General features: G+C 58.7%; 44 protein-coding genes and 3 tRNA genes (2 of these 47 cut by a window edge). 38 read left to right on the forward strand and 9 right to left on the reverse strand.

Annotated features, from left to right (window positions below; all coding sequences use genetic code 11):
• From gyrA to LVE68_RS17645, 14 genes are all read left to right on the forward strand, one after another.
• Nucleotides 1-1,113: the 3' portion of a DNA gyrase subunit A gene (gene gyrA / locus LVE68_RS17580; protein WP_232941746.1), read on the forward strand. It extends 1,458 nt beyond the left edge of the window; only the last 1,113 of its 2,571 coding nucleotides appear in the window; its start codon lies beyond the left edge, outside the window; its stop codon occupies nt 1,111-1,113.
• Between the two features lie 169 nt (nt 1,114-1,282).
• The gene (gene serC, locus LVE68_RS17585; RefSeq protein WP_232941747.1) at nt 1,283-2,362 is read left to right on the forward strand and encodes a 3-phosphoserine/phosphohydroxythreonine transaminase; all 1,080 of its coding nucleotides are present in this window, start codon (nt 1,283-1,285) and stop codon (nt 2,360-2,362) included.
• 31 nt (nt 2,363-2,393) lie between these two features.
• Entirely contained in the window at nt 2,394-3,497 is a 1,104-nt protein-coding gene (pheA, locus tag LVE68_RS17590; RefSeq protein WP_232941748.1) for a prephenate dehydratase, read from the forward strand.
• Nucleotides 3,497-5,728, forward strand: a complete 2,232-nt coding sequence (locus LVE68_RS17595) for a bifunctional prephenate dehydrogenase/3-phosphoshikimate 1-carboxyvinyltransferase (RefSeq protein WP_232941749.1) — start codon at nt 3,497-3,499, stop codon at nt 5,726-5,728. The genes pheA and LVE68_RS17595 overlap by 1 nt, the downstream gene beginning before the upstream one ends.
• A gap of 81 nt (nt 5,729-5,809) precedes the next feature.
• On the forward strand, nt 5,810-6,502 hold the full coding sequence (gene cmk / locus LVE68_RS17600) for a (d)CMP kinase (RefSeq protein ID WP_232941750.1): 693 nt from the start codon (nt 5,810-5,812) through the stop codon (nt 6,500-6,502).
• Nucleotides 6,503-6,684: 182 nt separating this feature from the next.
• Entirely contained in the window at nt 6,685-8,364 is a 1,680-nt protein-coding gene (rpsA, locus tag LVE68_RS17605) for a 30S ribosomal protein S1 (RefSeq protein ID WP_232941751.1), read from the forward strand.
• Nucleotides 8,365-8,505: 141 nt separating this feature from the next.
• The gene (gene ihfB, locus LVE68_RS17610; protein ID WP_232941752.1) at nt 8,506-8,814 is read left to right on the forward strand and encodes an integration host factor subunit beta; all 309 of its coding nucleotides are present in this window, start codon (nt 8,506-8,508) and stop codon (nt 8,812-8,814) included.
• A gap of 55 nt (nt 8,815-8,869) precedes the next feature.
• Entirely contained in the window at nt 8,870-9,178 is a 309-nt protein-coding gene (locus LVE68_RS17615) for a LapA family protein (protein ID WP_232941753.1), read from the forward strand.
• 1 nt (nt 9,179) lies between these two features.
• Nucleotides 9,180-10,370 carry a lipopolysaccharide assembly protein LapB gene (lapB, locus tag LVE68_RS17620; protein WP_232941754.1) on the forward strand — a complete coding sequence of 397 codons (1,191 nt, stop codon included), beginning with the start codon at nt 9,180-9,182 and terminating at the stop codon, nt 10,368-10,370.
• A gap of 63 nt (nt 10,371-10,433) precedes the next feature.
• Nucleotides 10,434-11,138: an orotidine-5'-phosphate decarboxylase gene (pyrF, locus tag LVE68_RS17625; protein WP_232941755.1), complete on the forward strand. Its 705-nt coding sequence runs from the start codon at nt 10,434-10,436 to the stop codon at nt 11,136-11,138.
• A 123-nt stretch (nt 11,139-11,261) separates the two neighbouring features.
• Nucleotides 11,262-11,582: a ComEA family DNA-binding protein gene (locus LVE68_RS17630; protein WP_232941756.1), complete on the forward strand. Its 321-nt coding sequence runs from the start codon at nt 11,262-11,264 to the stop codon at nt 11,580-11,582.
• 95 nt (nt 11,583-11,677) lie between these two features.
• Nucleotides 11,678-12,625: an NAD-dependent epimerase/dehydratase family protein gene (locus LVE68_RS17635; RefSeq protein WP_232941757.1), complete on the forward strand. Its 948-nt coding sequence runs from the start codon at nt 11,678-11,680 to the stop codon at nt 12,623-12,625.
• A complete protein-coding gene (locus LVE68_RS17640; protein WP_232941758.1) occupies nt 12,622-13,512 on the forward strand; it encodes an MraY family glycosyltransferase in 891 nt (296 codons plus the stop codon). The genes LVE68_RS17635 and LVE68_RS17640 overlap by 4 nt, the downstream gene beginning before the upstream one ends.
• Before the next feature lie 115 nt (nt 13,513-13,627).
• On the forward strand, nt 13,628-15,577 hold the full coding sequence (locus LVE68_RS17645) for a polysaccharide biosynthesis protein (RefSeq protein WP_232941759.1): 1,950 nt from the start codon (nt 13,628-13,630) through the stop codon (nt 15,575-15,577).
• A gap of 634 nt (nt 15,578-16,211) precedes the next feature.
• On the opposite strand, the gene LVE68_RS17650 is transcribed toward LVE68_RS17645, so the two are convergent.
• Nucleotides 16,212-16,287: transfer RNA gene (locus tag LVE68_RS17650), tRNA-Asn, on the reverse strand.
• 258 nt (nt 16,288-16,545) lie between these two features.
• Here LVE68_RS17650 and uvrB point away from each other — a divergent pair.
• Nucleotides 16,546-18,552 carry an excinuclease ABC subunit UvrB gene (gene uvrB, locus LVE68_RS17655; RefSeq protein WP_232941761.1) on the forward strand — a complete coding sequence of 669 codons (2,007 nt, stop codon included), beginning with the start codon at nt 16,546-16,548 and terminating at the stop codon, nt 18,550-18,552.
• 14 nt (nt 18,553-18,566) lie between these two features.
• Here the strand turns inward: uvrB and LVE68_RS17660 are convergent, their stop codons facing one another.
• Nucleotides 18,567-19,610, reverse strand: a complete 1,044-nt coding sequence (locus tag LVE68_RS17660; RefSeq protein WP_232941763.1) for a DMT family transporter — start codon at nt 19,608-19,610, stop codon at nt 18,567-18,569.
• Nucleotides 19,611-19,842: 232 nt separating this feature from the next.
• On the opposite strand from LVE68_RS17660, the gene LVE68_RS17665 reads away from it, so the two are divergent.
• From LVE68_RS17665 to LVE68_RS17765, 21 genes are all read left to right on the forward strand, one after another.
• Nucleotides 19,843-19,919: transfer RNA gene (locus tag LVE68_RS17665), tRNA-Val, on the forward strand.
• 134 nt (nt 19,920-20,053) lie between these two features.
• Nucleotides 20,054-21,994 (forward strand): threonine--tRNA ligase, encoded by a 1,941-nt coding sequence (gene thrS, locus LVE68_RS17670; RefSeq protein ID WP_232941765.1) that lies wholly within the window; start codon nt 20,054-20,056, stop codon nt 21,992-21,994.
• A gap of 27 nt (nt 21,995-22,021) precedes the next feature.
• The gene (gene infC, locus LVE68_RS17675; RefSeq protein ID WP_233006741.1) at nt 22,022-22,561 is read left to right on the forward strand and encodes a translation initiation factor IF-3; all 540 of its coding nucleotides are present in this window, start codon (nt 22,022-22,024) and stop codon (nt 22,559-22,561) included.
• Nucleotides 22,562-22,699: 138 nt separating this feature from the next.
• Complete coding sequence (gene rpmI / locus LVE68_RS17680) at nt 22,700-22,894, forward strand: 50S ribosomal protein L35 (RefSeq protein WP_091508623.1); 195 nt, start codon at nt 22,700-22,702, stop codon at nt 22,892-22,894.
• A gap of 36 nt (nt 22,895-22,930) precedes the next feature.
• On the forward strand, nt 22,931-23,290 hold the full coding sequence (rplT, locus tag LVE68_RS17685) for a 50S ribosomal protein L20 (RefSeq protein WP_073271297.1): 360 nt from the start codon (nt 22,931-22,933) through the stop codon (nt 23,288-23,290).
• 247 nt (nt 23,291-23,537) lie between these two features.
• A complete protein-coding gene (pheS, locus tag LVE68_RS17690) occupies nt 23,538-24,551 on the forward strand; it encodes a phenylalanine--tRNA ligase subunit alpha (protein WP_232941767.1) in 1,014 nt (337 codons plus the stop codon).
• 110 nt (nt 24,552-24,661) lie between these two features.
• Nucleotides 24,662-27,037: a phenylalanine--tRNA ligase subunit beta gene (gene pheT, locus LVE68_RS17695; RefSeq protein ID WP_232941769.1), complete on the forward strand. Its 2,376-nt coding sequence runs from the start codon at nt 24,662-24,664 to the stop codon at nt 27,035-27,037.
• A gap of 151 nt (nt 27,038-27,188) precedes the next feature.
• Nucleotides 27,189-27,497 carry an integration host factor subunit alpha gene (gene ihfA, locus LVE68_RS17700; protein WP_232941771.1) on the forward strand — a complete coding sequence of 103 codons (309 nt, stop codon included), beginning with the start codon at nt 27,189-27,191 and terminating at the stop codon, nt 27,495-27,497.
• Nucleotides 27,475-27,831, forward strand: a complete 357-nt coding sequence (locus LVE68_RS17705; RefSeq protein WP_232941773.1) for a MerR family transcriptional regulator — start codon at nt 27,475-27,477, stop codon at nt 27,829-27,831. The genes ihfA and LVE68_RS17705 overlap by 23 nt, the downstream gene beginning before the upstream one ends.
• 150 nt (nt 27,832-27,981) lie before the next feature.
• Nucleotides 27,982-28,058: transfer RNA gene (locus LVE68_RS17710), tRNA-Pro, on the forward strand.
• A gap of 323 nt (nt 28,059-28,381) precedes the next feature.
• A complete protein-coding gene (locus tag LVE68_RS17715; RefSeq protein ID WP_232941775.1) occupies nt 28,382-29,869 on the forward strand; it encodes a sigma-54 interaction domain-containing protein in 1,488 nt (495 codons plus the stop codon).
• A 49-nt stretch (nt 29,870-29,918) separates the two neighbouring features.
• On the forward strand, nt 29,919-33,323 hold the full coding sequence (locus LVE68_RS17720) for a DEAD/DEAH box helicase family protein (protein ID WP_232941777.1): 3,405 nt from the start codon (nt 29,919-29,921) through the stop codon (nt 33,321-33,323).
• A gap of 54 nt (nt 33,324-33,377) precedes the next feature.
• The gene (locus LVE68_RS17725) at nt 33,378-34,952 is read left to right on the forward strand and encodes a type I restriction-modification system subunit M (RefSeq protein WP_232941779.1); all 1,575 of its coding nucleotides are present in this window, start codon (nt 33,378-33,380) and stop codon (nt 34,950-34,952) included.
• Between the two features lie 11 nt (nt 34,953-34,963).
• Complete coding sequence (locus tag LVE68_RS17730; RefSeq protein ID WP_232941781.1) at nt 34,964-36,085, forward strand: restriction endonuclease subunit S; 1,122 nt, start codon at nt 34,964-34,966, stop codon at nt 36,083-36,085.
• Nucleotides 36,086-36,088: 3 nt separating this feature from the next.
• On the forward strand, nt 36,089-37,564 hold the full coding sequence (locus LVE68_RS17735; RefSeq protein ID WP_232941783.1) for a hypothetical protein: 1,476 nt from the start codon (nt 36,089-36,091) through the stop codon (nt 37,562-37,564).
• Nucleotides 37,565-37,582: 18 nt separating this feature from the next.
• Complete coding sequence (locus LVE68_RS17740) at nt 37,583-39,343, forward strand: hypothetical protein (protein ID WP_232941785.1); 1,761 nt, start codon at nt 37,583-37,585, stop codon at nt 39,341-39,343.
• A gap of 9 nt (nt 39,344-39,352) precedes the next feature.
• Entirely contained in the window at nt 39,353-41,149 is a 1,797-nt protein-coding gene (locus tag LVE68_RS17745; RefSeq protein ID WP_232941787.1) for an AAA family ATPase, read from the forward strand.
• Nucleotides 41,149-42,030, forward strand: coding sequence for a hypothetical protein (locus LVE68_RS17750; RefSeq protein ID WP_232941789.1), 882 nt, complete (start codon nt 41,149-41,151; stop codon nt 42,028-42,030). Before LVE68_RS17745 ends, LVE68_RS17750 begins: the two co-directional genes overlap by 1 nt.
• A gap of 266 nt (nt 42,031-42,296) precedes the next feature.
• Complete coding sequence (locus LVE68_RS17755; RefSeq protein ID WP_232941791.1) at nt 42,297-43,565, forward strand: DUF2130 domain-containing protein; 1,269 nt, start codon at nt 42,297-42,299, stop codon at nt 43,563-43,565.
• 247 nt (nt 43,566-43,812) lie between these two features.
• Nucleotides 43,813-44,766, forward strand: coding sequence for a metallophosphoesterase (locus tag LVE68_RS17760; RefSeq protein WP_232941793.1), 954 nt, complete (start codon nt 43,813-43,815; stop codon nt 44,764-44,766).
• A 129-nt stretch (nt 44,767-44,895) separates the two neighbouring features.
• Nucleotides 44,896-45,114: a hypothetical protein gene (locus LVE68_RS17765; RefSeq protein WP_232941795.1), complete on the forward strand. Its 219-nt coding sequence runs from the start codon at nt 44,896-44,898 to the stop codon at nt 45,112-45,114.
• Nucleotides 45,115-45,263: 149 nt separating this feature from the next.
• Here the strand turns inward: LVE68_RS17765 and LVE68_RS17770 are convergent, their stop codons facing one another.
• The 5 genes from LVE68_RS17770 to LVE68_RS17790 all read right to left on the reverse strand — a co-directional run bounded on the left by LVE68_RS17770 (nt 45,264) and on the right by LVE68_RS17790 (nt 51,121).
• A complete protein-coding gene (locus LVE68_RS17770) occupies nt 45,264-46,250 on the reverse strand; it encodes a transposase (protein ID WP_232941797.1) in 987 nt (328 codons plus the stop codon).
• Between the two features lie 325 nt (nt 46,251-46,575).
• Nucleotides 46,576-47,094 (reverse strand): general glycosylation pathway protein, encoded by a 519-nt coding sequence (locus LVE68_RS17775; RefSeq protein ID WP_232941799.1) that lies wholly within the window; start codon nt 47,092-47,094, stop codon nt 46,576-46,578.
• Between the two features lie 119 nt (nt 47,095-47,213).
• A complete protein-coding gene (nhaA, locus tag LVE68_RS17780; RefSeq protein ID WP_232941801.1) occupies nt 47,214-48,515 on the reverse strand; it encodes a Na+/H+ antiporter NhaA in 1,302 nt (433 codons plus the stop codon).
• 363 nt (nt 48,516-48,878) lie between these two features.
• A complete protein-coding gene (locus LVE68_RS17785) occupies nt 48,879-49,547 on the reverse strand; it encodes a DUF6515 family protein (RefSeq protein ID WP_232941803.1) in 669 nt (222 codons plus the stop codon).
• Nucleotides 49,548-50,083: 536 nt separating this feature from the next.
• Nucleotides 50,084-51,121, reverse strand: coding sequence for a fumarylacetoacetate hydrolase family protein (locus LVE68_RS17790; RefSeq protein WP_232941805.1), 1,038 nt, complete (start codon nt 51,119-51,121; stop codon nt 50,084-50,086).
• Nucleotides 51,122-51,402: 281 nt separating this feature from the next.
• Here LVE68_RS17790 and LVE68_RS17795 point away from each other — a divergent pair, with 281 nt between their 5' ends.
• A complete protein-coding gene (locus LVE68_RS17795) occupies nt 51,403-51,960 on the forward strand; it encodes a hypothetical protein (protein ID WP_232941807.1) in 558 nt (185 codons plus the stop codon).
• Between the two features lie 182 nt (nt 51,961-52,142).
• Here LVE68_RS17795 and LVE68_RS17800 read toward each other — a convergent pair whose 3' ends face one another.
• Both LVE68_RS17800 and LVE68_RS17805 read right to left on the reverse strand, forming a co-directional pair.
• A complete protein-coding gene (locus LVE68_RS17800) occupies nt 52,143-52,481 on the reverse strand; it encodes a hypothetical protein (RefSeq protein WP_232941809.1) in 339 nt (112 codons plus the stop codon).
• Between the two features lie 334 nt (nt 52,482-52,815).
• Nucleotides 52,816-52,971 (reverse strand): hypothetical protein, encoded by a 156-nt coding sequence (locus tag LVE68_RS17805; RefSeq protein WP_232941811.1) that lies wholly within the window; start codon nt 52,969-52,971, stop codon nt 52,816-52,818.
• 339 nt (nt 52,972-53,310) lie between these two features.
• Between LVE68_RS17805 and LVE68_RS17810 the strand changes: the two genes are divergently transcribed.
• Nucleotides 53,311-57,671: the 5' portion of an RHS repeat-associated core domain-containing protein gene (locus tag LVE68_RS17810; protein ID WP_232941813.1), read on the forward strand. It continues 2,326 nt past the right edge of the window; 4,361 of the gene's 6,687 nt are visible here — the first part of the coding sequence; the start codon lies at nt 53,311-53,313; the stop codon falls past the right edge of the window.

Raw genomic sequence — 57,671 nt, forward strand, 5'->3', positions numbered from 1 at the left:
GCCGGGTACCTGCATATCCTGGGTAGTTTCGAGCGCCTGATGGAGGTGATTCGCGAGGAGCTGGAAGAGCTGGTGCGCGACTTCGGCGACGAGCGTCGCACCGAGATCGTGGCCTCCCGCCAGGACCTGACCGTCGAGGACCTGATCACCCCGGAAGACAAGGTGGTCACCATTTCCCATGGCGGCTACGCCAAGAGCCAGCCGCTGGCCGACTACCAGGCCCAGCGCCGCGGCGGTATGGGCAAGTCCGCCACCCAGGTGAAAGACGAGGACTTCGTCGAGCACCTGCTGATCGCGAACTCCCACGACACCATCCTGTGCTTCTCCAACAAGGGCAAGGTGTACTGGCTCAAGGTCTACGAAGTGCCCACCGCCGGCCGCGCCTCCCGCGGGCGGCCGATGGTCAACATGCTGCCGCTGGAGGACGACGAGCGTATCAGCAGCATGATGCCGGTGTCCGAATACGACGAGAACCACTACATTTTCTTTGCCACCGCCAACGGTACGGTGAAGAAGACCCCGCTGCCGGCCTTCTCGCGCCCCCGCACCGTCGGCCTGCGCGCGATCGAGCTGGAAGAGGGCGACCGCCTGGTGGCCACCGCCATCACCGATGGCCAGCGCGACGTGATGCTGTTGACCAGTGGCGGCAAGGCGGCGCGTTTCTCCGAGAGCAATGTGCGCTCCATGGGCCGTGTTTCACGCGGTGTGCGCGGTATTCGTATGCCCGAGGGCAAGTACGTGATCGCCATGGTGATCCCGGAAGAGGACGGCGCAGTAATGACCGTGACCGAAAACGGCTACGGTAAGCGTACACGGCTGGAGGACTTCCCCACCAAGGGCCGCGGTAACCAGGGTGTCATTGCCATCGCCGAGAGTGAGCGCAACGGCGAACTGGTGGGCGCCTGCCAGGTGCACCCGGGTGAGGAGATCATGCTGATTACCGACCAGGGAACCCTGGTGCGCACCCGTGTCGACGAGGTTTCCCTGCTCAGCCGCAACACCCAGGGCGTGCGGGTGATCCGGTTGAAGGAAGGGGAGCGGGTCCGGGGCCTGGCGCGAATCCAGGAGAGTGAGGACGAGGATGAGCAAGAGCAAGAGGGCGGTACAGAGTGACCGCTCCAGGCTTCCCCGAAAAAGGCTGCGATTTATCGCGGCCTTTTTCGACTCAGGGGCACTAAAAATCTCGTTCTGCAGTGATAGACCTTTCACGTAACTACCGTTTTTGCGTCCATCTATCTAGTTTTTTCTGTAACCATTTTTTTCAGGTGTTGGAATTCAATCGATGAGGAAATTCAATTTCTGTGCCGGTCCCGCTGCATTGCCGGAGCCGGTTTTGCGACAGGCGCAAGAAGAGTTGCTCGACTGGGGTGGTCGTGGCTGCTCGGTGATGGAGGTGAGCCATCGCTCGCCGGAATTCACCGAGGTTGCAGAAACCGCCGAGCAGGACCTGCGCGACCTGCTCGCCATTCCGGAAAATTACCGGGTCCTGTTCCTGCACGGTGGCGCCACGGCGCAGTTCAGTGCCGTGCCCTGGAACCTGTTCGGCGGCCCGGGCCGTGTTGCCGACTATATTTACACGGGTCAGTGGGCCAAGAAGGCAATCGCCGAGGCCCGCCGCTACGGCCCGGTCAACGTGGTGGCATCCAGCGAGGATCGCAACTTCAGCTACGCCCCCGGCCCGGACAGCTGGCAGGAGAGTGATGACGCCGCCTATTTTCATTACACGCCCAATGAAACCATCGGCGGGGTGGAGTTTGATTATGTGCCGGAGGTATCCAGCCCGCTGGTTGCGGATATGTCCTCCAATATCCTCTCGCGACCGATCCCGGTGGAAAAATTCGGCATGATCTACGCCGGTGCGCAGAAGAATATCGGCCCGTCCGGCATTGCGGTGGGCATTGTCCGTGACGACCTGCTGGACCGGGCAATGGACGGTATTCCCCGCAGCCTCAACTGGAAGGTGGCGGCGGATGCCGGCTCCATGGATAACACACCGCCCACTTTTGCCTGGTACCTGTCGGGGCTCGTGTTCAAGTGGCTGAAGGGGCGTGGCGGTGTCGCCGCAATGGAGGCGGAAAGCCGCCACAAGTCCTCCATGCTGTACGACTTTATCGATTCCAGTGATTTTTACTCGAGTCCGGTAGAGCCTGGAAGCCGCTCGCGCATGAATGTGCCGTTTGTGCTTGCGGATGACAGCCTGGACCGGGCTTTCCTCGAGCAGTCGGAGGCGGCCGGCCTGCTGAACCTGAAGGGCCACCGCTCGGTGGGCGGCATGCGCGCGTCGCTGTACAACGCCGTGCCGGTCGAGGCTGTAGAGGCGCTGGTAGCGTTTATGGCGGACTTCGAAAAACGGTTGGGATGAGTGATTAACAGGGAAAATTGTGAGCAAGGGGATGTCTGAAAAAACTTTGAATGCGGATCCGCGGCTGGTTGCGCTGCGTGATCGAATCGACGAAATCGACGGCAAGATCGCGGCACTGATCAGTGCCCGTGCCGAGTGCGCACTGGAAGTGGCCGAGGTGAAGAAGGCCACCGGGGCCAGCGCCCTGTATTACCGTCCCGAGCGCGAGGCCCAGGTCCTGCGGCGGGCCATGGAGCGCAACAAGGGGCCCCTGACCGACGAGGAAATGGCGCGCCTGTTCCGGGAGATCATGTCCGCCTGCCTGGCACTGGAAGAACCAGTCAAGGTGGCCTACCTGGGCCCCGAGGGTACCTTTACCCAGCAGGCGGCGATCAAGCACTTCGGCCACTCCGCCGAGAGCCGGCCGCTGGCGGCCATCGATGAAGTGTTCCGCGAGGTGGAGGCCGGTGCAGTGGCGTACGGCGTGGTGCCGGTGGAGAATTCCACCGAGGGGGTGATCAACCACACCCTCGACAACTTCATGCACTCCAACCTGCACATCTGCGGCGAGGTGGAGCTGCGCATCCACCACCACCTGATGATCTCCGATATCACGCGGCCCGACGCCATCACGCGCATCTACTCCCATGCCCAGAGCCTGGCCCAGTGCCGCAAGTGGCTGGATGCCCATTATCCGCACGTGGAGCGAGTGGCGGTGGCCAGTAATGCGGAGGCCGCCAAGCGGGTCAAGGGTGAGTGGAATGCTGCAGCGATCGCCGGTGACATGGCGGCGGAGCTCTACGGCCTGAAGGTGCTGGCGGAAAAGATCGAGGACCGCCCCGACAACTCAACCCGCTTCCTGATCATCGGTTCCGAGCAGGTGCCTGCCAGCGGCGATGACAAGACCTCGCTGATGGTCTCCATGCGCAATGAACCCGGTGCACTGCACGACCTGCTGGCGCCATTCCAGCGCCATGAAATCGACCTGACGCGGGTCGAGACGCGTCCGTCGCAATCGGGCAACTGGACCTACGTGTTCTTTATCGACTTTATCGGCCACCGGGATGCCGCGGATGTGGCCGAGGCCCTGAGTGACGTTGGTGCCCGCGCCGCAGACCTGAAAGTCCTGGGATCCTACCCGCGCGGGGTATTGTGATGCCGGAGCCGATTGTCGGCCGCCTGGTGGTGGTGGGTATCGGGCTGATCGGCGGCAGCCTCGCACTGTCGCTGAAAGCCGCGGCGGCGTGCCGCGAAGTCATCGGCGTGGCACGGCGCAGGCAAACCTGCGAGCAGGCGATTGAGCTGGGGATCGTCGACCGGGCGGAGGTATCGCTGGAGAGCGTGTTGCCGGAGCTGGGTGAGGGCGACGTGATTTTTGTCGCTGTGCCCACCCTGGCAGTGCAGGGCGTATTCGAGGTGTTGCGCGACAGGCTGCCGGCCGGGGTCACTGTAACGGATGGTGCCAGCGTCAAGGGCAGCGTGGTGGAAGCCGCGGGCCGGGTGTGGGGGCGCCTGCCGGAGTTCCTGGTGCCGGGGCACCCCATTGCCGGGTCCGAGCAGAGCGGTGTTACCGCCGCCCGCGATGATCTCTATATCGCCCACCGGGTAATCCTCACCCCGCTTGCGGAGACCGCGGCAAGCCACTTTCAGCGCGTGGAGCGCATGTGGCAGGCCGCGGGCGCGGAAGTGCTGACCATGCCGGTGCGCGAACACGACGAAGTGCTGGCGGCCACCAGCCACCTGCCGCACGTGATCGCCTATGGGCTGGTGGACACCCTGGCCCACGATGCCGAGAACGAGAACATCTTCCGTTATGCCGCTGGTGGCTTTCGCGACTTTACCCGGATCGCCTCCAGTGACCCCACCATGTGGCGGGACATCATGCTGGCGAATCGCGATGCCATCCTGGCGGCGATCGACCTCTACAGTGCCAATCTCTCCGAGCTGCGCGGTGCCATCGCCACCGGCGACAGCGACCGGTTGATGGGCATCTTCACCCGGGCCAAGGCGGCCCGGGATCACTTTACAAAAATGTTGGCCAAGAAAGCGTACACAGAAAATATGCAAGAACAGGAAGTGACCTTTATCGCGCGCCCCGGCGGCGCGGTTTCCGGCAGCCTGCGGGTGCCCGGTGACAAATCCATGTCCCATCGCTCGATTATGCTCGGTTCCCTTGCGGAGGGAGTGACCGAGGTGGAGGGGTTCCTCGAGGGGGAGGACGCGCTCGCCACCCTGCAGGCCTTCCGCGATATGGGGGTGGTCATCGAGGGGCCAGACAATGGCCGGGTGGTCATTCACGGGGTGGGCCTGCACGGCCTGCAGGCACCGCCGGGGCCCCTGTACCTGGGTAACTCCGGCACCTCGATGCGCCTGCTGGCGGGCCTGCTGGCGGGGCAGTCTTTCGATGTCACGCTGACCGGCGATGAGTCCCTGTCGAAGCGCCCGATGAACCGGGTCGCCGACCCGCTGCGGGAAATGGGGGCCGAGATCGGGACCGGGCCGGAGGGGCGCCCGCCCCTGAAAATTACCGGCGGCCGCCAGCTGCACGGTATCGATTACAGGCTGCCCATGGCCAGTGCCCAGGTAAAGTCCTGTGTGCTGCTGGCGGGCCTGTATGCCGAGGGCGAGACCAGCACCACCGAACCGGCGCCGACCCGCGACCATACCGAGCGGATGCTCACGGGCTTTGGTTACGAGGTGCAGCGCGACGGGCCCCGGGCCAGCCTGCGCGGCGGCGGGCGCCTGCGGGGCGGCCGTATCGATGTGCCGGCGGATATCAGCTCCGCGACCTTCTTCATGGTGGCGGCGGCCATCGCGCCGGGGTCCGAGGTCTTGCTGGAGCACGTGGGTATCAATCCCACCCGCGACGGCGTGATCAATATCCTGCGGGCGATGGGGGCGGATATCGAGCTGCTCAACCGTCGCGAGGTGGGCGGCGAGCCGGTGGCGGACATCCGGGTGCGCCACGCGCCGCTGGCCGGTATCCGTATCCCCGAGGCCCAGGTGCCACTGGCGATTGACGAGTTCCCGGCCCTGTTTGTCGCCGCGGCCTGCGCTGCGGGCAAGACGGTCCTCACCGGCGCGGAGGAACTGCGGGTCAAGGAGAGTGACCGTATCCAGGCAATGGCGGACGGCCTCGAGATCCTGGGTGTGCGGGCAGAGCCGACGCCGGACGGAATCGTGATAGAGGGCGCCGGCGAAGGTGCGGTTTTTGATGGTGGCACAGTCGACAGCCTGGGTGATCACCGAATTGCCATGGCATTTGCGGTGGCATCTTTGCGCGCACGCGATACCATTCGCATCCAGAATTGTGCCAACGTGGCGACATCCTTCCCGGATTTCGTCCGCCTGGCACAGCGTGCCGGGATGAACCTGGCGCAGGAGTAGCGGCGGTTCCACCACTGTGGCCCCGGCCCGTGGCAGGGCTGCCGCCCCGCGAAGTAGTACCAGACAGAAGCACCCGACAATATGACAGACACTGAACAGCGGCCGCCGGTGGTGGCCATCGACGGGCCCAGCGGCTCCGGCAAGGGGACAATCGCCCGCCTGCTGGCGGAACAGCTGGGCTACAGCCTGCTGGATTCCGGCGCCCTGTACCGCCTTACCGCCCTGGCGGCACTGGAGCGCGAGGCCGACCTGAGCGATGAGGCTACGCTGACGGAGATCGCCGCCAACCTGGATATCCGCTTTGAACTGCACAATGGCGACACCGCCGCCATACTGGAGGGGCGGGATGTCAGCCGGGATATCCGCATGGAGCGTGTCAGCATGGCGGCATCGAAGGTAGCGGCCATGCCCGGTGTGCGGGCGGCTTTGCTGCAGCGCCAGCGGGACTTCCGCCAGTCCCCGGGGCTGGTGGCGGATGGCCGCGATATGGGCACCACGGTTTTTCCCGACGCGCCGGTCAAGGTCTTCCTGACCGCCAGCGCGGAAGAGCGCGCCCGGCGGCGCTTCGAGCAGTTGCGGGAGAAAGGGGTTTCTGTTAGCCTCCGCGACCTGCTGGAGGACATCCGCGCCCGTGACGCGCGCGATATGAACCGCGAGGCCTCCCCGCTGGCTCCCGCCGAAGACGCGGTTGAGCTGGACAGTACCGGGGTGGATATCGACGGTGTGCTACAGCAGGTAATGGGATTGGTTCGCGAGCGCATCGGTACCGGGTAGGGTACTGCGCCGGGGCCACAGCCCAGAAAGAATTTCCAACGACAACGGCCGGGGTCAGCCAGAATCGCCCGGCCGTTGTTGTAATCTGACCCCGCGTGCTGGCAGCGCGGGTGGGGCCTTTGCTGGCGGTTGACTAGAATTCAATGTTGCCATCGGCTGGGTCCAGTTATATAGGTAATGTAATGAGCGAAAGCTTTGCTGATCTATTTGAAGAGAGCCTGAAAAGCGTAGAAATGGCCCCCGGTTCCATCGTGACCGGTGTGGTAATCGACGTGGACAAAGACTGGGTGACTGTACACGCCGGCCTGAAGTCTGAAGGTGTTATCCCCGCTTCCCAGTTCGCCGACGAGAACGGGGAAGTAAGCCTGCAGCCGGGCGACGAAGTACAGGTAGCCCTGGAAGCAGTTGAAGACGGTTTCGGTGAAACCCGTCTGTCCCGCGAGAAGGCCAAGCGCGCTGAAGCCTGGAAGATCCTCGACGCTGCCCACGCGGCCGACGAAGTGGTCAAGGGTGTTATCAGCGGCAAGGTCAAGGGTGGCTTTACCGTCGACGTATCCAACATCCGCGCGTTCCTGCCGGGTTCCCTGGTAGATGTGCGCCCGGTGCGCGACACTGCCCACCTGGAAGGCAAAGAGCTCGAGTTCAAGGTCATCAAGCTGGACGCCAAGCGCAACAACGTTGTGGTTTCCCGTCGTGCGGTCATGGAAGCGGCCAACAGCGAAGAGCGCGAAGCGCTGCTGGAAAGCCTGCAGGAAGGCATGACCATCAAGGGTATCGTGAAGAACCTGACCGACTACGGTGCCTTCGTGGACCTGGGCGGTATCGACGGCCTGCTGCACATCACCGACATGGCCTGGAAGCGCATCAAGCATCCGAGCGAGATCGTGAACGTTGGCGACGAGATCGAAGTCAAGGTTCTGAAGTTCGACCGCGAGCGCAGCCGTGTATCCCTGGGCCTGAAGCAGCTGGGCGAGGATCCGTGGGTCTCCATCAAGCAGCGTTACCCGGAAAACAGCCGCGTAAAAGCGACTGTGACCAACCTCACCGACTACGGCTGTTTCGCCGAGCTGGAAGAGGGCGTCGAGGGTCTGGTACACGTTTCCGAAATGGACTGGACCAACAAGAACATCCACCCGTCCAAGGTCGTCTCTGTTGGCGACGAGATCGAGGTGATGATCCTGGATATCGACGAAGAGCGTCGTCGTATTTCCCTGGGTATCAAGCAGTGCCAGGAAAACCCGTGGGATGCCTTCGCGCGTAAATACGCCAAGGGCGACAAGATTTCCGGCAAGATCAAGTCCATCACCGATTTCGGTATCTTCATCGGCCTGGACGGCAGCATCGACGGCCTGGTACACCTGTCCGATATCTCCTGGAACGAGTCCGGCGAAGACGCCGTGCGCAAGTTCAAGAAGGGCGACGAGATCGAGACCGTTATCCTGGGTATCGACTCCGATCGCGAGCGTATCTCCCTGGGTATCAAGCAGCTGGAGTCCGATCCGTTCACCGATTACGTGACTGCCAATGATCGCGGCACCATCGTGAAGGGCACCATCAAGGAAGTTGACGCCAAGCAGGCTGTCATCACCCTGGCGGACGAAGTCGAAGGCGTACTGCGCGCTTCCGAAATCAGCCGCGACAAGGTGGAAGATGCCCGCAACGTCCTGAAAGAAGGCGAAGAAGTAGAGACCAAGATCACCAGCGTGGATCGCAAGAACCGCGTGATCAGCCTCTCCATCAAAGCCAAGGACCAGGAAGACGAGAAGCAGGCCATCAAGGATCACAGCAAGAAGCAGGCTGAGCAGGTTCAGCCGGCGACTATCGGTGACCTGATCAAGGCCCAGATGAACAACAAAGACTGATAGTCTCTGGTTGTTGATCGCCCCGGGCTGATTGCTTGGGGTTATAAGAAAGCCGGACTGGGGTTGCCCAGTCCGGCTTTCTGTTACATGATTGCCCTCTAATCTAGAATAATCAATGACTTACACAAGGTTTAGGGGCGCATGACCAAGTCCGAGCTGATCGAAAGGATTGCGTTGAGGTTGGACCAGCTGCCAGTCAAAGATGTCGAGCTGGCGGTCAAAGTAATGTTGGATTCCATGTCGGATGTCCTCGCCAAGGGAGAGAGGATCGAGATCCGCGGGTTTGGCAGTTTTTCCCTGCACTACCGTGCACCGCGCACCGGCCGCAATCCCAAGACGGGAGACGCCGTGGCACTGGCAGGTAAATATGTGCCCCATTTCAAACCCGGTAAGGAATTGCGCGACAGGGTCAACCAGCGCATGCACGAAGAGACCATCTCCGAAGTATGATTGGCGGTATTTCCCGTCGTTGATTTGTTAGCCCTTGCCCGAGGCGGAGGTTCCCTTGTCATTCTTGCGCTGGCTATTGCGTATCCTGTACGGGGCCCTGGCCCTTATCTGTATCGCAATCGGTGTCTATTTCGCAGTCGATAACCCCCAGAGCATCGCGCCCCGGTTTGCCGGCCTGGTGATGCCGGAGGGCAGTGTGGGGTTCTGGTTGATCGGCGCTCTCCTGTTCGGGGTCCTGCTGGGCTTTATCGTCAGCCTGTTGCCACTCTATGCCGAGCGTCGCCGCGTGCGTGGATTACAGAGGCAGCTGGACCGCACGGAAGAGGAACTCTACACGGTGCGCCGCAAGGTGTCCGGAGACTGATTTGGCCGATCTCACCTTTTTCTTTTTCCTGCTCGCTGCCATCGCGATTGGCTGGCTGCTGGGGCGCAGGAGCCTGAGAAAAAAGGCGGACTGCAGCGACCAGCAGCAGGCGCTTGCGCGCACCTATGTGCAGGGCCTGAACTACCTGCTGAGCGAGCAGCACGGCGACGCCATCGACAAGTTTATCGATTCGCTCGAGGTGAGCAGCACCACCTTCGATACCCACCTCGCCCTGGGCAACCTGCTGCGCAAGCGCGGCGAGCACGACCAGGCCATCCGCGTGCACCAGAACCTGCTGGCGCGTCCCAGCCTGGCCCGTAGCAGCCAGCACCGGGCACAGCTGGAGCTGGCCCGGGACTATATTGCCGCCGGCTGGCTCGACCGGGCCGAGCGCCTGCTGCAGGAGCTGGTGGAGTCCTCGCCGGATCTCCGCAATACCAGCCTTGAGCACCTGGTGGAGGTCTACCGGGACGAGCGTGAATGGGCCAAGGCGATCCACGCGGTGAACCTGCTGCACGGTCGCCGTTTCAAGCGGATGCCGGAAGACTGGGCCTCCATCCAGGCTCACTTCTGTTGCGAGCTGGCCGAGGATGCCATCAACGGCAAGGATTACCTGAGTGCCCGCAAGCATATCGATGCGGCACTGGGTTACGACCGCAGCTCGGCCCGCGGCAACCTGCTGTGGGCGCGACTTGAGTACCTGCTGGGGCGCCCGGAAGAGGCCATCAAGGCCCTGCAGAGGATCCCGCGGCAGAATCCCGACTATGTGCCCGAGATCCTCGACCTGCTGACCACCTGCTACGAGTCCCTGGGCGACGAGGCCGGGCTCGACCGCTACCTGGAGCAGTTGCTGCGGGAGCACCCCACCAACAGCGTACTGATCAAGCTGACAGAGCGCATCGAGCGCCAGAAGAGTGAGGCAGAAGCGGCGGAATTCATGGGGCGCCAGCTGGCCGAGCGTCCCTCCCTGCGGGGGCTGGGGCACTTCCTGGACCTGCATATCGACAGCACCGAGGGGCGCGCGCGGGAGAACCTCTCCCTGCTCAAGACCCTGATTGACCAGCTGATTGCCTCCCGCCCCCACTATCGCTGCAATAACTGTGGTTTTTCCGGCAACCAGCTGCACTGGCTGTGCCCCAGCTGCAAGCACTGGGACACGGTGCGCTCGGTGAAAGGGGTAGAGGGGGAGTAGGGCAGCCGCCAGTGATCGTTTTATAATGCGCCGCAACGCAGCTTTCTTTTCAGAGGTAAGACATTGCAATCCCAGGTTTCTTCTCCCGTTATCGTCGCTCTCGACTACAACAACGCCGACCAGGCCCTGGCCATGGCGGACCAGCTGGATCCGGGCCTGTGCCGGGTCAAGGTGGGGAAAGAGCTGTTCACGGCAGCGGGACCGGAACTGGTGCGGGCGCTGGTGGGGCGCGGCTTTGAAGTCTTCCTCGATCTCAAATTCCACGATATCCCCAACACGGTAGCCGGTGCAGTGCGCGCGGCCGCCGACCTGGGTGTCTGGATGGTCAATGTCCATGCCAGCGGTGGCAGCCGTATGATGCGGGCCGCCATGGAGGCCATCGCCCCGCTGGGAGAGAAGCGGCCACTGCTGATCGGGGTGACAGTCCTTACCAGCACCGCCCCGGAAGAGCTGCCGGAGATCGGTGTCGAGCGACCGCTGCAGGAACAGGTTGAGGCACTGGCGAAGCTGGCGCAGGAGAGCGGCCTGGACGGCGTCGTGTGTTCGGCCCGTGAGGCCGGGGCCTTGAAGAAGCTCTGCGGAAAAGAGTTTGCGCTGGTGACCCCGGGCATTCGCCCCAGTGGTGCCGCTGCCGGCGACCAGCGTCGAATCGTCACCCCCCGCGACGCCCTCGATGGTGGCTCCGACTACCTGGTAATCGGCCGGCCGATTACCGCTGCCGAACAACCACTCGAAGCCCTTAAAGCAATACTCAAGGAAATTCAATAACCGTGTAAGCGCGTGTAATCAGGTTGCCCCCAAAGTTACCGGGAGAGCTGGTAGAGTCTGGCGTGTCCGGAGTCAAAGGCAGTCCCGGCGTCAAGGAGACCAATAAACGCTTGGAGGCACGATATGAAACTGATCCGTATCCCGTTGCTCGCACTTTTTGCAGTATTTGTCCTGGTCTACGGCTCGAGCTATGCCGTCGCAGACGAGGTGGCCGGCGATAAAGAGGCCGATGTGGCCGCGATGGCGGCGAGCACAATCAACATCAACCAGTCCACAGCGGAAGATATCGCCGCGGTGCTGGAGGGCGTTGGCCCGGTACGTGCAGAAATGATCATCAAGTACCGGGAGGAAAACGGTCCTTTTACCTCGGTGGAGCAGCTGCTGGAGATAAAGGGGATCGGCACGGCGACTCTTGATAAGAATCGCGACAAAATTACGCTCTGAATTCGCTTTTGCGGTAGCTGTCGGTGTTTAAGTCAGAACTTTTCGACTAAGGTGGCCCGCAGTTCGAGTGAACAACAATTAAACGAAGTAACTAAATGAGTCGTTGGGTCATTATCGGGGGCACCGGTTATATCGGTGCGGCACTCTGCCACCAGCTGGCCGAATCAGGGCTGCCGGTGGTGTCCGTCTCCCGCGCGCCGCAAGGAAACCCCTGCTGTGCGGGCAATGCCCTCTACACCCATCAATCCATTTCCCTGAGCCCGGGCACTGACCCGGGTTTTGTGTTTCAGCCCGGCGACCGGGTCATTTACGCCGCGGGCCTGGCGGATCGCCGCCAGTGCGAGCGCCAGCCAGGCCTGGCGCGCTGGCTCAACAGCGATTGCCCGCTCATCCTGCTGCAGGCCGCCGATGCCCGGGGAGCAGAGTCGTTTACCTACCTCTCCAGCGTCAAGGCCATGCGGCCGCCCCGGGGCGTGCTGGCAGATGAGGGCGCGGGGGAGCCGGCAGGTGACGCCTACGGCCGCAGCAAGTGGGATGGCGAGCGGCAGTTGCTCAGTTTTGCGGCGGCTTGCCGGGTGAACATTATCCGGCCGGCGGCTGTCTACGGAGAAAGTGTCAGTGAGGGCGCGGCAGGTAGTCCCCGCCGCGCCGGTCGCCTGCGGGCCCTGGTGCGTCGCCTGGGCCGGTTCCTGCCGGTGGTCCCGGCCAGTGGACGGCGCAGCTTTGTCAGCCTGCCGGATCTGGTGAATGCCATCGTGATGGTGGCGGGAGCCAGCCATTGCCGCGGCCAGGTCTTTATTGCCGCCGAGCCGCGCTTTTATGACCTGGCGGGCATCCTGTCCGACTGTGGCGTGAGGACCAGCGGCAGCGAGAGCCTCACCCGGCTGGTACTGGGGCCGCTCAGGCCGCTGCGTGCATTGCCGCAGGTGCGTGCCCTGCTTGAGCTGGATGCCAGTGAGCTCTATAGTGCGGCGCGCCTGCGCCGGGCACTGGCCTGGAAGGCGGAGCGACGATATAGCCAGTATTTGCGAGGTAACCTGTGACAGAGTGGATGGCGGAGTGGTGGCTGCCGCTGGCCCTGGCTGCAGTGGCCAGTTACGCGGTGACGACGTTGATGCTGTCAGGAGCCACGCGGCTTGCCATGGATGTGCCCAATCACCGCTCGATGCACGAGGCCCCGGTACCGCGGACCGGCGGCTGGGCATTGCTGGTGGGGTGCGCGCTGGCGATTGGTGTGTCTCCCGTGGCACTGTCACCACTGGTTGCCGCTGCCTTCGGGGGGCTGTTGCTGATTTCGGTGATCGACGACTTCCGCCATGTCTCCGCGGCAATTCGCCTGCCGGTGCATGTGGCTGCCGTGGCACTGATATTGCTCTCTTTACCTGCACCACTGGCCTGGTGGTGGTACCCACTCCTGCTGCTGGCAGGGGTGTGGATGGTGAACCTCTACAACTTTATGGATGGGATTGATGGGCTGGCCGGCAGTATGGCCGCCATCGGTTTTGGCTGCCTGGGCCTGCTTTGTGCCTGGCGCGCCGACTGGGGGCTCGCGGGCCTCTGCGGGATCATCCTGGTCACGGCGCTGGTATTCCTGCGCTTTAACTGGCCACCGGCAACGATTTTCCTGGGGGACGCCGGTTCCACCTGTTTCGGCCTCGCTGCCGTGGCGGTGTCGCTGTTCGGTTGGCAGCGCGGTACTTTCGGCCTGCTGGTGCCGATCGTGGTTTTTGCCCCCTTCTGGGTGGATGCCACGCTTACGCTGGCCCGGCGGATGCTCAATGGCCAGCGTTGGTGGGAGGCGCACCGTGAGCACCGCTACCAGCGCAGTGCCCTGCGGATTGGGGTCCGCAAAACCCTCCACCGCCAGGTGGCCGCCATGATTGCCATGGCAGTAGTGGCCCTGGCCATGGCGGCGCTGGGGTTGGCATAGGCCCGCACAGGGGGCGAACTGTGGCTATGCCACGGTGACGGCAGGACAGTTTAAAAAGAATGAAAGGACCCGGCTGCTGCCGGGATAATGGGGAAAGCTTGGAGCTGAAAGACCTGTGAAGCGTTTATTGCGATCGGTCCAGAAAAATTACAAGCCGGCGTTGATGCTTCTGCACGACCTGCTGATGCTCAGTGTTGCTTTCATGGCAGCCATGTCGATCCGCCTGAATGGGGTGGGGTGGGCGCTTGAGAGTGAGATGCTGATCTGCCTCGGGCTGACCCTGGCATCGAGCAGTTTCATTTTCCTGCGGCTTGGGCTCTACCGTACCGTTATCCGCTATATGGGCCAGCAGGCGCTGGTGGCCGTGCTGCAGGGGGTGACGGCCTCCGCGGTAGTACTGGCGGTTGCTTCCTACCTGACTTATGCCGGTGTGCCGCGCTCGGTACCGGTGATTTACTGGTGTTTCGCCCTGATTGCCGTGGGTGGGTCCCGCTGGCTGGTGCGTGTCTACTACCAGATGGCGATGGAGATCCATAAAACCCGCGTGGCCATTTATGGTGCGGGCACTGCCGGTCTGCAGCTGTACAAGGCACTGGTCCACGGCGAAATTTACAAGCCAGTGGCATTCTTTGACGATAATGCCTCCAAGCAGAAGACGCTGATCGACGGCGTACTGGTCTATAACCCGGCGAATATCCTCGATGTGGTAGCGGAGCGCGATATCTCCGAAGTGCTGCTGGCCATGCCCGGCGTGCCCAAGCGCCGCCGTCGCGAGATCACCCGGGCGCTGCGTGAGCGCGGGCTGGTGGTCAAGGTGATCCCGGGCCTCGAGGAGCTGGTTGATGGCGCCGGCCGCAGTTCCGACCTGTCGCAGATTTACGAGAACGTGCTGGGGCGCGCACCGGTGGAGCCGGAGAGTTCGCTGATCGCCTCCTCGATCAGTGGCAAGGTGGTGCTGGTAACCGGAGCCGGTGGCTCGATTGGCTCGGAATTGTGCCGGCAGATCGCCCACTGGCGGCCCGCGCACCTGGTCATGCTGGAGAACTCCGAGTATTCGCTCTACCAGATCGAGCGCGAGCTCTACCAGCAACAGCAGGACGAGGGCGACCCGATCATGGTTACGGCCCTGCTGGGTGATGTGCGCGACCGCGGCCGCATGGCCGAGATCATCGACAGCTTTTCCGTCCAGACCATCTACCACGCGGCGGCCTACAAGCATGTCCCGCTGGTTGAGCAGAACGTGGTTCTGGGCACGGACAACAACGTGCTGGGGACCCTGTCGGTGCTTGAGGCGGCGGAGGCTTGCGGTGTGGAGCAGTTCGTACTGGTGTCCACCGACAAGGCCGTGCGGCCCACCAATGTGATGGGGGCCACCAAGCGGCTGGCGGAACTGATCTGCCAGGATTTTGGCCGTCGCTTCAGCAGGACACGTATCTGTATGGTCCGGTTCGGTAACGTGCTGGGCTCTTCCGGCTCGGTCATCCCGCTGTTTACCGACCAGATCAATGCCGGCGGGCCGGTGACGGTCACCCATCCCAAGGTAACGCGCTATTTCATGACCATTCCCGAGGCCGCGCAGCTGGTCCTGCAGGCCGGGAGTATGGGGCGCAATGGCGATGTATTCGTGCTCGATATGGGTGAGCCGGTGCGCATCTACGACCTGGCCCGCCGCCTGATCCAGATCATGGGACATACCGTGCGGGATGAGGAAAACACGGAAGGTGATATCGAGATCCAGATCACCGGCCTGCGCCCGGGCGAGAAACTCTATGAGGAATTGCTGCTGGGTGACAGCGTGTCCGGCACCGACCACCCCATGATCATGCGGGCTGAAGAGGAGCGCCTCGACAGCGAGCAGTTGCAGGCACTGATCGCCGATATGCGCGATGCCTGCAACCGCTATGACTGCACCGAGGTTCATCAGCTGCTGCAGCGCGCGGTCCGGGATTACAACCCGAGGCACAGCATGGTGGATGTGGTCTGGTCCAGGCAGCAGGGCGAGGCGCCGGTAACGAAGGGTGCCGAGGTGAAGTTGCTGCCGGTCAGTGGTGAGGCGGTGAAATAGGGCGGGTTGCCCACAGTCAGCTTCCAGGATTTACTAAAGCCTCCCGGTGGGAACCGGGAGGGTTTTTTATTGGTCCCCAGGCCCCTGGCGGGAGCACACGAGGTGCGCCCCTACGGTGAATCTGGGGCTGCGCTGCAGGCGGGTAGGGTGCAGTGAACGCAGCGCATCGCGCGGGTTCCGGGTGCGGTGCATTTCGCAGTGCTCAATGCGCCCTACAAGTCGGGCCCTGCCGTAATCTTGTAAACCCTTTCTTCCCTGGTGCCGCTTGTAGGGGCGCACCTTGTGTGCGCCCGGGGGCGTATCGGGCTCCTCCGGCCACCAATCACAGATTGGCGGCGTTCGGCTGCGTGCGACGTGTCCGTCGCCAACGCTTGCCTCACCCAACTGGGCTCTTCTCGCCCAGCAGATAGTTGAAGGCCAAATAGTAAAAAGGCCCCTCAACTCTCGTTGAGGGGCCGCTGTCTATTTTTGGCTCCTCCGGCCGCCAATCATAGATTGGCGTCGTTCGGCTGCGTGCGACGTGTCCGTCGCAAACACTTGCCTCACCCAACTGGGCTCTTCTCGCCCAGCGCATACTTGAAGGCCAAATACGAGAAAGGCCCCTCAACTCTCGCTGAGGGGCCTTTCTCGTATTTGGCTCCGCCTGCTGGGCTCGAACCAGCGACCCATTGATTAACAGTCAATTGCTCTACCAACTGAGCTAAGGCGGAATATCTTGTCGGCTGTGCCGTTCAGATGGCGCGTATAGTATAGACGCCCCCCGGGTAGGTCAACCCCTTTTTTGCACTTTAACTTATTGATTTACCAGTATTTTAATTTTGACACCGGATTGTACAAAAACACGGCAGGATGGTGGTCAGGCGCTCAGTTCGACCATCATCGTAGATCCTGGCGTGGGGATTTGTGGCCGGCGAGTGGCTCGGCCTACAATCCGGGATTGCTTTAACAAGGTTCAGGCGAAGTAGTTTATGGAATCGCGTCCGTTTCAGGTTGTTTCTAAATACGAGCCCGCGGGGGACCAGCCGGTCGCTATCGACAGCCTGGTGGAGGGCATCGGCGACGGTCTCAGCCACCAGACCCTGCTGGGTGTGACCGGGTCCGGTAAGACATTCACCATGGCCAACATCGTCGAGCGCCTGCAGCGTCCCGCCATCGTGATGGCCCACAACAAGACCCTGGCGGCGCAGCTGTATGGCGAGTTCAAGGAGTTCTTCCCCAAGAACGCGGTGGAGTACTTCGTCTCCTACTACGACTACTACCAGCCGGAAGCCTATGTGCCGTCCTCCGACACCTTTATCGAGAAGGATGCCTCGGTCAACGAGCATATCGAGCAGATGCGGCTGTCCGCCACCAAGGCACTGATCGAGCGCCGGGATGTGATCGTGGTGGCAACGGTATCGGCCATCTACGGCCTGGGTGACCCGGACAAGTACCTGAAGATGGTGCTGCACCTGGACCGGGGCGACCTAGTGGACCAGCGCACCATCCTGCGCCGGCTGGCGGAGCTGCAGTACACCCGCAATGACACCGACTTCCGCCGCGCCACCTACCGGGTGCGGGGTGACGTGATCGATATCTACCCCGCGGACTCGGACCTGGAGGCGGTGCGCCTGTCCCTGTTCGACGAGGAGATCGAGGAGATCACGCTGTTCGATCCGCTGACCGGGGAAGTGTTCAAGAAGGTCCCGCGTATCACCATCTTCCCCAAGTCCCACTATGTGACGCCCAGGGAAACCATTGTCAGCGCCATCGACCAGATCAAGGAAGAGCTGCGGGTGCGCCTCAAGCAGCTGCGGGACAACGACAAGCTGCTCGAGGCCCAGCGCCTGGAGCAACGCACCAAGTACGACCTGGAGATGATGCAGGAACTGGGCTACTGCAACGGCGTCGAGAACTATTCCCGCTACCTGTCCGGGCGCGATTCCGGCCAGCCGCCGCCCACGCTGTTCGACTACCTGCCGCACGATGCCCTGCTGTTTATCGACGAAAGCCATGTCACCGTGCCGCAGATCGGCGGCATGTACCGGGGCGACCGCTCGCGCAAGGAAACACTGGTGGAGTACGGCTTCCGCCTGCCGTCGGCGCTCGATAACCGGCCGCTGAAATTTGAGGAGTGGGAGCACCTGGCGCCGCAGACCGTATTCGTCTCGGCCACGCCCGGGCCCTACGAGGCGGAGCATGCGCAGGCGGTGGTGGAGCAGGTGGTGCGCCCCACCGGCCTGGTGGACCCGGTGGTGGAGGTGCGGCCGGCATCGACCCAGGTGGACGACTGCCTTTCCGAGATCCGCCGTTGCGCCGAGGCGGAGCAGCGGGTGCTGATTACCGTGCTGACCAAGCGCATGGCCGAGGACCTGACCGAATACCTGAGCGAGAACGGCGTGCGGGTGCGCTACCTGCACTCGGATATCGACACCGTGGAGCGGGTGGAGATTATTCGCGACCTGCGTATTGGTGAGTTCGATGTGCTGGTGGGCATCAACCTGCTGCGGGAAGGCCTGGATATGCCCGAGGTGTCGCTGGTGGCGATTTTCGATGCGGACAAGGAGGGCTTCCTGCGTTCCGACCGCTCCCTGATCCAGACCATTGGTCGCGCCGCCCGGAACCTGCAGGGCAGGGCGATCCTCTATGCCGACAAGGTCACCGACTCGATGCAGCGCGCGCTGGACGAGACCGAGCGCCGCCGCGAGAGGCAGCTCGCCCACAACGCGGAGCACGGCATCACGCCCCAGGGTATCCGCAAGAGTGTCGCCGATATCATGGAAGGCGCCATCGCCCCCGGTGTGCCCAGGGGGCGGCGCAAGGTGGCCGAAGGCAAGGGCAAGTACAAGGCCGGGCCCGAGCCGCTGTCCGACAAGGAGAAGTGGGCAAAGATCGAGGAGCTGGAAGAGCAGATGTACCAGCACGCCAAGAACCTGGAGTTCGAGTCCGCCGCGCGGCTGCGCGACGAGATCACTGCCCTGAAAGAGGCCGGTTGATCCGGGCGGGAGCGCTAGCCGGCGCTCCCGCGTCCCGGGTTCCCGCCTTCCGGTTTATTTTCCCCGGCCGCACTACCTGCAGTGGCCTTTTGCCTCGCCCCGGCGCTTGCCGGGCTGCTGCCGCTGCGGGATTTCAACAACAGCAGGCTGCCGATAATGATCGCCATGCCCAGCAGGTGCATGAGTGAGAAAGGTTCCCCCAGCACCCAGGCGGCCGCGACCAGGGTGACCACCGGCCCGGAACTGCCGATGGCGCCGGTACTGGCCGAGCCGATGCGCTCGATGGCGGCGCTCATCATCAGCGACGGTATCACCGTGCACAGGAAAGCCACCGCCAGGGCGTAGCCGTATACCTGCCACGGTTGTGCCAGCCTGTCCCAGCTCCCCTGTACCAGGAAATGAATGGCGATGGCGCCACTGGCCGCCAGCATGGCCAGGGCGGTGAACTGCCGGCTGCCGAGCCTGCGGATCGGTGCCTCGCTGAAAGTCACATAGAGCGCAAAGCAGAAAGCCGCGCCCAGGGTCAGCAGCGCGCCCCAGCTGGTGGCGCCCAGGCCGGTCCAGCCCGGCACGGCCTCGCCGGTGGAAAACTGCTGATCCTGCCAGTAAATCAACAGGATGCCGGCGTAGGCGCCGAGAATGCACAGCAGCTGGCGCGGTTCGACCGGCTTGCCCAGCACCCACCAGCCCAGTACCAGCACCATGGTGGGGTACAGGTAGATGATCAGGCGCTCGAAGTTGGCGCTGATGTAGCGCAACCCCTGCAGGTCCAGGAAGCTCGCCATGTAATAGGCGCAGATGCCCAGGGCGATGGTCAGCGCCAGGGTGTGCCCGGGCACTGGCTGCCACTGCCCGCGGGTGCGCAGGCTGGCCAGGATCGCCAGGTAAAAGGGCAGGGCCAGCAGCATGCGCAGCAGGATAAAAGTTTCCACGTCCACGCCGTGGCGGTAGGCCAGCTTGATAAAGATGGCCTTGATCGAAAACAGTGCCGCGGCCAGGAGGGCGAGGGCATAGCCGTTGTCGAGCAGGTTGGGTCCTGTGGCTGGTCTGGCCGGCACGGCGGTTTCCTTGCGGGGTTGGATCGGGCCGGACATGCTACAGGTGATGTGCATGCAGCTACAGTAAGTGGCCATGCGGTGGGTATTTCCCGCAGCCCGGTAGCGGGAACCGTTTGCTGAATCGCGCGCCAGCTGGCGTAATAAATTTCTGGCATAAGTGTGTTGAAAAGCCCAAACCGTGGTGCTAAAGTTCGCGTCCTCTGCAGCGGGCACCCCCCGTTAGCAAGCCTCCAGACCCGTAGCTCAGTTGGTTAGAGCGCTGCCTTGACATGGCAGAGGTCAGCAGTTCAAATCTGCTCGGGTCTACCAGATTCTCTTCCCGGCGCCGAGGCGCCGGGTTTCCCTGGCCCACAGACAGGGCCAACTGCCCGCAAGGCAGACAGCCGACGGGCAGGTAATCACGCGGTCTTTCGTAGGGATCGCCACTGATAGAAGGACGTACAATGCCTGTTGTCACTCTTCCCGATGGTTCCCATCGCGTATTCTCTGACCCGGTTTCCGTACACGATGTTGCCGCCGATATCGGTCCCGGCCTGGCCAAGGCCGCGCTCGCCGGTGTTGTCGATGGCAAAGAGGTGGATACCAGTTATGTGATCCACCACGATACCCAGCTGGCCATTGTGACCGATCGCCAGCCGGAAGGGCTGGAGATCATCCGCCACTCCACCGCGCACCTGCTGGCCCAGGCGGTCAAGCAGCTGTACCCGGGCGCCCAGGTCACTATCGGCCCGGTGATCGAGGACGGCTTCTACTACGATTTCGCCTACGAGCGCCAGTTTACGCCGGAAGACCTGGAGAAGATCGAGAAGCGCATGGAGGAGCTGGCCAGGGAAGATATCCCGGTCAGCCGTCGCCTGATGCCCCGCGACGAGGCGGTGAAGCACTTCCGCGAAATCGGCGAGGAGTACAAGGCGCAGATTATTGCCGATATCCCCACCGACGAGGATATCTCCCTTTACCGCCAGGGCGACTTCGAAGACCTGTGCCGCGGGCCGCACGTGCCGTCCACCGGCAAGCTCAAGGCCTTCAAGCTGACCAAGGTGGCCGGTGCCTACTGGCGTGGTGACGCCAGCAACGAGATGCTGACTCGCGTCTACGGTACCGCCTGGGGCAACAAGAAAGACCTCAAGGCCTACCTGCACCGCATCGAGGAAGCCGAGAAGCGCGACCACCGCAAGCTGGCGAAGAAGTTCGATCTCTTCCATATTCAGGAAGAGGCACCGGGCATGGTGTTCTGGCACCCGAACGGCTGGACCATCTACAGCACCGTTGAGCAGTACATGCGCCAGCGCCAGCGCAAGGTGGGCTACAAAGAGATCAAGACCCCGCAGCTGGTGGACTTCAGCCTGTGGGAGAAGTCCGGCCACGCGGACAAGTTCGGTGACGACATGTTCTCGCTCACCAGCGAGGAGCGCCAGTTCGCCATCAAGCCGATGAACTGCCCCTGCCACGTGCAGGTGTTCAACCAGGGCCTGCGCAGCTACCGCGACCTGCCACTGCGCCTGGCGGAGTTCGGCTCCTGCCACCGCAGCGAGCCGTCCGGCTCCCTGCACGGCCTGATGCGGGTGCGCGGCTTCGTCCAGGACGATGGCCATATCTTCTGTACCGAGGACCAGATCCAGTCAGAAGTGTCCGATTTCATGGACCTGCTGCACTCCGTGTACCGGGATTTCGGCTTCGAGGAGGTGATTTACCGCCTCTCGACCCGCCCGGAGCAGCGCGTGGGCTCTGACGAGAGCTGGGACAAGGCCGAGAAGGCCCTGGCGCAGGCGCTGGACGAGGCCGGCCTGCCCTGGGAAGAGCTGCCGGGCGAGGGCGCCTTCTACGGGCCCAAGATCGAGTTCTCCCTGAAGGATTGCCTGGGCCGGGTATGGCAGTGCGGCACTATCCAGGTAGACTTCTCCATGCCGGGCCGCCTGGACGCCCAGTATGTGGCGGAAGACGGTTCCCGCCAGACCCCGGTGATGCTGCACCGCGCCACCCTGGGGTCCTTCGAGCGCTTTATCGGTATCCTGATCGAGCACTACGAGGGGGCCTTCCCCACCTGGCTGGCACCCCAGCAGGTGGCGGTGATGAATATCACCGATCGCCAGGCCGATTACTGCCGTGACCTGGAGCAGCACCTTGGTGCCCTGAACTACCGTGCGGTCGCCGACTTGAGAAACGAGAAGATCGGTTTTAAAATCCGCGAGCACACATTACAGCGCGTTCCTTATCTGCTGGTGATCGGCGATAAGGAAGTAGAGAACCAGACGGTCGCAGTGCGGACGCGCAGCGGCGAGGACCTGGGAACCATGACTTTCGAGTCATTCCTGGAGATCCTCGAGCAGGACGTGAACCGCCGCGGCCGTACCTCTATTGAGGGCGAAGGTTCTGAGCACTGATTTCTTTGGTAACTGGAGACGATAGCTATTAAACGAGACAACAAGGGACGGTCCAAGAAGGCCCGCATTAATGATCAGATTGAGGCATCACAGGTACGCCTGATCGGCGCCGACGGCGAGCAGGTTGGCATTGTCACCCTCGAGGAAGCGCTGGAGAAAGCTCAGCAGGCCAATCTGGATCTCGTTGAAATTGCGCCGGACTCCGATCCGATAGTCTGTAAGATCATGGACTACGGTAAGCACATTTTTGAAGCCAAGAAGGCCAAAAATGCTGCCAAGAAGAAACAGAAGCAGCAGCAGATCAAAGAGATGAAGTTCCGCCCCGGTACCGATATCGGGGACTACCAGATCAAGCTGCGCAACCTGACCCGCTTCCTGGAAGCGGGGGACAAGGCGAAGATTTCCCTGCGCTTCCGCGGCCGCGAGATGGCCCACCAGGAGCTGGGGATGGAAATGATGCAGCGCATCGAGAAAGACCTCGAGGAGCTGGGCACGGTTGAGCAGCGGCCGAAGATGGAAGGCCGCCAGATGATCATGGTCATCGCACCGAGCAAAAAGAAGAAGTGAGTCGCGGCGGGTAACCGCCGGGCCTCCTCTCGGGAAGTGATTGGGCGACGGCTGCCTCCTCACTCCCGCAACGCCGCCGGCTCGCCGGCGGTTCTACGTTAAGCCTGTTCGCAGGCACAATTACTTTTGGAGTACAAAATGCCGAAAGCAAAGACCCATAGTGGCGCCGCCAAGCGCTTCAAGAAGACGGCTGCGGGCTACAAGCACAAGCACGCCAACAAGAGCCACATCCTCACCAAGATGACCACCAAGCGTAAGCGTCAGCTGCGCGGCACCACGACTATGAACAAGTCTGATGCCACCCTGGTCGATCGTATGCTGCGCGCCAAGTAATTGGCCCATCGCTAACAGGTTTAAGAGGATAGAGTTATGGCCCGTGTTAAACGTGGTGTAGAGGCGCGTCGTCGTCACAAGAAAATTCTGAAGCAGGCCAAGGGTTACTACGGTGCGCGTTCGCGCGTATTCCGCGTAGCCAAGCAGGCGGTGATCAAGGCCGGCCAGTACGCTTACCGTGACCGTCGTGTCAAGAAGCGTAACTTCCGCGCCCTGTGGATCACTCGTATCAACGCCCAGTCCCGTTCCGAGGGCCTGAGCTACAGCCGCCTGATTGCCGGCCTGAAAAAGGCTGACATCGCCCTGGACCGTCGTGTCCTGGCCGACCTGGCTGTATACGACAAAGCCGCTTTTGCTGCCGTAGTGGAAAAAGCCAAGGCAGCCCTGGCAGCTTAAGTAGCGTCTTTGAAATAAGACGAGGGTACTGAAAGGATCGCATTGCGATCTTCCAGGTACCCGACAAAGTAGGGGAGGGCTGTTATGGCCCTCCCCTATTTTTTTGCCGGCTGATCTCCACTGGTGAGTACCAGGCCGGCGAGATTGTCCACATACATGGATATAATCACCCGCGCGTCGCCTATCCTTCACGGGGCGCAGGGCAGTTGCTTACGAAGAAAAATTGAAGTCAAACGGGAACGATTCAATGCAAGATTTGCAGTCCCTCACCGAACAGGCGCTGGACGCCGTGGCCAAGGCTGAAGACCTGGCCGGGCTGGACCAGGTGCGCGTCGATTACCTGGGCAAGAAGGGCCAGCTGACCGCGCTGCTGAAGGGCCTGGGCAAGCTTTCCGCCGAGGAACGCCCCGCCGCCGGTGCCAAGATCAACGAGGCCAAGCAGCAGGTGCAGGAGCAGATCAACGCCCGCCGCGCTGCGCTGGAAGAGGCCGCCATCAATGCCAAGCTGGCCGCGGAGACCATCGACGTGACCCTGCCGGGCCGCGGTGAAGAGCCCGGCAACGCCCACCCGGTAACCCGTACCCTGCGCCGCATTGAGAAACTGTTCGTGCGCCTGGGCTTTGCCGTGGAAGAGGGCCCGGAGATCGAGGACGACTACCACAACTTCGAGGCGCTCAATATTCCCGCGCACCACCCGGCGCGGGCGATGCACGACACCTTTTACATCGACCCGTCCACCGTGCTGCGCACCCACACCTCTCCGGTGCAGATCCGCACCATGGAGAAGGCGGCGCCGCCGATCCGTATTATCTGCCCGGGCCGCGTCTATCGCTGCGACTCGGACGTGACCCACTCCCCCATGTTCCACCAGGTGGAAGGCCTGGTGGTGGACAAGGGCGTCAGCTTCGCGCACCTGAAAGGCTGCGTGGACCAGTTCCTGAAGGCCTTTTTCGAGGCCGACGTGCCGGTGCGTTTCCGCCCGTCCTACTTCCCGTTCACCGAGCCCTCCGCCGAGGTGGACATCCAGTGCACCGCCTGTGGCGGCGAGGGCTGCCGCGTCTGCTCCGGCACCGGCTGGCTGGAAGTCATGGGCTGCGGCATGGTGCACCCGAACGTATTCGCCTCCTGCAACATCGACAGCGACGAGTACACCGGCTTTGCCTTCGGCATGGGCGTGGAGCGCCTGGCCATGCTGCGCTACGGCGTCAACGACCTGCGCCTGTTCTTCGACAACGACCTGCGCTTCCTCAAGCAGTTCTGACCGGGGCTTTACTCCCGGCCCACCCGTAGGAGCGGCCGCTGGCCGCGACCAGAGATCGGGAACCAGAACGAAGAACAGACAGCAAAACAGAATTCGGACAGAGAACGACTATGAAATTCAGCAATGCATGGCTGCGGGAATGGGTAAACCCGCAACTCTCCGCGCAGGAACTGGCCGACCAGGTCACCATGGCCGGCCTGGAAGTGGACGGCATCGAGCCGGTGGCCGGGGACTTCACCGGCGTGGTGGTGGGCGAGATCCTCGCCTGCGAACAGCACCCGGACGCCGACAAGCTGCGGGTCTGCACCGTGGCCGGCCACCCGGAGGGCGAAATGCAGGTGGTGTGCGGCGCCCCCAATGCCCGCGCCGGCATCAAGATCCCGTTCGCGCTGGTGGGCGCCAAGCTGCCCGGCGACTTCAAGATCAAGAAAGCCAAGCTCCGCGGTGTGGAGAGCTTCGGCATGCTGTGTGCCCAGACCGAGCTGGAACTGGGTGAAGACAGCGACGGCATCTGGGAGCTGCCCGCCGATGCCCCCACCGGCACCGACCTGCGGGAATACCTGCAACTGGACGACGTGGCCATTGAGGTGGACCTGACCCCCAACCGTTCCGACTGCCTGGGGATCGCCGGTATCGCCCGTGAAGTGGGCGTGCTCAACCGCTGCCCGGTGGAGGGCCCGGCCATCGAGCCGGTGGCCGCCACCATCGACGACAGCCTGCCGGTGTCCCTGATGGCCGGCGACGCCTGCCCGCGCTACGTGGGCCGGGTGATCCGCAATATCGACGTCGGCGCCACCACCCCGCTGTGGATGCAGGAGCGCCTGCGCCGCGCCGGCCTGCGCAGCATCGACCCGGTGGTGGACGTCACCAACTATGTCCTGCTGGAGCTGGGCCAGCCCATGCACGCCTTCGACCTGGCGAAGCTGGACGGCGGCATCAAGGTGCGCATGGCAGAGCAGGGCGAGAAGCTGACCCTGCTGGACGGCCAGGAAGTGACCCTGAACGACAGCACCCTGCTGATCACCGACGACAGCAAGCCGCTGGCCATGGCCGGCATCATGGGGGGCGAGGAGTCCTCCGTAACCGGCCAGACCCGCGACATCTTCCTGGAGAGCGCCTTCTTCAGCCCGCTGGCCATCGCCGGCAAGGCCCGTTCCTACGGCCTGCACACCGACTCCTCGCACCGCTTCGAGCGCGGCGTGGACTACCGCCTGCAGGAGAAAGCCGTTGAGCGCGCCACGCAGCTGCTGCTGGACATCGTCGGCGGCGAGCCGGGCCCGGTACACCTGCGTGAACTGAACGACGCCATGCCCGCCGAGCGCCACATTACCCTGCGCCGCGCGCGGGTCGAGAGCGGCCTGGGCGTGCAGATCGCCGATGACGAGATCATCGATATCCTCACCCGCCTGGGCCTGGAGAAGATCGACCAGGACGACGCCGGCTGGACCTTCCTGGCCCCCAGCTTCCGCTTCGACCTGGCCATCGAGGCCGACCTGCTGGAAGAGCTGGCGCGGGTGTACGGCTACAACCGTATCCCCAGCATCAGCTTCAGCGCCGCGCTGGATATCCTGCCCGAGCACGAGGTGGAGCTGGACGGCACCGCCCTGGAGCAGACCCTGCTGGCGCGCGGCTACCACGAGGCCATCACCTTCAGCTTTATCGATCGCGAGTCCGCGGCCCTGTTCGACCCCAAGGCCGAGCCGGTGGCACTGCAGAATCCGATCAGCGCCGACCTGGCGGTAATGCGCACCTCGCTGATCCCGGGCCTGTGCAAGGCACTGCAGTACAACCTGAACCGCCAGCAGGAGCGCGTGCGCCTGTTCGAGACCGGCCTGCGATTCGTGCCTGGTGCTGACCTGCAGCAGCAGCCGATGCTCGCCGGCCTGGTCTACGGTACCCGCCAGGCGGAGAGCTGGACCGGTGGCAAGGACTGGGTGGACTTCTACGACATCAAGGCCGACGTCGAGGCCCTGCTGGCAGAGACCAACGCCGCCGACGAGTTCCGCTTTGTGGCCGGTGAGCACCCGGCACTGCACCCGGGGCAGTGTGCCCGCATCCTGCGCGGCGACCGCGAAGTGGGTGTGCTGGGTGCCCTGCACCCGCAGCTGCAGAAGCAGCTGGACCTGCCCAAGGCAGCCTTCGTGTTCGAGCTGGACCTGGACGCCATCGGCGAGGCCCGTCTGCCGGCATTCAACCCGCTGTCACGCTTCCCGGCCGTGCGCCGCGACCTGGCCCTGCTGATCGACGCCGATGTTCAGGCCGCCAATCTGGTGGAAACTGCTGCCGAGACCGCCGGCGAAATGTTGACGGACCTCAAGATTTTTGACGTCTATCAGGGCGAAGGCATTGATTTCAATAGAAAAAGTGTCGCTATGGGCTTGACCTTTCAGCATCCGTCGCGCACCCTTAATGACGAAGAAATCACTGCCGCGGTTGACGCAGTGGTTAAGCAGCTAGAACAAAAATATAACGCCAGCTTGCGCTGACCCCCGGCTCCGCTCGGGGTGCAAGCGGTTTAGCCCGGTGGTACTACGGGTTAAGGCACCCCGAGAGCGTCAGCTCCCGGGTTGAAAGCCGCCGCGGTTTGGGCCGCTTCCGATCCGGGACTGACGCCTCTGAATCTGTTGGTAGGAACCAATGACAGAGGCACTGACCAAGGCCGGGCTCGCCGAAAAACTGTACGAAGAGCTGGGCTTCAACAAGCGTGAGGCAAAGGAGATCGTCGAATACTTTTTCGAGGAGATCCGCAATGCGCTCGAGAGTAACGAGCAGGTAAAGCTGTCCGGCTTCGGCAATTTCGACCTTCGCGACAAAAGCCCACGCCCGGGACGGAACCCCAAGACCGGCGAGGAGATCCCCATTTCTGCACGCAGGGTGGTGACCTTCAAGCCGGGACAAAAACTTAAGGCACGAGTAGAAGAAGATGCTGGAAGCGAGCAACAATAGCGAACTGCCTGTTATCCCGGGCAAGCGCTATTTCACCATTGGAGAGGTCAGCGAGCTCTGCGCGGTCAAGCCACATGTACTGCGCTACTGGGAACAGGAATTCCCCCAGCTCAGCCCGGTCAAGCGCCGTGGCAACCGCCGCTACTACCAACACCAGGACGTCCTCCTGATCCGCCAGATCCGCGCACTCCTGTACGAGGAGGGCTACACCATCGGCGGCGCCCGCCACCAGATGGAAGCCGGCAGCCAGCAGGCGGAGAAGGTACAGCTGCAGCAGGTACTGCCGCAGGTGATCGCCGAGCTGGAGGGGGTGTTAACGCTCCTGGAAACCTGATCCCGCCCGCCGGGGCAGGGCGGCCCGAAAGGCGCAAATCCGGGCTTGCATTCCCCGCCCAACAATGTATGATTTGCGCCTCATCGCAATGCGATGCCCCTTTGAAATCAAGCACTTAGAGTCATCTGGGCGCCTGGTTTCACACTCAGTCGGAGTGTAGCGCAGCCTGGTAGCGCACCACACTGGGGGTGTGGTGGTCGTCGGTTCAAATCCGGCCACTCCGACCATTATTTGAACAAAAAAGCCCGCTTTTTAGCGGGCTTTTTTGTGTCTGCTTTTCCAGATGTCAGTTGTTTGACATGCGCCTTTCCGAAACAAGTCCGTGGAGATGGGTGAAGGGTTGCAGCGAAGCCAAATTCACCCTTGCGATTTTTATAAGAGCCTGGCCTTAATCGATGTAATTCGATGTAATTCGCTCTGGCGCCGACAGGGTATAAAGACGACGCAAATGTGATTACTATCACAGGTTGTCCTGAGATGGGGGCTTACAGGGATCTAAAGCTAGGGAACAGCACCTGAAAACGTCCGTAAAAAATAAAGAAGGTGCTTTTTGGAGCAGATTTTAATCAGCTGGATCGGGGGGCAGGATCTGGCCGCGAGTCAATCTGAAGACGAGCGGCGTATCGGGCCTATTGCTTCAACGCTGGCCGCTCACGCATTCGACCGTGTCGAGCTCCTGAGTAATTATCCGGGCGGCGAAGTTGAGGAATATTTAAGCTGGCTGAAGGCCCGTACTGACACTGCCGTTTGCGTACATAAGGCCGACCTCTCCTCTCCAGTAAATTTTGCTGAGATCTACGGCGTTGCCAATGACGCCTTGGATACACTTGCAAATCTGCCGGGCGCCCCTGAGCTGAATATTCTTCTCAGCCCGGGCACCCCCGCCATGCAGGCGGTGTGGATCCTGCTTGGCAAGACGCGCTTCCCAGTGACTTTCTGGCAGTCCTCCATGGAAGAGGGGGTGCAAAAGGTTGAGATTCCGTTCGAGATTGCCGCCGAGTACGTGCCAACAGCGGGCAGTGTGGACTCGCGGGGGATCAGCGAGCTGGCGACAGCCAGCGTCCCAGCCAACGCCGCCTTTGATGACATCGTCACTCAGAACCCCCGCATGCAGCGTCTTAAGGCTCAGGCGACGATTCTGGCGGCCAGAGAGGTTCCCGTCCTGATCTGCGGGGAATCCGGCACCGGTAAGGAGCTATTTGCCCGCGCTATACACAATGCCAGTGGCCGAGCAAGCCGCTCTTTCGTGGCGGTCAACTGTGGAGCCTTCCCGCCCGAGCTAATCGACTCCATTCTTTTTGGCCACAAGAAAGGCGCGTTCACCGGCGCTACTTCTGACCGCGACGGGGTCTTCCAGCAAGCGCATGGCGGCACGCTGTTCCTGGACGAGTTCGGCGAGCTGGATCCGGCAGTACAGGTTCGCCTGTTGCGCGTACTACAGGACGGCACCTTCATCCCGGTGGGAGGGCGGCAAGAGTGTAGGGTGGATGTCCGAATAGTGGCTGCGACAAACCGAGATCTGTTGCAGGCGGTGTCCGAGGGCGTTTTCCGAGAAGACTTGTTTTACCGCGTCGCCGTAGGTGTGCTGCGCCTGCCGCCCCTGCGGGAGCGTCAGGGGGATCTCGGGCTGTTAGCTGCGCGGATACTGGATTCCCTCGGGAGTCAGGATTCTCACCTGGAGGGTAAAAAACTTTCTGTTTCCGCAAAAAACCTTATCCTCGGGCGCCCCTGGCGGGGTAACGTGCGCGAGCTGCACTCGACGCTATTACGGGCGGCGCTTTGGAGCACCGGAGATACCATCGAGGCTGACGATCTGCGTGAGGCGTTGTTCCAGATGCCTGAGCGGGAGGTGGGCCTATTGGGGCGCGATATTTCCCAAGGTGTTGATATTCAAGGGATTATCGATGAGGTCTGGCGCCACTATATTCCCCGGGCCATGGATTCAGCACAAGGGAAGAAGACCCGTGCGGCGTCTTTGCTTGGCCTCAAAAACTACCAGACGCTAACCAACATAATGGAAAAATTGGGCCTTAAGTGAAAGTTGGCACGCCATTCGCAAATAGAGTGGTATGGATAGAAAATTTTATATGAAATCGCAAAACTTCGAGTTCTTACGGGAAAGCTGGCCGGAGTTGGCCAGTATCGGCGGCTTTGCCGAGCAGTATGTCCAAAGTGACCCCCAGAGTGCTTTGACCAAGCTGCGTAATTTCGCCGAGCGGTCCGTCGATATCGTGTACCGCGCGCTCAGGCTCCCGCGGCCGCAGATGGCGAAATTCATGGAAATGCTGTCCAACGATGCCTTCGAGGCGGTGACGCCTAAGGTAGTACTGGACAAGTTTCACGCTATCCGAATCCACGGGAACAAGGCTGCACATGGTGACAAGGTCTCTGCCCAGAGTGCCCAGTGGCTACTGAGGGAGGCTCACGATCTGGCGCGCTGGATCTATGCCACCCACGGGGATGGCGATGTGTCCAGCCTTCAGCCGTTTGAGCTGCCCGAGCCCCCCAAGTCTGCCAAGGCAGAATACAAGAAGGAGCGCAAGGCGCTGTTACAGCAGTACGCGCAACAGGAAGCACGCATGCAGGCCTTGCTTGCCGAGCTGGATGCCGAGCGTGAGCGCGCAACCCAACTGGAAAAAACCGCAGCAGAGGCCGAGCAGCTCCAGCAGGAGGCGTTACAGAAGGGGCAGCAGGTTGCGGCGGACCTCAAGTTTGATGAGGCCACCACCCGCAAGCACCTGATTGATTCACAATTGGCCCAGCAAGGGTGGGATCTCGAAAACCGGGACCAGGTAACCCTGGATATCGGTGCCCACAAAGAGCTGAACAGAATCCAGCATCAGCCGACCCCGAGCGGTGAAGGGTATGCCGATTACATTCTCTGGGATGACAACGGCAAACCCCTTGCGGTCATCGAGGCAAAGAAGACTGCGGAAAATGCCGAGAAGGGGCGTCATCAAGCCAGGCACTATGCCGATGGCCTGGAGAAGATGCATGGCCAGCGACCAGTCATTTTCTACACCAATGGCCACGATATCTGGATCTGGGACGACCATCCCGCCCAGAACTATCCGCCGCGCAAGCTCTTTGGCTTCTACACCAAGACGAGCCTGCAGCATCAGATCCGCCAGCGCACGGAGCGGCAGCCACTTAACACGGTATCGCCGAAGCCAGAAATATTGGGTGACCGTCTCTACCAGCACGAGGCGCTGAAGCGCATCTGTGAACGCTTCGAGACTCGTCAACGCAAGGCGCTAGCTGTGCAGGCGACTGGAACCGGCAAGACGCGTCTGTCGATTGCAATCTCTGACGTCATCATGCAGGCGGGGTGGGGTAAGCGCATCCTGTTCCTGTGTGACCGTCGTGAACTGCGCAAGCAGGCCAAGAATGCGTATAGCGAGTTTCTCTCTGCCCCCATTACCGTCTTGACCAGCAAGAGCGTGGAGGACACGCAGAATCGTATCTTTGTCGCGACCTACCCGACAATGATGAAGAATTTTGCCAAGTTCGACCCCGGTTTTTTCGACCTGATTATTGCCGATGAGTCCCATCGCAGTATTTACAACATCTATGGCGATATTTTTCGCTACTTTGACGCCTTGCAGCTGGGCCTGACGGCAACGCCAGTGGAGATGGTCAGCCGCTCAACCTGTCGGATGTTCGATTGTGACCTTGGGGACCCCACCAGCAACTATGACCTCGAAACCGCGATCTCCGAAGGTTACCTGGTGCCCTATGAAGTCGTGAAGCACACCACCAAGTTCCTGCGTGATGGCATCAAGGGGCATGCGCTCAGTCCTGAAGAGGTGGCAGAGCTGGAGGACCAGGGCATCGACCCCAACATGTTGGACTTTGATGGCAAGGACATCGATCGCGCGATCTATAACAAGGACACCAATCGCAAGATTCTCCAAAACCTGATGGAAAACGGCCTGCGCCAGGCGGACGAGCAGACTCTGGGGAAAACCATCATTTTTGCCCGCAACCACAATCACGCTAAGTTGCTCGAGGGAATTTTCAATGAAGAGTGGCCGATGTACGGCGGCCGCTTCTGTCAGGTGATCGACAATTACGACCCGCGCGCCGAATCATTGATTGACGACTTCAAGGGCGATGGCACCAACGACCAGCTCACTATTGCCATCTCGGTCGATATGCTGGACACCGGCATTGATGTGCCGGAGATCCTCAACCTCGTGTTCGCGCGACCGGTGAAGTCGCCGGTCAAGTTCTGGCAGATGGTTGGCCGCGGGACCCGCCTCTGCAAGGACCTGTTTGGCGAAGGCAAGCACAAAACGCACTTCCAGATTTTCGATCACTGGGGCGTGGTCGAATACCACGGCATGAAACGCCGGGAAGTCACCGTAAGCCAGAGCAAGTCGCTGATGCAGCGCTTGTTTGATGAGCGCCTTGCGTTGGCGAAAACGGCGTCGAAACATGCAGAAGTCGATTTCTGTGACACTATCGTCCAGTGGCTGCACAAAACCATCAACAGCCTGGATGAAAACTCTCTGGCAGTCCGCGAGAAGTGGAAAGTCAAGCGCCAGATGTCCGACCTGGACACGCTGCGCCAGTTCAGTCCGGCGACCGTGACCCTGCTGGAAGCCGAGATAGCGCCGCTGATGAAGTGGCTCGATGTTCGGGGGCACAGTGATGCCTATCACTGGGATTCTCTCGTCAGCCGGATTCAGCAGGAAAAGCTGAAAAATACCGGCCGCTTTGATGACCTCGTCGGTGAAGCCATTGGCCAGCTCTGGCAGCTGCGGATGAACCTCAACCAGGTCAAGGCGAAGGCGGCAGAGATCAAGCAATGCCGGGAGCCGGCGTGGTGGTCCAGTGCGTCCCTGGAGGAGCTGGAGGAGATGCGCGAGTCATTGCGCAGTGTGATGGCCTACAAGGAGAAAGATGATCCCGGCGGCCGCGAGGTCCCGGTGATCGATATCAAGGATGGTGAAGAACAGCGCGAGGAACAGACCACGCACCTGGCGGCGGTTGATATGCGCGCGTACCGGGCGCGGGTAGAGGCGGCCCTCAAGGAATTGTTTGATGACAATCCGACCCTGCAGAAAATCCGCGACGGCCAACCGGTGAGCCCCGAAGAGCTCGACAGCCTCAACGCGCTGATGCACACCCGCCACCAGGAGCTGGATCTTGATGTTCTGAAAGGCTTCTATGATTCCGCGGCACCCATGGAGCAGATCTTGCGCTCCATCGTCGGTATGGACGTGGAGGCCGTGAACCAGCGCTTTGCGCAGTTCATTCAGAAGTATCCTTCGCTGGACTCGCGCCAGACGGCATTCCTCGCGGAACTGAAGCGCGAGATCGGCCGCAACGGGGCCATCGAGGTCGACAGTCTCTACGAGGGAACACTGGCACGGATCGGTGACCCGGACACTTTGTTCAACATAGAGGCCCAGGTGGATGATCTGATCGCCCTCATCGAGAGCTTCGGCGCACCGCCAGAGATGGATGGCGGCGCGGCGGCCCCGTGACGGCACTGTAACAGTAACTGACAAATTCAATGATTAATTGATCAGGAAGTAAACATGATCACAGGTGAACTCAAAGGCAAGGTCGACAGGCTCTGGCTGGAATTCTGGCAGGGTGGTATCTCGAACCCATTGACGGTAATCGAACAGATTACCTTTCTGATGTTCGCGCGCATGCTGGACATCAATGAGAGCCGCGATGAGAAGCGCGCGTCGCGCAGTGCCAAGTACACGTTCAAGCGCCGCTTTACTGATGAGCAGCAGCACCTGCGCTGGTCCAACTTCTGCCACGAGGGCGATCCGGACAAGCTCATGGCGCTGGTGCGCGACGGTGTGTTCAAGCACTTCCGCGAGCACACCAGTGACATCCGCTTCGGCGATTACATGAAGGATGCCCGGCTGGCCATCGAGAAGCCCTCCCTGCTCACCAAGGCGGTGGAGATGGTCAGTGCACTGCCGCTGGAAGCGGGGGATGCCAAGGGCGATCTCTACGAATACCTGCTGAGCAAGCTCAATACCGCCGGCATCAACGGCCAGTTCCGCACCCCGCGCCACATTATCCGCCTGATGGTGGAGCTGACGGATCCGGAGGCCTCGGACGTCATCGCCGATCCTTCTGTCGGCACCGCAGGCTTCCTGGTCGGAGCGCTTGAATACCTGCTGGAGAAGTACACCGACGAGGATGCCGTGGTCGAGGAGGTGCAGGAGGACGAGCTGGGCAGCTTTGTGCAGCGGACCTACACCGGCAACCGCCTGAGCGCGGAGGACCGCGAGCACATCGAGACCCGCATGCTGCACGGCTTCGATTTTGACAGCACCATGCTGCGCATCGCGGCCATGAACCTGTACATGCACGGCGCCCGCGACCCGGATATCCACTACCAGGACTCCCTGGCGCAGAGTTTTGCCGATCGCTACCCGCAGCAGGAAAAGGACGCCTTCAACCTCATCCTCGCCAATCCGCCGTTCACTGGCCAGCTGGATGAGGACACCATCAACCCCGCTATCCTGCGTATGGTGAAAACCAAGAAAACCGAGCTGCTGTTTGTGGCCCAGATCCTGCGCATGCTCAAGACCGGTGGTCGCAGTGCCACTGTAGTGCCCCAGGGGGTGCTGTTCGGCTCCTCGAAAGCGCACCAGAAGCTGCGCGAGTTGCTGATTGAGGATAACCAGCTGGATGGAGTCATCAACCTCCCCAGTGGCGTGTTCAAGCCCTATGCAGGTGTCGCTACTGCAATCCTGCTGTTTACCAAGGGCGGGGAGACCGACCACGTGTGGTTCTACGACGTGAAGGATGATGGGTTTTCCCTCGATGATAAGCGCGCGCCGCTGTACAAGGACGATGCTGGCCGACCGCTCAAGTTTGCGGGGGACCTGCCTAAGGTGCTGGAAGCTTATCGTCAGCGGGACAAGTCCATTGCCAACACTGAAGAAAATGACCACACCAAAACCTGTTTCTGGGTGAGCAGGGAAGAGCTGGCTGCCAACAAATATGATCTTTCCGTAAGCTCTTATCAAAAAGTTGTACATAAGCAGGAGCAGTATGATCCGCCTAGCGAGATCATTACACGCCTTCTGGGATTAGAGAGTGAGATAGCTGCCGAACTGAAAGCATTGGAGAAAATGCTGTGACTGGGGTTCATATGTATGGTGAATTTCCTTCACACTGGCAAGTCCTATCTTTCACTGAGGCCGTCAAAGATTCAACTTCGCGTAATGTGAAAATTCCCAGAAGTGAGTATCTGTCTCAGGGATGTATTCCGATCGTAGACCAAGGGCAATCGCTATTTGGTGGCTACGCGGATGATAGGCGATTAAAAACTGATGTAAGCCTTCCCGCGATCGTTTTTGGTGATCACACAAGAGTCTTCAAATTTATCGAAGAAGAATTTTGTTTGGGGGCAGACGGAGCGAAATTATTAGAGCCAAAAGTAAATCTTGATAAGAAGTTTTTGTATTACTATCTAAGTAGCTTGAGGATCGAAGCGGCGGGATATAGTCGGCATTTCAAGTTTTTGAAAAAAAATGTAGTTCCGGTCCCGCCAATAGAGGAACAAAAAAGGATAGCTGACATCCTCGATAAAGCTGATGTGATCCATCGCAAGCGTCAGCAGGCCATCGCGCTCGCTGATGAATTTCTGCGGTCGGTATTTCTGGATATGTTTGGTGATCCAGTTTTAAACCCTAAGAAACTTCCGTTAAAAAGTTTGGAATCGATCTCAACATTTGTGGCAGGTTCGGCACTGCCAAATACGGAAGAATATGACGGTCAAGATGAGGGCGTTGCTGCGTTCAAAGTTGGAGATATGAATGCTTTAGGTAATGAATATTATTTGGTTCGTCCGCGAAAATGGGCGAAGACATATAAGAAGGCCAACGCTCTAGTCCCGGAGGGAACAATTGTTTTCCCGAAGAGAGGTGGAGCTATCGGGACAAACAAAAAGAGAATCACCAAGGTTTCAGCAGTTCTCGATCCTAACTTGATGGGTGTAATCCCAGGCGAGTCTATTCCTCTGGAGTATCTATATTTCTGGTTCCAACTGCTGGACTTGAAAACAATTTCAAGTGGTAGCTCAGTGCCTCAGCTGAACAAAAAAGATTTGGCTCCTCTTAAGGTTGTCATTCCGCCTAAGCCTGATCTCGATAGATTTGTTGAGATTTCACGAACGCTACGTGGTTCAAAGGCTATGCAAAATAGCGCTTTAGAGATGGCTGGTGACTTATTTCAAAGCCTCAGTCAGAAAGCTTTTAGTGGGGAGCTATAGCCGGTGGACAAAGAGCAAGAAAAAATGATGGGCAGCCTGGATGCCCAGCTGGACTACATCCGTGAGGCGGATGACCTGCGCCAGCTTAACAGCTTTCTGACCCGAGTGATGGCCAATCAGCGGATCCAGGCGCTGATCAAGGGTGATAACCTGTCGCTGGCCTGTGATGCCGTGGTGGATCTCGGTCAGATTGATGATGGTGATGATGCCGAGAACCGGCTGATTGCTGCTGCAGCCCTCGGTCGTCTATCTGCTGTGGCTCGTGGCCGTGATGGTGTGGTCTTTGCCCGTATTGGTGAGCTCTTCGAGGAGAAACCGCTCTCTGTTGAAGACCTGGCGGACGGTGATGAAAAATATTACGCGGCACTGACAGTCAGTGCGCTGAAAGCCCCTTGGCTGGGGGAGTATTGCAACGAGCAGTCGGTTGCGATCGATACCGCGGAAAAGGCCCGCCGCCTGCTGCTGGGAACGGCCCTGCGTGAGGCGGGCTCATTGTCTGACTACTGGCAGCAGAGCTTGCCGGCTCTGGATGCCCTGCGTGCGATCCCCAACGACGACACGCGCTACAAGCGTATCCGCCGGATCACCAGCGCTGCCAGTGAGGAAGTTCGCAAGTGGGAGGGGGATGTCGGCAGCGATGCCGGTTTGGCCCTGGCCGACTGGTTTGCTGCGTTGCTCCAGACCAGCAAGAAAGATGCCGCAGAAGACACTCTGGTTGATATTTTCGACGACGCCCTGGCCATGCTGTTGCGCATCATCGAGTTGCGCTTCTCTTACGCACTGCTGGCGCCCACCTATGTCATGCTCGAGCGGGCGCGCACGTCCTTCGGGCGCGATGTCTGGAGTGAGATCCTGCGGCAGTCCAAAAATCTGCCCAAGGTGCGCACCGCGCTGAAAGAGGCAGCCCTGGTACTGGCACGGCAGAACACACAGGACAAGGAGCTCATGCAGGTGCTCTGCACCGCCTACCATTCCCGCGCCCAGGTGATGCCGGCCATCACTGCCCACTTCGCGGATGCTCGGGATCTTAACCAGGAAACCCGGGCCTGGTGGGAGCAGGGCGGCAAAGTCGCCGAGAGCCAGCGCGCCGCAGAGCACCGGGTTGGGAACTCGGAGGACCAGCAGATCGGGTCTTTGCTGATCAATGTGGAGGACAGCAAAAGTGTTATGGAAAAGCTGGAGCGGGCTGTGGTGCCCTTCCTCGAGATTTCCGACCCGCCGCTGGCGGAAACTGTGAAAAAAGCTGCAGGGAGTTATACCGAAATTGCCCTTGCGGCCCGGCAGCTGGCAACCATGCGCAAGCTCAGGCACATGAATCTGAAAGGAGAGGTTCTGCGCTACAACCCTCTGGAACAGGACATGCTGGGTGGCCATCAGCTGGGTATCAGCCGGGTTCGTGTCGAGCGTGACGGAATTCAGAAAGAGTTTGGCGGAAAAATAAAAGTGCTCGTGAAACCCCGTGTTTCACCGGCAGAATAATAAAAAGGAGTAAAGACTGTGGAAGCAATTGAGGCAAAGATCCTGCTGAAAAACCTGTTGAAGCGAATCCGGCAGGTGGATGAAGACTGTTACGAACTGCGCGGTACTCTCACCGATGACGAGGTGACCGCTCTCCAGTCGGCGCTGGTCGCCTTGGATGGCGGCACGGCCTCCAGCAGTGCCATGCCTCAATCGCCTCCTGCACCACAGCCTTCCATTCCGCCCCAGCCATTAAAGCCAGTCCCCACCTTTGACCCGCCGCAGGAGCCGGTTACCGAAGCGACCAGCGAGCCTGAGCCCGTTTCCGAGATGCTGGAACACGTGGCCTCACCGATTGAGATCGATACCAGCGTTCTCGACCTGGAGGAACCGGCCAGGGACCGTCGCCTGTGCCTGGATTTTGGCACGGCCATGTCAAAAGTCACCCTGGTCCGGGATGACAGCGCGGACCGGGACTATGAGGATATTCAGGTCCTGAATCTTGGTGTTCCGGGGGATCAGGAGGAAATCAGCGAAACCATGCTGGTGTCGTCGGTATTCATCGACGGAGAGGGCTTGCTGTGGTTCGGTCAGATGGCCGTGAAGCGCTCTGTACTCGAAAACGGGCGCAAGCGCCTGGATAACATCAAGCACTATCTCTCTGTGGAGGGAGATGGGCTGAACAGCAAGGTATCGCCGACGTTCAACCCTACTGACATCGATATCACCTATGGCGATATGGTACTGGCCTACCTGATGTACCTGACGTGGACTGTCAACCATTGCCTGGAGGAAGAAGGTGAGCCCCGCAATCTTCACCGCCGCTTTGCCATGCCCTGTTTCCAGGGGGCCAAGGCCCGGGATGTCGCGCCGTTGCTGAAATACATGCTGGGAGACGCTCAGGTGCTCGCGGATACCTTTTTCCGTACCCTGCAGGACGGTATACCGTTAGCAGACTTCATGGCAGCAGTTGCTCAACTGCGCTCGGCCAAACGCGCCTACCCATTTATCCAGGAATCCATTACCGAGCCGCTGGGCGTGGCCGGGGCCATCATGAGCTGGAAAAAGCGGGTGGATGCCCTGGTGATGGTGGTGGATGTAGGGGCCGGCACCAGCGACTTCAGCCTGTACCGCATGAGATTTGACCAGGAGACCGGCAAGAGCGTCGCCTATGAGGTCGACAACTCCGCTGAGGGTATCACCGAGGCCGGTAATTATCTCGATGGCCTGTTACGGGGGCTAATTTTAAGGAAGGCGGGGGTCAATTCCGAGCATCCACAGTGGCGTAATATTGTCGGTAACTTGGAGCTCGACCTGCGTGATTACAAGGAACGCCTTTTCCTCGATGGCGAGGTCTCCGTTCGTCTGTTCAATGATGACCTGGTGACGATCACTCAGGAGGAATTCCTATCTCTCGAGCAGGTCACCCGGTTCGGTGAATCACTGAAGGCCTGTCGTGATCGTATCCTGAAACGCGTCGATGCCAGCTTCATCAAGGGGGCGCCAAACGGCGTTCTGGCTTTGGCGCTCACCGGCGGTGGTGCCACCCTGCCAATGGTCAAAGCCCTAGCGCAGGGAACAGTAGACGTGAATGGCACGGAGCTGAAATTGGTGCAGTCCAGAGGTTTTCCTGAGTGGCTGGAAGATGAATATCCGGATCTGGAGAGCGATTATCCGCGAATTGCTGTTTCCCTCGGGGGGGCACGCAAACGCATTATCGACCAGGGGGGAGTAGCCCGGGTTACTGCTGGCGATGTGAAGGTACCCCCAACGCTGGATGGCTACTATACGAAAGGATAAGCGTCGTTTATGGCTAGAGTCACTTCACTGGGCCTGAGCAACTTCAAGGCTATCGGAGAAAAACAGCAGAAAATCGTACTGTCACCGATCACGCTACTTTTTGGCCCCAACAGTGCCGGAAAGAGCACGGTTCTGCAGGCACTGATCTATTTGCGGGAGATGATCGGCAAGCGAAACCTGAATCCCGATCGGACTGAGCTGGGAGGCAGCTGGTTGGATCTGGGGGGATTCCAGAATCTGGTACATGGTCGCAATCTCGATACTGCTATGGAATTCGAGGTGGAACTGGCGCTCGATAGTGATGAGCTACCTGAATACCTTAGTGAGTATGAACAGGAGATGCTCGACAACGAGGGTCTGCCCGCAGTAGCGGATTTCTTCACTGAACTGGAAATTGCCACTGTCCGTTTGAAATTGCGCTGGAGCCAGAGCCTGGCGAGACCAGTGATTGAATCGTATCAGTGTTTTCTCAACGGGGAAGAAATCGCACTACTGAAGGCATCTCCTGATGGGCGTCAGGTCAATATCGAGCGTATGCCACTGTCATTCCAGGGCTTTCAAGCGCCAATGGAGGAACATGTCAGTGAGACATCACTGGCTCAGTTGTTGAGCGATATGCTCAACAGTTCGGTAGTTAACGCTGGAGCCATTGAGTCAGTCAGCTCCAGACCGTACAAAACCGCCTCGATGGAAGAGGTCGAGGCGCTGGTAAATACTGAAGCTCTACCGGCGAAACCATTACTCGTTCAAATTAAGGAAGAACTGGCATGCCGTACGACGCGCCGTGCCCACGCACTGGAGCACACTGTCGACCGCCTGCTGCTATTACATGATGAGAACCCGGTTATCGAGATGCTGGGATTGCACGGCCAGCCCGATGCGATGCCAAATTTCGCAAACGGCCTCGAGCTCTCTTCTGAGGTCTGGTGTGATAGTGACGAACGGGATGATGGTATCGAAAAAGCCCAACGAAAACTGGCCGCTGCGGTGGTCAATGCAGCCATTTGCGGTCCCTTGCAGTGCTTGGCTAGCTGGCTTGATGAACTGAGCTACATCGGCCCCTTGCGGGACCTCCCACCCCGCAGCATCCAGTCAAGATCCACGCCGGATAAGTCTCGCTGGGCGAAAGGCTTGGCTGCGTGGGAGTTGTTACCTACCGCCAAGTCTTTGGTGATCGATGAAATCAACTTCTGGCTCGGTGAGAGCTGCCTGGATTCGGGTTATCAGCTTTTGGTCAAAAAGTACCGGGAGCTGGAGAATACTCATCCCATCTACCAGATGCTGGAAGCGGGCCTGGATGAGGATGACCAAGAGATCCTAAAGGATCTGCTGAGTGAGCTGCCCCAGAAAGTACGGGTTTGTCTGAAAGAAGAGAAAACCGACCTGGAAGTGATGCCCCAGGATATTGGCGTTGGGATATCGCAATTATTCCCGGTAGTGGCGCTCAGTGTTACACAAAAATGTGGGTTGGCGGCTATCGAGCAGCCAGAATTGCACATTCATCCCAGGCTGCAGGTAGAGATGGCTGACGTTTTTGCCAGTTGTGCCAAGCAGAGTAACGTGATGTTTCTGCTTGAAACACACAGCGAACACCTCATGCTTAGGTTGCTGCGGCGGGTCCGGGAGTCAGCGAGCAACTTCTCACGGAACACAGTAGCTCTTAAACCCCAAGATCTGGCGGTGCACTATGTGGAACCGAATGAAGCCGGCACCGAGTTCAAACAGCTCAGAGTGAGTGACGAAGGCGACTTCCTTGATGAATGGCCGCAAGGCTTCTTTGACGAGCGGGATGAGGAGTTGTTCTGATGTACAAGGAAGTGGCCATTGATCCCGAGTGCATGAAAGATTTCAGCTATTACTCTTTGATTAAAATGGAGTTCGGGTTTGAAAAAGGGCGCTACATTTCTGCGGTGATAAAACAGTGGGCCAGGGAAGCCTACCCTCATGTGAAAGGGTCTGATATGCCGCCCGTGCGCAAGAAGTCTATCACGAACTTCCTCAACGGGTTGATGAAATCACGGGTGCATGAGCTATTTCTGCTGGCAGATTATCGTAGGACGATCGCCTGGAAAGATTGGATTGATTGGTGGAGTGAGCAGAACCAGAAACACAGTTTCGCACTTACCTTGTCAGAGGGCAGGGTTGAAAACTCCGTTGACTACATGGCGGTATTGGAAGGCGCGGAATGCTGGAAGATCAAACCCACGCTCATGCTTGATCGAAATCCTGATGAAATTGTGGATGTATTAGAGCCCCTGCTCAAGATAAGTAGTGAACTGACAATCATTGATTTATATTTCTCCTTTGCGGAAAACAAAACACTGGTCGAGTTGTTACGTAGAATTCAGGCTGTGGGGGCTAAAATCTCCGACTTCCACCTCATTACAGCGATTGAAACTTCTGACCCTTCAGCCGTATTTGAGCGCGAGTATCGCTCCTTGGTGCCGGAGAGTATGAATTTTCGAGTCACAGAAGTTCCCCAGAGATACATCCATGATAGATATTTCATCACAAATTCTGGTGCACTTAAGGCCGGATATGGGTTCAAGGACGGCGTCGAGCAGGGAGCGCCAGCAGATAAGCTCAGTGTGAATCTGGCCTCGCTTGAGGAGTGTGATCACGTGATGCGGGGTGTGAGCGAAGCTTATGCTGAAGGCAAGGCGAGGGTAGTTTTTCCCCTTCCCTAGTATCTTCTAGGCTGGTGGATTGCCGGTGTCAGCGTGTCTCTAGCGGGTAACCCCATTGGTCGCTAAGTCAAGATAGACACGTCAGCTCCTCTATGAGTATAAAATAATTCATGAGCAGATAAAAATACTTATCATGCATTCTTGGCGCTAAGTCAGGGTTTCAGGTAAAAGGCAATAAAATCAATAGCTTACCGTCAGTTTTCTTTTGGCACGCGTTTTGTAATCTATAAGAAGACATATTTTGCTTACATTACGGGAGCCAATTCATGGCCGATCAGATTATTCTCAGTCCCCAGGAATCTATTACATGCCCCCACTGTAATGCCCACTTTCCCCTCCGCGATGCCCTGACCCAGCAGCTGATCGAGCGCTACCAGAATCAATACGAGTCGATGCTCAGCGGAGATCGCAAGGCACTGGAAGACCGCCTCTCGCGCGAACTGGAGCGCAAGCAGGCCCGTCAGCACGAAGCGCAGTTGGCAGAGCTTCAGGACAAGCTCGCGGATAGTGAGCAAGTCGCAGCCCGCGCCAAGGCGCAACTGGATGCCGTCAAGGAAAAGGCCGCCCAGCAGGCTCGAGAGGAGCTGCAGGCGGAGACGCAGGAGCTAAAAGCGGAGCTGGACGCTAAAGACAAGAAGCTGAAGGAAATGCGCCAGGCAGAAATGGAGCTGCACAAACAGAGGCGCGAGCTGGAGGAAAAGCAGGCGGAAATCAGCCTTGAACTGGAACGCCGGTTGGCTGCGGAGCGTGAGTCGCTAGAAGCCAAGTTGCAAGAAACTTTTTCCCGGCGAGAAGCGGAACTCAACAAGAAAATCGCGGATGCGCAGAAGTCCAATGCGGAGCTAACCCGAAAATTGGAGCAGGGCTCCCAGCAACTACAGGGTGAAGTGCTCGAGCTGGAAATAGAAACTCTTCTGCAGCAACGCTATCCATTCGACAAGATCGAAGAGGTTAAGAAGGGGGCGCGTGGTGCCGATGTCATTCAGCAGGTACATCTGCGCTCCGGTACTTCCTGCGGCTGCATAGTCTGGGAGACCAAACGCGCTGAGAACTGGAGCAACGCCTGGGTGGGCAAACTCAAGGAGGATCTGCAACGTGCCGGTGGCGATATCGCGGTCCTGGTCACCACGGCATTTCCCGCAGGTATCAGCGATGGCATAGCGCTGCACGATGGTATCTGGTTGGTGAAGCCGGCGCTCGTCAATGGGTTGGCCGACGCACTGCGTACGGTACTGGTTGAATCACAGCGCCAGAAAGCCATTAGCACCGGTAAGGGTGAGCAGATGGAGGCGCTGTACGACTACCTGTGCAGCAACCAGTTCGCCCAGTACATCCGCTCGCTCGTGGAAACCTATGAGGAGATGCGCAGTGAGCTTGAGCGGGAAAAGGCTGCGATGCAGCGCCTTTGGAAGAAGCGCGAAGGTCAGATTGGCCGCGTGACGACGCAGGTGATGGGTATATGTGGAGACTTGCAGGGAATAGCGTCTACGTCGTTACCGCATCTGGATGACATCAGTACGCTTGATGATACCTGACATCGTGTTGTCCTTTGATCTGGGCTACGTGCTCGACCCAGAGAGAATTCTGACTTTAATTGGCGATAATTGCCTATGGAAAATACAGGTCTTCGAGACTGGTAGTCTTGAGCGGTTGGAAGGTGCGATAAATGACCGCTTTTATAACCTAATAAAAATTTAGATAGCGTATGAGTTAAACCGATGCTTCAGCAGATATCACTCCGTTATGGGCAGGTCAGGTTTTAGAAGCAAGCAAGGAATAGTGATGCGAGAAACGCGTGAAGATAAGGTACAGGGCTACGACATTATCGGTGATATCCATGGCCACGCCGAAGTCCTTGAAAATTTGCTCGAGCATATGGGATATGAGCAAGGGGGGACGGGCTACAGTCACCCCAACCGCAAAGTGGTATTTCTCGGCGACTTTATTGATCGCGGCGAAGAGCTGCGCCAGCACCGCCGCTTGCTGGATACCGTTATGGCTATGGTCGACAACGACCATGCCCTCGCGGTCATGGGTAACCATGAGTTCAACGCGCTGGCGTTCCACACAATAAACGAAGGTAATCCCCTGCGGGCGCATGACGAAAAAAATATCAAGCAGCACCGTGCCTTTCTGAATGAATTTGCGCACGATCCTGATGAAAAGGCGCGGGTACTCGCGTTTTTCTATCGCCTACCCTTGTGGCTGGAGTTGGAGCTGGGTGCGCAGAAAATGCGTGTAATCCATGCCTGCTGGAGTGAGGCGCATTTGCGCACCGCGCAGGACATACTTGCTGACGCGCGTCTTTCTGAAGCCAGCCTGATTTCTGCGTCCGAGGAGGGAACAGCCCTGTTTGAAGCCGTCGAAGTGCTGTTGAAGGGATATGAAACATCGCTTCCCGAAGGGATCACCTTCCTGGACAAGGACAAAAATGCACGGGATGCGGTTCGTGTTCAGTGGTGGAAGGACACAGCCAGTACCCTCGGGGAGGTCGCCCTGCCTCTGGGCGTCGACCTCCAAGAGGCGGCAGCACTGCCGGTACCGCGGGGTATGCCCCGATATGGGCGGGAAGAGGTGCCCTGTTTTATTGGCCACTATTGGCTAAATGGGGCGCCGGGACCTCTAGCTGATAACGTCGCATGCCTTGATTACTCCATCGCCAAGAGTGGAAAGCTGGTGGCTTATCGTTGGAGTGGTGAACAATCCCTTGACCGGAAGAATTTTACCTGGTGCTAATACCCGCTAATTTGCCGAATGGGTCCAGATTCCATGGTGGAGCACAAGTTTCGGGCGCGGCAGAGGCGTCTTCCCACGTTGAGCTCTTGTAGCGTTGTGCAAAAGCTGACTTAATTAGGAGGAAATGTTGTGTCTATTAACTTGGTGCACAGTGTTTACCTTGAAGCTGGCCGTTGGCAGTACGACCTGAATTTTTATAGTAATTTCGAGGTGATGTTGCTGTTGCGAAATCCGCCGCGAGATCCACTGGATGCCTGGGGCACGGAATCGAGTCATCCACAAGACGCCAGGACCTATCAAGGTGAGGGCAATAAAAAGGACACCCACCAACTGAGGATATCCGGCTGAACAGCCTTTCTCTATGCGAGGGTGAACTCCGGCAGACGCTCTAACTGGGTAGAAATGCCTCAAGTGTGGCTTTATGCGCCAAAGTGGCCTTTTCAGGTACAGGAGGGCTGCATAGGCGTTACGGGTGGCGTTTCCTTGGACGGAAAAGGCTAGGTAGCTGGCGGTGAAAGGAAGCGCTCGCAATCGCGAATCCCATGGGACCAGCGTTTGCCGAGTTGCTCACAGGCGCTGCGGACAGCGTGGGCACTGCCCACCAGGCTTTTGAAACGGCTCTCGAAGTGCCGGTTGAGGTAGAGCCAGTGCCTGGGATCTATCTGCAGGCGCTCAAGGATTGGTGGTAGTTCGCTATCGATGGCTCCGCGCTTGTCTTCACGCAGGCAGCGGCCGCTCCAGTCCACCAGCTCTATATAGTCCCGCAGCCGAAAGGGCATTCCTTCCGGCATCGGAACGCGGGGGTTACCGGCGAAGGGCATCAGCTCCCTGGGTTGGATGCCGGTCCTGGCCGCCGAGACACGTCGCTTGATGGAGGTGTGTGCTGACGATTCCGGTGTGTTCGCCATTCTGGCCCGGATAGGGTTCAGGTCCACGTAGGCCATACAGGCTGCCAGGGCCGGCTCATCCAGGAGTGCCTGGGACTTGAAGCGTCCCTCCCAGAAGCGGCCGCTGCACCGGTCCTCCCGGTTGGCGTCGCGAGCGATGGACTCGTTGAGGGAGCGCATAAACCAGCTGATATCGGTAAGTCGTGTACGCCAGCCCTCCGCGACCTCCGAGAGGCGGGCATACTCTGCAGATCCCAGAGTTTCGCCGCGCAGGAAGCGCTGGGAGAGCAGGGAGCCCTTGTACAGCCGATGCCAGCGCTCCACCACTTCGTGAAGGTCCCAGCTCCCCGCCTCCGCCGAGTTGATGTACAGGACCACATGGTAGTGATTGCTCATTACCGCATAGGCGCAGATATCCAGGGCAAAAACCCGCCCTAGCTCCAACATCCGGTCCTCAATCCATTGCCGGCGATGCTCAAAGCACTGTCCAGTGCGATCGTCCTGCCCGCACAGGAATGCTCGCCGTACACAGCGTGATACGCAGTGGTAGTACGGCGTGGTGCTCGGGCAGATTAGCGTTTTACGCGCTCTGGTCATTGCTGGGTATGAGATTTGTATACATATACAGTATTTTGCCTGTGTCCCCAGAAAGCTCAATAGCTCTGGCGGTGAATGCTTTATGTTTGTTGGGTGTCCCTTGTTGCTGCGCTACACAGCGTGACACGCAGTGGTAGTAAGGCGTGGTGCTGGGGCAGATAAGAGTTGTACGCGCTCTTGTCATCGCTGGCTATGAAGTCTGTATACATATACAGCATTTTGCCTGTGTCCCCAGAAAGCTCAATAGCTCTGGCGGCGAATGCTTTTTGTTTGTTGGGTGTCCCTTGTTGCTATACTTGTTGCTCTTGTTGCTGTCGGATACTGGTTAATCATATTCATGACGTGTCAATTTTTGATAGACCCCAAGCCCGACCACTACCAAAACCACGGAGATCAGTAAAAAAGTAGGGTAAATCAAGTTACTGATATCTTGTTTCCCTGCATCAAAGACGAATACCAGTCCTTCCAGGCTCAGGGCGATGGCTATAATAACGAGGAACTTCAACAAGGTTTCCCGCTGCTCTGTCAGAGACTTTCCACGGCTACTATTGAGAACCTCTTCCTCTAGCAGAAACTTGGCAACATCAAAGACTGCCATGGCAATGACGATCAGGCCGATGGCATTGAGCAGAGCCTTGATCAAGAGAGCCTTTTCATGAATTGCATCCAAGATGCCCCATAATGAAACAATCATCATGGCGACGCTGATTGCACACAAGCAGACACTGATGAAGCAATATACCGAGCGTCCGATCCAGTCCGATATCTGATTGACTCCTGAGCCCTTGGGGTGGTTTTGATTTCCATCTAAGGCGTTCGTTTTTTCGGTGCTATCTTCGTTCACGGGTGAATTTTCTCTTGCCGGTGGCGGTATGCTTCGCGATGGATCGATACTAGCGTAACTGTTTCTGGCTGTGGAATTTTTTCATTGGCGAGATCTAGTGATCCGTTGTTATTCGTTCCTTACATCGTTTGGGCGGCCTTCCTAGCGGATGACCACATCAAAATTGTCACTCCTAGAACAGCAGAAATCAGGGAGGCGGTGAAAATGCCAAGTTTGGCGCTATCGATCAGGTCGTCACCAAAGGCGATTTTTGCAATGAAAAGTGCCATCGTGAATCCAATCCCGGCGAGCACGCTGCCACCGGTAATCAGCCGCCAGGTGAGCTCCGGCGGACGAGAGGCCAATTTCAACCGCAGGGCGAGCCAGCTAAACAATACGATGCCTGAGGGCTTTCCGAGTACAAAACCGAGGACGATCGCCAGGGTCAGGGGGCCGTCAATGTCCTGTAAATCGAGTACAAGGCCGGCATTGGCAAAGGCGAACAGGGGCATGATCACAAAGCCCACCCAGGGGTGGAGCACGATTTCCAGCCGCTCAACCGGGGATAGTGTTTCGCGTGCAGCCACCTCTGCCATCTGTAATGTGTGGCGATCCCTGGTCTGGCTGCTGCTCTCGCTGCTTTGCGGGTGAGCGATAACCTGGTTGAGTATGGCATACAGCCGCTCGTCGCTGACCCAGCGCCGGGCTGGCGTCATCAGGCCCAGCACAACGCCGGTGATGGTGGCGTGGACACCGGAGGCGTCCACCGCCATCCATACCGCAATGCCCAGCAGGATGTAGGGGGTGAAGCCACGCAAACCCAGCTTGGCCATCACGCGCACGATCACCAGCAAAAGCCCGGCCAGTGCCAGTGCCCACCAGTCGAGGTCACTGCTGTAGCCAATGGTGACGACAAGAATGGCACCGATATCATCAACGATGGCGATGGATAGCATAAACACCCGCAGGCTCTGGGGGATGCGCGTGCTGAGCAGGGCCAGGCAGCCAATCACGAAGGCGGTGTCCGTCGCCATGACGGTGCCCCATCCATTCTGGCCTGCCTGTCCCGCCTGCAGTGCCAGGAATATCACTGCGGGGACGATCATCCCGCCCAGTGCGGCGGCAATGGGCAGTGCGGCCATACGGGGGTTGCGCAGCTCGCCGAGAATCAGCTCGCGCTTGAGTTCCAGTGCCACAAGAAAGAAAAAAAGCGTCATCAGGCCGTCGTTGATCCACTCCCGCACGGACCGGGTCAGCTCGAACGCGTTGAGGTGGAACCCGAGGGTTGACTCCCAGATATGCTCGAACGCTTCGGCCCAGGGGGAGTTGGAGAGGATGACGGCGGCAATGGTGAATAGGAGGAGTATGGCGCCTCCGGCCGACTGGATGTGCAGGAAGTGCACGATCGGGCGTGCCAGTCGATCAAATGCTTGTCTGGGCAAGCGCGTGGATCCGGCGCCGCCACGCTCATCCTGGTTCATACGATGACCAACCTGAAGCCTGGTGTGGGCAGAGTAGCGTTAATATGCAACGGTCCAGGGTTATATCGTGCCATAATCCTGGCTGGTTCCCCGCCATGTATGTTCAACTCTAGCTTACCTGGTTTGGCCGCATGGAATCGGTGGATCCGGTGAGAGGATGAGAACAAGGAGTTTGGCATCAGGGTGCCCATCAACTGAATCTTCCGGTGGAATCAGAGAGCCGGGCACATAACAGTGCCCGGCTCTTTCCGCAAAACTCCCTCTCCCTATCCATCACGGCAGTAACTAGCCTGCTCCTTGAGCTGCACTGCCTATGACAGGTAGCTAGTAATAGCGCATGCAACGCGCATACTCGTCCCGGAAGCTGCCCGGCTCGCGGCGGTAGGGGCCGACCCTGGCGCGACGCGATTGATCCGAGGCGACGCGACGGCATGTCGATCGGAGCTCGCGGTAACTTTCACCTCGGATGTCGTCGCGGAAACGGTAGCGCCCGTAATAACCCTCGTATTCACCGCGGTAGCTTCCGTAGTCACCGCCGCCGCGATAACCCGGCGCGGGGAGCGGGTAGACCCGGCGTATTTCCGGAGGCGGTGGCGCTACCGGAGCCGGGGCCGGAGTTGGCGGGGCAAGTGAGGCGATTCTCTGCGGCGCGCTGTAATAGTCGCGCCAGCCATAAGGCGGGGTTACGACCGTGAAGTCGTCGCCGTCAGGCTCGTATACGAAGAAGGTGCCCCTGGAAGTGACATAGTAGCGTTCACCACCCATGGTGAAGGTACCGCTGCTGCCGGGAACATTCGGCACCCGCGCGCCCAGTGGGGAATCCACGCGGACAAAACCACCTTTGGTCGGCCGGTAGAAAGAACCCACCCAGTAGTAATAGGTCTGGCCGCCTACAAGGATTTGTGAGGCGCCGCTGGGCAGGGTCCTCACCCGATCATCTGCCCACGCCAGCCCGATGGCAAAGCTGAACAGAACTGCGATGGCATAGCGCATAGCGGCACACCCTCTGTTGCAAACTGCTGGAAGTTTACTCAGCGGCTGCGCCTTTCCCCAATCCCCGGCACAACTCCAGGCGCCCCAATATCAATAAGGCATAAAAAGGACACCCACCAATTGCAGATATCGGGCTGCAGAGCCTTCCTCTACGTAGGGGAGGGCTCTGGCTCACCGATATAAGGGATGATGTCTTTTATGCCTAAGTGGTCTTTTAAGGGGCAGGAGGGCCGTCTCGTTGCTTCGGCAGGGTGGCGTGGGAAGGGAGGGCTAGCTAACCAGCGGGGAAAGGAATCGCTCGCAATCGCGAAGGCCGTGTGACCAGTGCTTGCCGAGCTGATCACCGGCGCTGCGAACAGCGCGGGCGCTAGCCGCCAGGCTCCTGAACCGGCTCTCAAAGTGCGGGTTGAGCTAGAGCCTGTGCCTGGGCTCTATCTGCAGGCGCCCCAGCATTGGTGGTAGTTTGCTAGCGCGGGCTCGTCGAAAGGTAGGGCTCGCTCCCAGCCACGTGGCCTGCAGCGAAAAACCGGTTAGCGTTATTCGATCCTGTTTTCCAGGTGTCCCAGAAAGGTAGCCCTGGTGATCACGCGGTCGGCGCGCTGCAGGTAAAAGCCCTGGTTCCATACGTTCGCGGGCTTGAAGGCTACACCGGCTCCTGTGCCAGTCAGAATCAGCGTGCCCCGTGGGATGCCACCTGCCGGTAGCAGGTCTACAGGTTGGTCACCATCTAGAAAGGTGTGTCCGGCCTGGTCGAATGCCTGGCGGACGATGTCGTCGATATCCAGGATCATTTGATCTGCCGGGAACCGCTGCCGTGCCTCGCCATTCACGGCGAGCTCCAGGGCGATCGTTTGGTAGAAGGAGGCCGACCTCGGGATCACGAAGAGGTAGCCGGTGGGCAGGAAGGACGGGCGCCCCTTGGCTGCGGCGAAGCCTGTGGTGCCCATGGGGGCATCGAGGTCGATCTGGCGGAGCAGGGTCCAGCGATCGGTGAAGTCGTTGCAGAGTACGAGACCGTACTTAACGCGGTCGTCAGGTGACTGGATGTCGGCAAGTGGAACCATGGCGATCTCGGCCTCGAAGTCGAGGCGTGGGTGGAAGCTTACCGGGTCGTTCCACCCACTTGCCCGCGCCAGCTTTGGGAACAAGAATGGCGGATCGTCCAGGTACACCTCTTCGGCGTGGTCCCTGAAATTCGTACCGGCCGCCACATAGGGGTATTGGAAGTCCACGGGCACCGTCAGCCCGGTGAGCGGCACGGTCACCGTGGGGCCAGTCACTGCTGCGAGGCCGTCGTAGCCCAGCCGGGCGTAGGCCTCGATGAGGTCGCCGGCGTCACCGAGCCCGGCAGTAACGTCGATCCCGTCGATAGTGTCGCCGTTATGGCGAGTGACCCGTATCAGTGACGAGGCTGTACGTGCAAACGTCAGTGCTGCTGCCGGGTCTGCGATAACCTGGGGCCGCCCAGCGTCCCAGGCGATATCCACCGTGGGGCGTGAGATATAGAAGCTGTAGGCGACGAAGGCCGTCGATGCAACGATGAGCACCAGCAGGGTGCGGACAAGAAATTTCATGCATTTTCCCTATTGCCGGGGGACTGCCGCTTGATCCTGGTACCGCTAGCGAACTTGAGGGTAAAAGGGTATCTCAATGGGGGGAGGAAGTCTGCTTTTGCCCGGGTAGCGTCAGCCCAGGGCTTGTCGAGCTGTTCACAGGCCCTGAGGGAAACAAAAAACATAAACGGGGTGCCCTGTTGTTAATTCAGTTTAATCATGTACTTTCGTGTAATTGAAATATGACCGCTTTAATCCGTAAACTGACAATTAGAATAGTTTCGCATATTGGAGATGATTGAATGTATAAAAGGGTAGGGTTTCTGGTCCTATTATTTTGTCTTCCGGGGATAAGTGCTGCCGGGGAGTGGTATGGTGAAGCAGCTTATACCAGCTTTCACTACGGGAGCGCGCCAACCAGGGGGGTTAGGGAGTTCGAAGAAGGGCAAGGAGATGACTTCTTCAGCCTTACTGGCGGTTACAAGTTCAACCGGAACCTTGCCCTTGAAGCCGGGTATACGGACTTCCACGAGTATGTGTCTTACTATCCTTATGCCGGCATAACGTGCGCTACGCCACCTTATAGCTGTGGTGGTTACGAGACCCAGGATATCAACGGGTTTCATATCGAGGGAGTATTGGGTAAGCAATACGGGAGTCTGTACCCTTATCTCGAGCTGGGAGTCTTTTTCCCGGGGAGTGTATCCCCTGTTCTTGGGGCCGGCGTGCTGTGGAATATCACTCCATCTATTGGGGTCAACCTGTATTATGAGCAGTTTGTTATGGCTCTTGAGCGGGAAGATGACCCGAAAGGGGATGTGCAGAGTTACAACCTGGGCTTCCGTTATACCTTTAACTAAAAATTAACAATAAAAACGATACAAAAAATAAACGGATATTCACTAACTGAGGATATGACGCTGAAGAGCCTGCTCTAAACGAGGGTGAACTCGGGTAGGCACTGTAGCCGGGGTGAAGTGTGTGAAATATGCTCTTTTCAGGTACAAGGCGGCTGTATACAGGCGTTACAGCTTGCGCTTTTTCAGGTGTGAAGGGCTAGATCACGGGCGGTGAAAGAAAGCGCTCGCAATCGCGGATGCTTAAGGGACCAGCGCTTACCGAGCTGCTCACTTGTTCTGCGCACCCCGTGGGCGCTGCCCGCCAGGCTTTTGAAGCGGCTCTCGAAGTGCCGGTTGAGGTAGCGCCAGTGCCAGGGGTCTATCTGCAGGCGCCCCGGGGTTGATGGTAGTTTGCTGTTGATGGCTCCGCACTGGTCCTCACGCAGCCAGCGGCCGCCCCAGTCCACCAGCGCTATATAGTCACGCAGCCCGAAGGGCATCCTTTCTGGTATCGGATCGCGGGGATTGCTGGCGACGGGCATCAGCTCGCCGAGCTGGATGGCTTCCCCAGCCGCCTAGATACGTCGCTTTATGGAGGTGTGACCAGGCGATTCCGGTATGTTCGCCATCCTGGCCCGGATAGCGTCCAGGTTCACTAAGCCATACAGGCTGCCAGGGCCCTCTCGCCAAGTAATGCCAAGAAGTTGAAGCGCCCCTCCCAGAAACGGCCGCTGCACCGGTCCTCCCGGTTGGGCTTGCGGGCAAAGGATTCTTTGAGGGAGCGCATAAACCAGCTGATATCAGCGAGTCGTGTACGCAAGCCCTCCGCAACCTCCGAGAGGCGGGCATGCTTTGCCGAGGCCAGCGTTTTGCCGCTTAGAAGCGCTGGGAGAGCAGGGAGCCCTTATACAGCCGATGCCAGCGCTCTTCTACCCTGCGAAGATCCCAGATGGCTTTCTCCGCGGAGTTGATGTGCAGGACCACATGGTAATGATTTCCCATTACCGCATAGGAGTGGAGATACCGGGCCAAAAATCCACCTGACTCCAACATCCTGTCCTCAATCCATTGCCGCCGATGCTCAAAGCACTTCCCGGTGCGATTCTCTTGCCTGCAAAAGAATGCTAGTCGTACACCGTAATACCGAACACTACACATAAGAACTAAGAGCGATGGTTGCGCCGTGTGTCGCTATTGAAAAATATTTTGGTAGGTTTATGTCAATAAATAAATACAAGTTCTTTTATTGGGGTATTTGAATTTGTGACTTGACTCTCAAATACCTTTTTGTAATGGCGTGTAATTTCACTTGGCTGTATATCGTGATAGCTTTTAAAAAAATACTAACTGCCGGATATCCTGGGGGAAAAGGTGCAATATCGCGCTGCTCTACTTTTCATTATCTTAGTCCTGTTGTGCCAACAGGCTTTTGCCACAATCAGTGCTCCATCTACAAGTAATAGCGGTAGTTACTCTGTTACGTATTCTTACTCTACGGCAGGATTTGATCATTTATCCTCTTTAAAGATTATTGAGAAGAAAAACGGTACGGTCACCCGCACATTTGATAACTTAAGCAAGCCCTCCGGAAGCATATCGGTATCCGTCAGTAATACCGCACAATACACATACGAACTAAAGGCGATGGTTGCGCGGTGTACCAATATCGTTGATGCATGGCCTATGTATTGTGGGAGCTGGGCTTTTCCCTCCGAGCGTGACGGCGGCAGCGATGTAGTTAATGTAGCCTTTCGGCCGAATAGTCCAGGAAGTATCACTTTTGCAAGTGTTGAGGATGGCGGAAATATTGATCGAGATGGTGCCTTTTCTTTTACTTGGGGGGCAACAAGCACTGCCTCAAAGAAATTTACAGGGTATCAATGGTGCCAGAAAATCGGATCTTCATGGCAAAGTGAGAGCACTTGCCCATATGTCTCCAAGTCAACCCGGACCCGCAGTAGAAGTGGTCTGACTGATAATGCTTATCGGTATAAAGTCAGGGCCTATTCCAAGGCGGGGAGTTACTACCAGTACAGTGGCTGGACCACATCGGCAGTGGTGACTGTGGCCAAACCACCGGCAGATGTAGACACTATTTACAATCCTTCAGGACAACCGCTGGAAACGAGTTTCTATTTGAGCTGGACGGCGGTAAGTGGCTTAGATCAGAGTGATCGTTATGATCTGGAGTGCAAGCCGCCGGGAAAAAGTTATGGTGATGGACTGTGCAGCAACAACCAGGTCCCGGGAGATAATCCAACGGCACTTATCGAGTTGCCTGAGGGGAGTAACGGTGACTACAGCTTTAGGGTTAAAGCCTGTACAGAAAATGGCTGCAGCGAGAATTGGACCTACAGGACCGTTTCTGTTGATGTGCCTCTCACCCCGCCAGATGTGCCAGAGATTACTGTTCCGGATCGGGTAGATAAGCTGGACCACACGGTCACCTGGACTGCTCCTGCAAGAGCGACCAGTTATGAGCTCAAGCGCGCTCGCCTCAGCAGTCCGGAGTCTGGCTGTGTGGTAAATGCCTCTGATGGGCTTTGCTGGAAGACGGTCCAGATTACTGAACCTAACAGCTATCGTGCTCAAGGTGGGGTTGCGGACCAGTATAAATACAAGGTTCAAGCCTATAACCAGGGTGTACCTTCTGGCTGGGATGAAAGCGACTGGTTTGACGTTCACAATCTGGAGAATATCGGAGAACTACCGGCAGTCTCCACTGAGGTTGCGGATCAGCCCGGTACCCTGCCGTACTCAGCTGAGGTCAATACGCGGGGTGACGCGGTTGTCTCCATACCGGTACAGGCTGCACCGGGAGTCAACGGGCTGGCTCCCAGCCTATCGATTCGCTATTCCGGCTCTCGATACCGCCAGCGTGCGAATGAAAGTCTTCCCGAGGATATACTCGGCTATGGCTGGCAAATTGTTGGTGGTGGCGAAATCCGACGCTGCACCAAGAATCGCGCGCTTTATGTAAAAATAGAGCTGGATGATACAGACTCCCTTTGCTTGAACGGAGAGCCGCTGGTATTGATTTCCGGTACGCACTGGCAGACTGGTGCTAAGTATCGCACCTTGCGCGAGAGTTTCCGGTTGGTTGAGCTGAAGGAAACGGCAGAGGGTAAGCCCTGGTTTGAGGTCAGGTCCCCCGATGGCCGCATAAGTGAATATGGCTCCAGCGTTGACAGTCGCCTCAAGGCCGGTAGAGATGGCGAGTTCACTCCGCACTATGGCTGGAGCTTGACGCGTGTGACTGATCCGTTTGGAAATACCATGGTATACAAGTACCACCGGGATACCGTGCAGGGGATCAACTATCCGCTAGAGATCATTTACGGTAATGGTGGTGACGCCAAGATCGAGTTCCAGTACGGTACTCGTACCGATGCGCCACCTCAGCCTTTGGACCCGGATCAAATCCAGCAGGAGCAGCTAGTCCTGCTCCATCATATCCGGGTGAGCCTCGACGAGCAGTTGCAGAGAGAGTATTTGCTGATTTCCGAGGAGGAGCCGGAAAATCCTGATGGCGCACCTCATTACCGCAGACTCCTGCAAGTTCAGGTGTGTGGCTATAATGAGTTCGGCACTATTCGTGAATGTCTTAACCCATTGACATTTAACTGGTCAGAGCCGCAATCAGGCGATCCAATTGATGCTGAGACGGGTATAGAGACGGTCATCGACGGACTGGGTCGTTATACACATTTCAAACACGAAAGGTTCGGTGATACAGACAGCTTCGATGAGCTACCCTTTGGTCCACTGATTGCCCCTGATGCGGCTGAAGCCCAAGAGCTATCCCAGGAGGATGGAGATAACCGCAGAGTGGTCAGTGAAGTGCATCGCTCCAATGGCCTGTCGGGCCGGTGCGATATTCTGGGAGGTACTGGCTGTCATGTGACGACCTATGGCTACCAGGGTCGTGGCTTCATGAGTAAAAAGCACTGGGGATTCCTCGGCTACTACGCGCAGCGCGTCTACGATACTGCATCTGGAATTGCTACTTATCGGCAATTCCGCCTGGATTTTCCACACTTTGGAAAGACTGCCCGGTTACATCAGTATATGGGTTACTTCCTGGCCCATAACCAGACATTGACAAAACAGTACTTCCGCTACGGAGACCTGAGCCTGAGTGTTAACGGAAAAAATACGCACTTTCCTTTCTTGGAGGAAAGTCTGGAAACCGTTTACGAAGGTGACCAGACATTAGGCTACCTCTACAGCCGAAATAGCTTTACCAAAGATATATTTGCACTGTCGGACGGAACCAGTGCAGGTGAATTAATCGACAGTTCTACACAAATCCAGAAAACGCTTACTGGTGCCAGTGTGCCATCAAGCCAGAGCTATTGGGGCGAGATACAGTCGATTAGTGGTAGTGGTGCCCTACGGAGCAAAAAGAAGATAACCGGCTTCATGAATCGCACCAGCCCCTGGTTAATTGGCTTTACCGAGCTGGAGGATGTCAGCCACTACAAGGGCGATACAACTATTGCCCCTGATCGAGTCCAGACTGCTTTCGCTGTACCGCACAGCTTTAGTAACAAGCTGGACAGCATTACCCAGTTTCCTGGGGATGCCAGGTACGAGCTAAACGTAAGCTATGGTTACGATGACAAGGGCAATCTCACCAGCGAGACTGTAAGTGCCCCGGATAATGCCGATAATCGTCTGGATGTGGCCACTCGTACTGCGACCGCTTCTAACTTTATTGACGGTCGTTATCCGCGGAATCTCACGAATGCAATGAACCAGCAAATTACAGTTGGTTATGACTCTCGATTTGGCATGGCTAGCAGCATTACAGATGCTAATGCTCAGACAACCAGTATCACTTACGATCCTTTTGGCCGTGAAGTATCACGCGTGAACCAAGACAATGTGACCTTCATTACTGACTACGGGTTCTGTGGGGCGGGTAGTTGTCCGGTCAGTGGTGATGTAGAGGCCGGCTATTGGGCTGAAACCTCGTCGGCTATCGCTCCGACAAACAGCCGCTACTACGACCTTCTTGGCCGCCTTGTGCAGGAAGACATTCAGTCCTTCGACGGCTCTAGTCAGTCACGTAGACAATACAAGTACGATGCGCGGGGCCTACTGTACTCTGAGACTGTGCCTTACTTTTCTTCTGGTGGAAGCGGCATTGACCACTTTACCCAGTACGATTACGACGAGCGTAATCGGGTAGAAAAGGTGCGCAAGCCCGATGCCAGCATCGTGGATATCGAGTATCTGCCATTGGCTACTGAGCACCAGGTATTGGTCAGGGTCACTGATAACGTGAACGATAGCCAGGGAAATCCGTTGAGTAGCCAGGGTGTCCAGGTCAAGGAGAGTTTTTACAGCATTACCGGCGACCTTGTGAAAAGTGTGGATGATGCTACGGGTAAAAATGTACATACCCGTTTCACCTATGACGGAAGTGGACTGCTGGAAACGTCGGTACTGGGTAGTGGCGATATAGACGATCCGACCACAGAATCCAGTTATGTGTTCGATCATGCCGGCTATCGGGTAAGCCTCACTGATCCAAACCTGGGGACGGTAAGTAGCCTCTATAATGCACTTGGCCAGCTTGTATGGCAGGAGGACAATAAAGGGCAGGCTATTGACTATGAATACGACAAGCTCGGTCGGCCCACGAGACAAGAGGATGCCGGTGGGGTGGCGGAATGGCACTACGATGCCCCCAATGCCATTGGCAGCCTGGAGAGTCGCAGCTATAC

Source organism: Microbulbifer sp. YPW16, assembly GCF_021290385.1.
In the GTDB taxonomy this organism is placed as follows: Bacteria; Pseudomonadota; Gammaproteobacteria; order Pseudomonadales; family Cellvibrionaceae; genus Microbulbifer; species Microbulbifer zhoushanensis.

What these genes read in the sequence shown, in the direction of transcription:
- LVE68_RS17755 (WP_232941791.1), top strand. Translation starts at nt 42,297, where the DNA reads ATGGCCGATCAGATTATTCTCAGTCCCCAGGAATCTATTACATGCCCC.
- serC (WP_232941747.1), top strand. Translation starts at nt 1,283, where the DNA reads ATGAGGAAATTCAATTTCTGTGCCGGTCCCGCTGCATTGCCGGAGCCG.
- LVE68_RS17730 (WP_232941781.1), top strand. Translation starts at nt 34,964, where the DNA reads ATGTATGGTGAATTTCCTTCACACTGGCAAGTCCTATCTTTCACTGAG.
- thrS (WP_232941765.1), top strand. Translation starts at nt 20,054, where the DNA reads ATGCCTGTTGTCACTCTTCCCGATGGTTCCCATCGCGTATTCTCTGAC.
- LVE68_RS17595 (WP_232941749.1), top strand. Translation starts at nt 3,497, where the DNA reads ATGCCGGAGCCGATTGTCGGCCGCCTGGTGGTGGTGGGTATCGGGCTG.
- cmk (WP_232941750.1), top strand. Translation starts at nt 5,810, where the DNA reads ATGACAGACACTGAACAGCGGCCGCCGGTGGTGGCCATCGACGGGCCC.
- LVE68_RS17745 (WP_232941787.1), top strand. Translation starts at nt 39,353, where the DNA reads ATGGCTAGAGTCACTTCACTGGGCCTGAGCAACTTCAAGGCTATCGGA.
- pheS (WP_232941767.1), top strand. Translation starts at nt 23,538, where the DNA reads ATGCAAGATTTGCAGTCCCTCACCGAACAGGCGCTGGACGCCGTGGCC.
- LVE68_RS17795 (WP_232941807.1), top strand. Translation starts at nt 51,403, where the DNA reads ATGTATAAAAGGGTAGGGTTTCTGGTCCTATTATTTTGTCTTCCGGGG.
- LVE68_RS17705 (WP_232941773.1), top strand. Translation starts at nt 27,475, where the DNA reads ATGCTGGAAGCGAGCAACAATAGCGAACTGCCTGTTATCCCGGGCAAG.
- pheA (WP_232941748.1), top strand. Translation starts at nt 2,394, where the DNA reads ATGTCTGAAAAAACTTTGAATGCGGATCCGCGGCTGGTTGCGCTGCGT.
- LVE68_RS17725 (WP_232941779.1), top strand. Translation starts at nt 33,378, where the DNA reads ATGATCACAGGTGAACTCAAAGGCAAGGTCGACAGGCTCTGGCTGGAA.
- LVE68_RS17750 (WP_232941789.1), top strand. Translation starts at nt 41,149, where the DNA reads ATGTACAAGGAAGTGGCCATTGATCCCGAGTGCATGAAAGATTTCAGC.
- LVE68_RS17635 (WP_232941757.1), top strand. Translation starts at nt 11,678, where the DNA reads ATGAGTCGTTGGGTCATTATCGGGGGCACCGGTTATATCGGTGCGGCA.
- ihfB (WP_232941752.1), top strand. Translation starts at nt 8,506, where the DNA reads ATGACCAAGTCCGAGCTGATCGAAAGGATTGCGTTGAGGTTGGACCAG.
- LVE68_RS17630 (WP_232941756.1), top strand. Translation starts at nt 11,262, where the DNA reads ATGAAACTGATCCGTATCCCGTTGCTCGCACTTTTTGCAGTATTTGTC.
- rpsA (WP_232941751.1), top strand. Translation starts at nt 6,685, where the DNA reads ATGAGCGAAAGCTTTGCTGATCTATTTGAAGAGAGCCTGAAAAGCGTA.
- rplT (WP_073271297.1), top strand. Translation starts at nt 22,931, where the DNA reads ATGGCCCGTGTTAAACGTGGTGTAGAGGCGCGTCGTCGTCACAAGAAA.
- LVE68_RS17790 (WP_232941805.1), bottom strand. Translation starts at nt 51,121, where the DNA reads ATGAAATTTCTTGTCCGCACCCTGCTGGTGCTCATCGTTGCATCGACG.
- LVE68_RS17720 (WP_232941777.1), top strand. Translation starts at nt 29,919, where the DNA reads ATGAAATCGCAAAACTTCGAGTTCTTACGGGAAAGCTGGCCGGAGTTG.
- rpmI (WP_091508623.1), top strand. Translation starts at nt 22,700, where the DNA reads ATGCCGAAAGCAAAGACCCATAGTGGCGCCGCCAAGCGCTTCAAGAAG.
- ihfA (WP_232941771.1), top strand. Translation starts at nt 27,189, where the DNA reads ATGACAGAGGCACTGACCAAGGCCGGGCTCGCCGAAAAACTGTACGAA.
- pheT (WP_232941769.1), top strand. Translation starts at nt 24,662, where the DNA reads ATGAAATTCAGCAATGCATGGCTGCGGGAATGGGTAAACCCGCAACTC.
- LVE68_RS17785 (WP_232941803.1), bottom strand. Translation starts at nt 49,547, where the DNA reads ATGCGCTATGCCATCGCAGTTCTGTTCAGCTTTGCCATCGGGCTGGCG.
- uvrB (WP_232941761.1), top strand. Translation starts at nt 16,546, where the DNA reads ATGGAATCGCGTCCGTTTCAGGTTGTTTCTAAATACGAGCCCGCGGGG.
- LVE68_RS17800 (WP_232941809.1), bottom strand. Translation starts at nt 52,481, where the DNA reads ATGCCCGTCGCCAGCAATCCCCGCGATCCGATACCAGAAAGGATGCCC.
- LVE68_RS17760 (WP_232941793.1), top strand. Translation starts at nt 43,813, where the DNA reads ATGCGAGAAACGCGTGAAGATAAGGTACAGGGCTACGACATTATCGGT.
- LVE68_RS17770 (WP_232941797.1), bottom strand. Translation starts at nt 46,250, where the DNA reads ATGACCAGAGCGCGTAAAACGCTAATCTGCCCGAGCACCACGCCGTAC.